The organism is Arthrobacter sp. MDB1-55, from assembly GCF_059092925.1.
Genome location: NZ_JBNHID010000001.1, coordinates 1424561 through 1482231, shown reverse-complemented (window position 1 = coordinate 1482231; position 57671 = coordinate 1424561). Strand labels below are relative to the sequence as shown.

General features: G+C 63.4%; 52 protein-coding genes (2 of these 52 running past the window's edge). 40 read left to right on the top strand and 12 right to left on the bottom strand.

Annotated features, from left to right (window positions below; genetic code table 11):
* Positions 1 to 396, top strand: the final stretch of a protein-coding gene (gene ligD, locus AC5RU3_RS06975) for a non-homologous end-joining DNA ligase (RefSeq protein ID WP_309071163.1). It extends 627 nt beyond the left edge of the window; only the last 396 of its 1023 coding nucleotides appear in the window; its start codon lies off the left edge, out of view; the stop codon is at positions 394 to 396.
* A gap of 4 nt (positions 397 to 400) precedes the next feature.
* On the opposite strand, the gene AC5RU3_RS06970 is transcribed toward ligD, so the two are convergent.
* Positions 401 to 1264, bottom strand: coding sequence for a hypothetical protein (locus AC5RU3_RS06970; RefSeq protein WP_493965112.1), 864 nt, complete (start codon positions 1262 to 1264; stop codon positions 401 to 403).
* A gap of 98 nt (positions 1265 to 1362) precedes the next feature.
* Positions 1363 to 1812, bottom strand: coding sequence for a DUF6318 family protein (locus AC5RU3_RS06965; protein ID WP_493965111.1), 450 nt, complete (start codon positions 1810 to 1812; stop codon positions 1363 to 1365).
* Between AC5RU3_RS06965 and AC5RU3_RS06960 the strand changes: the two genes are divergently transcribed.
* Complete coding sequence (locus AC5RU3_RS06960) at positions 1805 to 1942, top strand: hypothetical protein (RefSeq protein WP_493965110.1); 138 nt, start codon at positions 1805 to 1807, stop codon at positions 1940 to 1942. The genes AC5RU3_RS06965 and AC5RU3_RS06960 overlap by 8 nt on opposite strands.
* Before the next feature lie 164 nt (positions 1943 to 2106).
* Here the strand turns inward: AC5RU3_RS06960 and AC5RU3_RS06955 are convergent, their stop codons facing one another.
* Entirely contained in the window at positions 2107 to 3156 is a 1050-nt protein-coding gene (locus AC5RU3_RS06955) for an ATP-dependent DNA ligase (protein ID WP_493965109.1), read from the bottom strand.
* A 213-nt stretch (positions 3157 to 3369) separates the two neighbouring features.
* On the opposite strand from AC5RU3_RS06955, the gene gcvH reads away from it, so the two are divergent.
* The 5 genes from gcvH (at position 3370) to AC5RU3_RS06930 (ending at position 6368) form a co-directional block, all read left to right on the top strand.
* Entirely contained in the window at positions 3370 to 3756 is a 387-nt protein-coding gene (gcvH, locus tag AC5RU3_RS06950; RefSeq protein WP_309072687.1) for a glycine cleavage system protein GcvH, read from the top strand.
* Positions 3757 to 3833: 77 nt separating this feature from the next.
* Positions 3834 to 4313 (top strand): FHA domain-containing protein, encoded by a 480-nt coding sequence (locus tag AC5RU3_RS06945; protein ID WP_309072686.1) that lies wholly within the window; start codon positions 3834 to 3836, stop codon positions 4311 to 4313.
* 8 nt (positions 4314 to 4321) lie between these two features.
* Positions 4322 to 5071, top strand: coding sequence for a transcriptional regulator FtsR (ftsR, locus tag AC5RU3_RS06940; RefSeq protein WP_493965108.1), 750 nt, complete (start codon positions 4322 to 4324; stop codon positions 5069 to 5071).
* 9 nt (positions 5072 to 5080) lie between these two features.
* The gene (locus AC5RU3_RS06935; RefSeq protein WP_493965107.1) at positions 5081 to 5590 is read left to right on the top strand and encodes a bifunctional nuclease family protein; all 510 of its coding nucleotides are present in this window, start codon (positions 5081 to 5083) and stop codon (positions 5588 to 5590) included.
* A gap of 184 nt (positions 5591 to 5774) precedes the next feature.
* Positions 5775 to 6368, top strand: coding sequence for a MerR family transcriptional regulator (locus AC5RU3_RS06930; RefSeq protein WP_309072683.1), 594 nt, complete (start codon positions 5775 to 5777; stop codon positions 6366 to 6368).
* A 199-nt stretch (positions 6369 to 6567) separates the two neighbouring features.
* Here the strand turns inward: AC5RU3_RS06930 and AC5RU3_RS06925 are convergent, their stop codons facing one another.
* On the bottom strand, positions 6568 to 7395 hold the full coding sequence (locus AC5RU3_RS06925) for a ParA family protein (RefSeq protein WP_309123691.1): 828 nt from the start codon (positions 7393 to 7395) through the stop codon (positions 6568 to 6570).
* A 238-nt stretch (positions 7396 to 7633) separates the two neighbouring features.
* Here AC5RU3_RS06925 and AC5RU3_RS06920 point away from each other — a divergent pair, with 238 nt between their 5' ends.
* The 3 genes from AC5RU3_RS06920 to AC5RU3_RS06910 all read left to right on the top strand — a co-directional run bounded on the left by AC5RU3_RS06920 (position 7634) and on the right by AC5RU3_RS06910 (position 13926).
* Positions 7634 to 11035 carry a pyruvate carboxylase gene (locus AC5RU3_RS06920; RefSeq protein ID WP_493965106.1) on the top strand — a complete coding sequence of 1134 codons (3402 nt, stop codon included), beginning with the start codon at positions 7634 to 7636 and terminating at the stop codon, positions 11033 to 11035.
* A gap of 74 nt (positions 11036 to 11109) precedes the next feature.
* Complete coding sequence (locus AC5RU3_RS06915) at positions 11110 to 12510, top strand: MinD/ParA family ATP-binding protein (protein ID WP_458116931.1); 1401 nt, start codon at positions 11110 to 11112, stop codon at positions 12508 to 12510.
* Positions 12511 to 12513: 3 nt separating this feature from the next.
* Positions 12514 to 13926, top strand: a complete 1413-nt coding sequence (locus tag AC5RU3_RS06910) for a mycothione reductase (RefSeq protein WP_493965105.1) — start codon at positions 12514 to 12516, stop codon at positions 13924 to 13926.
* A gap of 1 nt (position 13927) precedes the next feature.
* On the opposite strand, the gene AC5RU3_RS06905 is transcribed toward AC5RU3_RS06910, so the two are convergent.
* Positions 13928 to 15748, bottom strand: coding sequence for an AMP-dependent synthetase/ligase (locus AC5RU3_RS06905; RefSeq protein WP_458116932.1), 1821 nt, complete (start codon positions 15746 to 15748; stop codon positions 13928 to 13930).
* Between the two features lie 155 nt (positions 15749 to 15903).
* Between AC5RU3_RS06905 and AC5RU3_RS06900 the strand changes: the two genes are divergently transcribed.
* Positions 15904 to 17034, top strand: a complete 1131-nt coding sequence (locus AC5RU3_RS06900) for an ROK family glucokinase (protein ID WP_458116933.1) — start codon at positions 15904 to 15906, stop codon at positions 17032 to 17034.
* Between the two features lie 38 nt (positions 17035 to 17072).
* On the opposite strand, the gene AC5RU3_RS06895 is transcribed toward AC5RU3_RS06900, so the two are convergent.
* Together AC5RU3_RS06895 and AC5RU3_RS06890 are read right to left on the bottom strand one after the other, a co-directional pair.
* Positions 17073 to 17531 carry a hypothetical protein gene (locus tag AC5RU3_RS06895; protein WP_493965104.1) on the bottom strand — a complete coding sequence of 153 codons (459 nt, stop codon included), beginning with the start codon at positions 17529 to 17531 and terminating at the stop codon, positions 17073 to 17075.
* Positions 17528 to 18292, bottom strand: coding sequence for an alpha/beta hydrolase (locus AC5RU3_RS06890; RefSeq protein WP_493965103.1), 765 nt, complete (start codon positions 18290 to 18292; stop codon positions 17528 to 17530). Before AC5RU3_RS06890 ends, AC5RU3_RS06895 begins: the two co-directional genes overlap by 4 nt.
* 153 nt (positions 18293 to 18445) lie before the next feature.
* On the opposite strand from AC5RU3_RS06890, the gene AC5RU3_RS06885 reads away from it, so the two are divergent.
* Positions 18446 to 19399 carry a lysophospholipid acyltransferase family protein gene (locus AC5RU3_RS06885; protein WP_493965102.1) on the top strand — a complete coding sequence of 318 codons (954 nt, stop codon included), beginning with the start codon at positions 18446 to 18448 and terminating at the stop codon, positions 19397 to 19399.
* 66 nt (positions 19400 to 19465) lie between these two features.
* Positions 19466 to 20836 carry a class II 3-deoxy-7-phosphoheptulonate synthase gene (locus AC5RU3_RS06880; RefSeq protein ID WP_458116937.1) on the top strand — a complete coding sequence of 457 codons (1371 nt, stop codon included), beginning with the start codon at positions 19466 to 19468 and terminating at the stop codon, positions 20834 to 20836.
* Between the two features lie 62 nt (positions 20837 to 20898).
* Here the strand turns inward: AC5RU3_RS06880 and AC5RU3_RS06875 are convergent, their stop codons facing one another.
* Positions 20899 to 22998: a protein kinase domain-containing protein gene (locus AC5RU3_RS06875; protein WP_493965101.1), complete on the bottom strand. Its 2100-nt coding sequence runs from the start codon at positions 22996 to 22998 to the stop codon at positions 20899 to 20901.
* Between the two features lie 96 nt (positions 22999 to 23094).
* Positions 23095 to 24636: a LysM peptidoglycan-binding domain-containing protein gene (locus AC5RU3_RS06870; protein ID WP_309070879.1), complete on the bottom strand. Its 1542-nt coding sequence runs from the start codon at positions 24634 to 24636 to the stop codon at positions 23095 to 23097.
* A 272-nt stretch (positions 24637 to 24908) separates the two neighbouring features.
* On the opposite strand from AC5RU3_RS06870, the gene AC5RU3_RS06865 reads away from it, so the two are divergent.
* Positions 24909 to 25262, top strand: a complete 354-nt coding sequence (locus AC5RU3_RS06865; protein ID WP_309070880.1) for an Rv2175c family DNA-binding protein — start codon at positions 24909 to 24911, stop codon at positions 25260 to 25262.
* Between the two features lie 29 nt (positions 25263 to 25291).
* Here the strand turns inward: AC5RU3_RS06865 and AC5RU3_RS06860 are convergent, their stop codons facing one another.
* Positions 25292 to 26401 carry a polyprenyl synthetase family protein gene (locus tag AC5RU3_RS06860; protein ID WP_309123698.1) on the bottom strand — a complete coding sequence of 370 codons (1110 nt, stop codon included), beginning with the start codon at positions 26399 to 26401 and terminating at the stop codon, positions 25292 to 25294.
* 93 nt (positions 26402 to 26494) lie between these two features.
* Here AC5RU3_RS06860 and dinB point away from each other — a divergent pair, with 93 nt between their 5' ends.
* The 26 genes from dinB (at position 26495) to nrdR (ending at position 55910) form a co-directional block, all read left to right on the top strand.
* A complete protein-coding gene (dinB, locus tag AC5RU3_RS06855; protein WP_309070882.1) occupies positions 26495 to 27739 on the top strand; it encodes a DNA polymerase IV in 1245 nt (414 codons plus the stop codon).
* Between the two features lie 211 nt (positions 27740 to 27950).
* Complete coding sequence (locus AC5RU3_RS06850) at positions 27951 to 28328, top strand: SCO2097 family morphological protein (RefSeq protein WP_309070883.1); 378 nt, start codon at positions 27951 to 27953, stop codon at positions 28326 to 28328.
* A 283-nt stretch (positions 28329 to 28611) separates the two neighbouring features.
* Entirely contained in the window at positions 28612 to 29043 is a 432-nt protein-coding gene (gene mraZ, locus AC5RU3_RS06845) for a division/cell wall cluster transcriptional repressor MraZ (RefSeq protein WP_309070884.1), read from the top strand.
* A 230-nt stretch (positions 29044 to 29273) separates the two neighbouring features.
* Entirely contained in the window at positions 29274 to 30263 is a 990-nt protein-coding gene (gene rsmH / locus AC5RU3_RS06840; protein ID WP_309070885.1) for a 16S rRNA (cytosine(1402)-N(4))-methyltransferase RsmH, read from the top strand.
* The gene (gene ftsL, locus AC5RU3_RS06835) at positions 30260 to 30925 is read left to right on the top strand and encodes a cell division protein FtsL (protein ID WP_309070886.1); all 666 of its coding nucleotides are present in this window, start codon (positions 30260 to 30262) and stop codon (positions 30923 to 30925) included. Before rsmH ends, ftsL begins: the two co-directional genes overlap by 4 nt.
* Before the next feature lie 34 nt (positions 30926 to 30959).
* A complete protein-coding gene (locus AC5RU3_RS06830) occupies positions 30960 to 32750 on the top strand; it encodes a peptidoglycan D,D-transpeptidase FtsI family protein (protein WP_493965100.1) in 1791 nt (596 codons plus the stop codon).
* Between the two features lie 58 nt (positions 32751 to 32808).
* Positions 32809 to 34410 carry a UDP-N-acetylmuramoyl-L-alanyl-D-glutamate--2,6-diaminopimelate ligase gene (locus tag AC5RU3_RS06825; RefSeq protein ID WP_309123704.1) on the top strand — a complete coding sequence of 534 codons (1602 nt, stop codon included), beginning with the start codon at positions 32809 to 32811 and terminating at the stop codon, positions 34408 to 34410.
* A gap of 6 nt (positions 34411 to 34416) precedes the next feature.
* Complete coding sequence (locus AC5RU3_RS06820; protein ID WP_309070888.1) at positions 34417 to 35940, top strand: UDP-N-acetylmuramoyl-tripeptide--D-alanyl-D-alanine ligase; 1524 nt, start codon at positions 34417 to 34419, stop codon at positions 35938 to 35940.
* Positions 35937 to 37040 (top strand): phospho-N-acetylmuramoyl-pentapeptide-transferase, encoded by a 1104-nt coding sequence (mraY, locus tag AC5RU3_RS06815; protein WP_309070889.1) that lies wholly within the window; start codon positions 35937 to 35939, stop codon positions 37038 to 37040. The genes AC5RU3_RS06820 and mraY overlap by 4 nt, the downstream gene beginning before the upstream one ends.
* On the top strand, positions 37022 to 38590 hold the full coding sequence (gene murD, locus AC5RU3_RS06810) for a UDP-N-acetylmuramoyl-L-alanine--D-glutamate ligase (RefSeq protein ID WP_309070890.1): 1569 nt from the start codon (positions 37022 to 37024) through the stop codon (positions 38588 to 38590). The genes mraY and murD overlap by 19 nt, the downstream gene beginning before the upstream one ends.
* Positions 38590 to 39981 carry a putative lipid II flippase FtsW gene (ftsW, locus tag AC5RU3_RS06805; protein ID WP_309070891.1) on the top strand — a complete coding sequence of 464 codons (1392 nt, stop codon included), beginning with the start codon at positions 38590 to 38592 and terminating at the stop codon, positions 39979 to 39981. Before murD ends, ftsW begins: the two co-directional genes overlap by 1 nt.
* The gene (gene murG / locus AC5RU3_RS06800; protein ID WP_309072792.1) at positions 39978 to 41114 is read left to right on the top strand and encodes an undecaprenyldiphospho-muramoylpentapeptide beta-N-acetylglucosaminyltransferase; all 1137 of its coding nucleotides are present in this window, start codon (positions 39978 to 39980) and stop codon (positions 41112 to 41114) included. The genes ftsW and murG overlap by 4 nt, the downstream gene beginning before the upstream one ends.
* The gene (murC, locus tag AC5RU3_RS06795) at positions 41111 to 42514 is read left to right on the top strand and encodes a UDP-N-acetylmuramate--L-alanine ligase (protein WP_309123701.1); all 1404 of its coding nucleotides are present in this window, start codon (positions 41111 to 41113) and stop codon (positions 42512 to 42514) included. The genes murG and murC overlap by 4 nt, the downstream gene beginning before the upstream one ends.
* Positions 42511 to 43449 (top strand): cell division protein FtsQ/DivIB, encoded by a 939-nt coding sequence (locus AC5RU3_RS06790; protein WP_493965099.1) that lies wholly within the window; start codon positions 42511 to 42513, stop codon positions 43447 to 43449. The genes murC and AC5RU3_RS06790 overlap by 4 nt, the downstream gene beginning before the upstream one ends.
* Positions 43450 to 43630: 181 nt before the next feature.
* Positions 43631 to 44827 carry a cell division protein FtsZ gene (gene ftsZ / locus AC5RU3_RS06785; RefSeq protein ID WP_309072829.1) on the top strand — a complete coding sequence of 399 codons (1197 nt, stop codon included), beginning with the start codon at positions 43631 to 43633 and terminating at the stop codon, positions 44825 to 44827.
* A gap of 3 nt (positions 44828 to 44830) precedes the next feature.
* The gene (locus AC5RU3_RS06780; RefSeq protein ID WP_309072828.1) at positions 44831 to 45547 is read left to right on the top strand and encodes a purine nucleoside phosphorylase YfiH/LACC1 family protein; all 717 of its coding nucleotides are present in this window, start codon (positions 44831 to 44833) and stop codon (positions 45545 to 45547) included.
* Positions 45540 to 46289: a YggS family pyridoxal phosphate-dependent enzyme gene (locus AC5RU3_RS06775; RefSeq protein ID WP_458116945.1), complete on the top strand. Its 750-nt coding sequence runs from the start codon at positions 45540 to 45542 to the stop codon at positions 46287 to 46289. Before AC5RU3_RS06780 ends, AC5RU3_RS06775 begins: the two co-directional genes overlap by 8 nt.
* Positions 46290 to 46376: 87 nt before the next feature.
* Positions 46377 to 46889, top strand: coding sequence for a cell division protein SepF (locus AC5RU3_RS06770; protein WP_309072164.1), 513 nt, complete (start codon positions 46377 to 46379; stop codon positions 46887 to 46889).
* A 57-nt stretch (positions 46890 to 46946) separates the two neighbouring features.
* The gene (locus AC5RU3_RS06765; RefSeq protein ID WP_309072165.1) at positions 46947 to 47240 is read left to right on the top strand and encodes a YggT family protein; all 294 of its coding nucleotides are present in this window, start codon (positions 46947 to 46949) and stop codon (positions 47238 to 47240) included.
* 153 nt (positions 47241 to 47393) lie between these two features.
* Entirely contained in the window at positions 47394 to 48050 is a 657-nt protein-coding gene (locus AC5RU3_RS06760; RefSeq protein WP_309072166.1) for a DivIVA domain-containing protein, read from the top strand.
* A gap of 115 nt (positions 48051 to 48165) precedes the next feature.
* Complete coding sequence (gene lspA, locus AC5RU3_RS06755) at positions 48166 to 48768, top strand: signal peptidase II (protein WP_309072167.1); 603 nt, start codon at positions 48166 to 48168, stop codon at positions 48766 to 48768.
* Entirely contained in the window at positions 48752 to 49687 is a 936-nt protein-coding gene (locus AC5RU3_RS06750; RefSeq protein ID WP_309072168.1) for an RluA family pseudouridine synthase, read from the top strand. The genes lspA and AC5RU3_RS06750 overlap by 17 nt, the downstream gene beginning before the upstream one ends.
* Before the next feature lie 58 nt (positions 49688 to 49745).
* On the top strand, positions 49746 to 53282 hold the full coding sequence (gene dnaE / locus AC5RU3_RS06745; protein WP_309072169.1) for a DNA polymerase III subunit alpha: 3537 nt from the start codon (positions 49746 to 49748) through the stop codon (positions 53280 to 53282).
* A gap of 32 nt (positions 53283 to 53314) precedes the next feature.
* Entirely contained in the window at positions 53315 to 53827 is a 513-nt protein-coding gene (locus AC5RU3_RS06740) for a hypothetical protein (protein WP_458116947.1), read from the top strand.
* 58 nt (positions 53828 to 53885) lie between these two features.
* Positions 53886 to 55238, top strand: coding sequence for a histidinol dehydrogenase (gene hisD, locus AC5RU3_RS06735; protein ID WP_493965098.1), 1353 nt, complete (start codon positions 53886 to 53888; stop codon positions 55236 to 55238).
* A 171-nt stretch (positions 55239 to 55409) separates the two neighbouring features.
* Positions 55410 to 55910: a transcriptional regulator NrdR gene (gene nrdR / locus AC5RU3_RS06730; protein WP_309072172.1), complete on the top strand. Its 501-nt coding sequence runs from the start codon at positions 55410 to 55412 to the stop codon at positions 55908 to 55910.
* A 183-nt stretch (positions 55911 to 56093) separates the two neighbouring features.
* Here nrdR and ppgK read toward each other — a convergent pair whose 3' ends face one another.
* Both ppgK and map read right to left on the bottom strand, forming a co-directional pair.
* Positions 56094 to 56921, bottom strand: a complete 828-nt coding sequence (gene ppgK, locus AC5RU3_RS06725) for a polyphosphate--glucose phosphotransferase (RefSeq protein WP_309123773.1) — start codon at positions 56919 to 56921, stop codon at positions 56094 to 56096.
* 76 nt (positions 56922 to 56997) lie between these two features.
* Positions 56998 to 57671 carry the 3' portion of a type I methionyl aminopeptidase gene (gene map, locus AC5RU3_RS06720; RefSeq protein WP_309071258.1) on the bottom strand. The gene runs 205 nt beyond the window's last position, so only the last 674 of its 879 coding nucleotides appear in the window; its start codon lies beyond the right edge, outside the window — the gene reads right to left on this strand; its stop codon occupies positions 56998 to 57000.

Here is a 57671-nt window from a genome sequence, read left to right as displayed (position 1 = left end):
ATGCCCGACAAGGTCACCACGTCCTGGTGGAAGGAGGAGCGTGGGGAACGGGTATTCGTTGACTTCAACCAGGCGAACCGGGACCGGACTATAGCGGGTGCGTATAGTCCGAGGGCTTTGGCGCATGCACCGGTGTCCTGCCCCATCACCTGGGACGAGCTGGAGAGGGTGCATCCGAAGGACTTCACGATCCTGACGGTGCCCGAGAGGCTGAGGACAGTCGGCGACCCGTGGGCATCCTTCCATGAGAAACCCGGCACGATCGACATGCTGTTGGATTGGTGGCAGCGCGACCTGGATTCGGGGCTCGGCGAGTTGCCGTTCCCGCCCGACTACCCGAAGATGCCGGGGGAGCCGCCAAGGGTTCAGCCCAGTCGGGCGAAGAAGGACAAGTAGCCGGCTACTTGCAGCCCCAGGCGCTCGGGTTGTCAGCGCAGGTGCCGTCCACCAACCGGTTGTCGGAGCGCCAGATACTGATCAAATGCGGTTCCGACTGGACTGCGGCTTGCCCGGCGATGGGGATCCAGGGACCACCGTTGACCGAGTAGTCGCCGTTGAACCGAGTGGTGAGAACGACGTTATAGTCCCCGGTCGCGCCGTAGACGTGGCTTGTGGGAGTTTCCACGAGAAGCCAGTCGGCTTCGGGCACTGAGTTACCTGCCGTCTGGGTGGTTTTGGTGGTGCCGTCCCCGTAGTTCCAGTCGTAAGCTACAGGCCAGGCCCGTATACGTACGCTGTCACCAAGGGTTTCAAAGGTGAACTCCTGATCCTCGACATCCGCCCAGACGTTGTTGTTGCCTCCGAGGAGTCCGAAGTTGTTCGGCTCGGACACGATCGTGGCAGCGATGATTGGTTGGCTCTGGAAATCCTCGAGCGTAATCACCACCTCGGGTTCCGCTGCCTCTCCGCCGTTGGGAGGTTCGGGCGCGGGGGATCCTGGATAGAGGCAGGAGGTCTCGCCGGTCGGGGTTTCGGTCGGCGGATTCGTGGAACTATCGACAGCTATCCATTCGACTAAGGCACCGTCCGGCTCAGCATCACACTGTGCGTTGACCTCAACGCACAGTGCAGGATCGAGAAAATCTCCGACACCCTGCAGGCACACGCGCTCGTACGTGTACGAGAGGCCCGATGTAGGCGCGGCCGGCTCGATGGCCGTCGTGTTCTCTGCTGACGGTGCAGCGCCTGTTGCTGAGCCGTTGTCACCAGTGGTATCGACATTCTCGACGCTGGGCGCGGAGCCACCCGCCCAATCGACGCCCACGCCTTGGCTCCACGCTGGAGCCATCGGTGCCAAAGATAACAAGAGGCATAGCGCTGGCAAATGGATGAGCCAACGCCTATTGCTCGGCCGCATGAGACTCAATCCCCGGTACTAGGAGAACCGAAATCCAGCATGGTCCACTTCTCACCGTCATGTTCAGCAAACGTCTGTCGTACGACTTGGTCGTTCTGAGCCGGTAGCTCTGCAATGAGGACTCCGTCGGCGTCGTAGTAAGTCGACGCTTCCTGGCTGATGGTTATGAAGGACGAGATGGAGCCCTGTGTGGTTTCCCTGAACTTGCTCCCGAAAGACTCCAGGGAAACGGCGCCACCAACGACCCATCCACCATTCGCGTGAGACTGCCTCACCGAGTCGGCCAAAGCTGAGCAGTTCTTGCATCCGGGATCCGTGGCAGCAATCCAAGGCTCTGAGTCACCAGTGTGAACGGCGTAGTTCCCTAGCTCGAACCACCACTCGGTGAACGCCTCCAGGCCTTCTACGGAGTTCTCGTCGGCTAGTGCGGGCTTCTCCGGAACGGGAATGTTCACGGCCGGCCCCTCGGCCGAGGCAGGGGAGGGCGTCGGAGTTGGAGCAGCGGACGGCGACTCGGATGCAGTGGCTGACGCCGACGGAGATCCAGAGTCCGTAGGCGTCTGTGCTACGCCGGGGCTGCCCTGACATCCGGTAAGAACAAGTACTGAAAGGGCAGCACCAGCTAGGGCGCACGCCACGTGAGACTGAACCATGAATTCCCCGACCATGTGTAAACGTGTGAGCTGCAACCCATCCTAACCAGAGCCGCTCACCACCCCACGCGTTATCCACAAGCGGGTGTAATGAAGCTAGGCGAGCACCTTGCTCAGGTCGTAAGCAGCCGGAATTTCCAGCTGCTCAAAGGTGCAGCTGCGCGCCTCGCGGTCCGGGCGCCATCGCTCAAACTGCGCCGTGTGGCGGAACCGGTCGCCCTCCATCTGGTCATAGCGGACCTCAACCACCCGCCGCGGATGCAGCCGTACGTAGGAGACGTCCTTCGCCGAAGCGAAACGGCTGCGATCCGTTTCCCCGCGGATGATCTCACCGTCTTCGTCACGCATGACATCCGGCTCCAGCTCATCGATCAACTCAAGTCGGCGCTTGTCCGAGAACGCAGATGCACCGCCGACGTTCCGCAACTCGCCATCGTTGTCGTAGAGCCCAAGAAGGAGTGAACCAACCCCCTGGCCGCTCTTGTGGACCCGATAACCAAGCACCACCGCATCAGCACTCCTGTTGTGTTTCACCTTCAGCATGCGGCGCTTGTTCGGTTCGTACCCGGCGCTCAGCGGTTTGGCCACCACACCGTCCAGTCCGGCTCCCTCGAACTCAACAAGCCAGCGCCGCGCCAGTTCGACGTCGTCCGTTACCTGCGAGAGGTGCACAGGCTCGGAGAATGTCTCAGCGATGCCCTCCAGAGCCTTCCGTCGTTCCGCGAAGGGGACGTCCAACAGGTTATGATCGTCGATCCCCAGCAGGTCAAACGCAATGAACGACGCCGGCGTCTCCTTCGCGAGGAGCCTCACCCTGCTGTCCGCCGGATGAATTCGCTGAGACAACGCTTCCCAGTCCAGCCGCTCGGCGCCGGCCTTTCCCCGACGCACCACTATCTCGCCGTCGACCACGCACTTCTCGGGAAGGTTCTCGAGCAGCGCATCAACCAATTCCGGAAAGTAGCGGGTGAGCGTCTTCGAGCCGCGACTACCAATCTCGCACTTGCCGTCCTCGACGTGTATCACGGCCCGAAAGCCGTCCCACTTCGGCTCGTAACTCAGGCCTCCGGGAACGCTGTCGGCATCCGGCACAGCATCGACGGCTTTGGCGAGCATTGGTTGAATCGGAAAGGGCAAATCAGTCATAGGTCGATCCTGTCGCATGCTCACTTCAAACGCCATGGACGCCACGCACGCACGTGCCGGAGGATGCCGAGCGGACCTGGGGCAGAGGGTGACGCGCGGCACTGTCACTGTGCCTATACTCGATCCTGAGGCCCCCGATCGGATGAGAAGGGGCCGCCGCTTATTCCATCGCTTTGCACGAATTATTCGTCCGGTGCCCACGAAAGGCCGACAATGAGCAACATTCCCGAAGACCTTTACTACACCGCCGAACACGAATGGGTCACCACACCCGACGACAATGGAGTTGTCCGTGTCGGCATTACCGATTTCGCCCAAGACGCGCTTGGCGATGTCGTCTATGTTCAGATGCCGGAGGCCGGCTCGAAGATCGGGGCGTCCGACGTCGTCGGCGAGGTTGAATCCACCAAGAGCGTGAGCGATATCTATGCGCCGGTGAGCGGCGAAGTCGTCACGCGCAATGAAGCGCTCGACGGCGATCCTGCCCTGATCAACTCCGATCCGTACGGTGATGGCTGGCTGCTGGAAATCAAGGTTGAGGACCGCTCGGTGGTTGAGGAACTTCTCAGTTCTTCGGAATACTCACAGCAGGTAGGCTAGAGTCACCGGCTGGGACAAATGTAATGTGGCCAGCCGGGAGACCGGTTGGCCACGTGTTTTGGGGAAGGATTTTTCAAATGGTACGCGATAACAACGCAGCCGCAGAGGACGCTTCGGGATCGCATATGCCTTCGCCTGAGACAACCACCATCGGGCTGCCTCCACAGTCTGCATCACCTACCGTTGAACCGCGTCTCACCAGCGAGGAACGTTCCGCTGTTGCGGCACTTCCCGCCGGGTCCGCGCTGCTGATTGCCCACACAGGTCCTAATGCCGGGGCACGATTCCTTTTGGACGAGGACGTCACCACCGCTGGGCGCCACCCAAACGCCGACATTTTTCTTGACGATGTCACGGTGTCCCGTAAGCATGCGGAGTTCCGCCGTGGTCCGGAAGGTTTCCGGGTTGTTGACTCGCGCAGCCTGAACGGCACCTACGTGAACAATGACCGCGTTGACAGTGTTGTGCTGCGGAACGGTCATGAAGTTCAGATTGGCAAGTTCCGCCTTACCTTCTACGCCGCCGGGAGCGTGTCGCAGTCGCAGGGTCGGGTCTAGGGACTTTCATGCCCTCCTCCCAGCCGTCCCGGCGACCTGTGGGTATCGCCCCGGAGCGTGTGAGCGGGAACGTCCTGAATATAGGGGAGGTCCTCACCGAACTGGCTGGGGACTTTCCACAGATCAGTGCATCCAAGATTCGATTCCTGGAAGAAAAAGGCCTCATTACTCCGCAGCGCACGCGCGCAGGCTACCGGAAATACACACCGGTCGACGTCGAACGTCTGCGCTTTGTTCTTGCACTGCAGCGCGACCAGTACCTTCCGCTCAAGGTCATCAAGGACTATCTGGACGCGATTGATCGGGGAGAGAAGCCGGAGAGCCTGCCCGGGGGCCTTACCCTCGCTCCTCGGATGGTCTCCGACCAGCTTGCCCGTGAGCTCGGATCACACGCCCGCCGACTGACCCGGGAAACCCTCGCCGCGGAAGCGGGCGCCCGGCCGGAACTCATTCGGGACCTCATGGCTTTCGGGCTCATCTCAGAAGTCGAAGGCCGCTTCGACGAGCACGCACTGAAGATCACCCGTGCCTGCGTCCAGCTGGAATCACATGGAATCGAGCCTCGGCACCTCCGTCCTTTCCGAGCAGCAGCAGATCGCGAACTGGGTCTCGTTGAGCGCGTCGTCGCCCCGGTCGCCTCACGCCGCGATGTCGCATCGAAGGCCAGGGCGGCGGAAACTGCCCGTGAAATCAGCGAGCTCTGCCTCAATCTCCACAGTGCCCTCGTCCAAGGCCAGATCGCACGGATGGAAAACTAGGAGGCAGACATGATCGAGATGGATGTAGTAGGCGTTCGCATCGAGCTACCGTCCAATCAGCCGCTCGTCCTTCTTAAGGAAGCGGGAGGTCCCCGCCACATCCCGATCTGGATCGGTGCGCCCGAGGCTAGCGCCATTGCCTTTGTGCAGCAGGGCATCATTCCGCCGCGGCCAATGACACATGATCTTCTCGTGAGCATCGTCGCTGCCCTCAATCACTCAGTGACAGAGGTCCGGATCGTGCGGGTGGAAGACACCGTTTTCCATGCCGAGGTTGTCTTCGAGGACGGCACAACAGTGAACTCCCGGGCCTCCGATGCCATAGCCATCGCCCTGCGCGTACCCTGCCCCATCTATTGTGCACCGCAGGTGATGCAGGACACCGGCGTTGAGATCACCGAGGCCGACAGCGACGGAGACGAAGACTCATCCGAGGAGGGCCAGGCCAACGCGGAGCGCGAGCTCAAGCAGTTCCGGGAGTTTCTTGCGGATGTCGAGCCTGAAGATTTTGAGAAGTAGCCGAAAACGACACGCTGAGATTGTTATGCGCGGCATCTTTGACCTCGGTCACCCGGGGATCTAACGTCGAAGCATACAGTTCCCATTGCACTAGCTGTAAACTCAAGGCAGACATCCATCTAATCCCCCTGTGGACCTCGGCTTGTGCCACTTCCCCCCGGGAACCAGAACGAGGAGGCAACACGTGAGTCCGAAAGGCGACGCCGGCACGGGTTCCAACGCAGCCGCTACGGGTGCAGCTATACCCGCCAGCGCACAGGGCCTGCTCTTCACCGAAGACCTTCCTGTGCTCGATGAGGACGCGGGCTATCGCGGACCGACAGCATGCAAGGCTGCGGGCATCACCTACCGCCAGCTCGACTACTGGGCTCGCACCGGCCTCGTGGAACCGGCCGTTCGCGGTGCTTCCGGCTCCGGTTCACAGCGTCTCTATGGATTCCGGGACATCCTGGTACTCAAAGTAGTCAAACGGTTGCTGGACACCGGCGTTTCCCTTCAGCAGATCCGCAGTGCAGTGGAACACCTGCGGGAGCGCGGAGTGGAGGACCTTGCCCAGATCACCCTGATGAGCGACGGCGCCAGCGTCTATGAATGCACCTCTGCCGATGAAGTCATCGACCTTGTCCAGGGCGGACAGGGAGTATTTGGTATCGCCGTCGGGCGTGTGTGGCGGGAAGTCGAAGGAAGCCTTGCAGCGTTGCCGAGTGAGCACGCCGTGGACCAGGATTTTCCCGATGACGAACTCAGCAAGCGACGGGCAGCGCGCAAGATCAGCTGACCCTGCTCAACACGATGCCCCGCCGCGAGCGGGGCATTTTGGTGTCCGGAGATGGTTGCAACGCTGTCGGGTGAGCATGACGACGGCGCGAACCGAACCCGCTAGCGGACTGAGCCTCATAGCGGACTGAGCCTCCTACCGGCTGAGCGTCATAGTGGACTGAGCCTCCTACCGGCGGAGCGTCATAGCGGTTGAGCGCCTAGCGGCGGGCGACCCGGTTACGCATGCGACCGGAGTCCAGCAGCGCGCGCAGCAGATCGTCGAAGTATCCTGCAGCCTGCTTGGCCGACTCACCCGGCCAGTGGTGTACCGCATGTGCTGCGCCCTGGATCTGTTGCCAGTTGGCCTGCTCTGCGATGGTGGGGGTCAAAAGCAGGTCGCCGAACATCTGCTTCATCTCATTCAAACGGAATGTGTGTTCATTGGAACCGGTGCGTACCCGGTTCGCCACAATTCCGGCAGGCGTCAGGTTCGGCGCGAATTCGTTCTTGAACAGTTCGATGGCGCGCATGGTGCGCTCGGTGCCGGCGACGGAGAACAGGCCGGGCTCGGCAACAAGGAGGACTCTGTTGCTCGCCGTCCAGGCCATGCGGGTCAGTCCGTTCAGGGACGGTGGACAATCGACGAGGACCAGCCGGTACCCCTCAACCCGGTCCAACAGGGTGGCAAGGCGGCGCAGGTCGCGCTTACCCAGGTCGGGTCGGTCATAGATGCCCGAGTAGGCAGATCCCATCGCCACATCAAGCACCGGCGTTCCGTTGCTCGAATTGCGCTTGATTGCATTGCTGACCCAACCGCTCGGCACAACGTTTGCCGCGAGATCTCCCCGCCGGGCGTTCTTCAGGAGACGACCGATATCTGTCTGGTCATTGGCTTGAACCCCGAGGCCGGTTGTTGCGTCAGCGTGCGGGTCGAGGTCGACAACAAGTGTGGGAATCCCGGCGGACAGTGCCGCCGATGCCAGTCCCAGAGTGACCGAGGTCTTGCCGACCCCACCTTTGAGGCTGCTGATGCTCACAACTTGCACTTGTTGAACCAATACCTAACGTTTGAGATGCCACAGATCGCAGGATTCGCAGGATCTTCCGCCCCGCGCACCTATTCATCATAGGTGGACCGGCAGTATGAACGAACCCGACTCGGCGGTAGCACCGTCCCCATGCATTACCAGCGGTCGCAACACAAATTGTGGTGACCAGAAAGACCAAATGTAGGCTAAGCACGCTAGTCGTCGTTCCATCGACCCGCAAGGACGCAGGAGACCAATGTTCTCGAAGATTCTGGTAGCTAACCGCGGCGAAATCGCCATTCGCGCATTCAGGGCGGGTTATGAGATCGGCGCCAAAACCGTCGCCGTGTTTCCGCACGAGGACCGCAATTCTATTCACCGGCAAAAGGCCGACGAGGCGTACCTGATAGGCGAGGAAGGCCATCCGGTTCGTGCCTACCTCGATGTCGACGAGATTGTCCGTGTTGCCAAGGACGCCGGCTGCGATGCCATCTATCCGGGATATGGATTCCTTTCGGAGAACCCGAACCTGGCGCGCGCGGCCGCCGACGCCGGCATCACGTTCGTCGGTCCTCCGGCCGAGGTGCTGGAACTTGCCGGGAACAAGGTCCGTGCCCTGGAAGCGGCGCGCAAGGCAGGCATTCCCGTTCTGAAGTCCTCGAAGCCGAGTTCCGATCTTGAGGAGCTGGTTGCGGCGGCTGATGAGATCGGGTTCCCGATCTTCGCGAAGGCCGTTGCAGGCGGCGGAGGTCGGGGCATGCGCCGTGTCGACAACCGCGAGAACCTTCGTGAAGCGCTTGAATCGGCGATGCGGGAGGCAGACTCGGCGTTCGGCGACCCGACCATGTTCCTTGAGCAGGCCGTGCTGCGTCCCCGCCACATCGAGGTCCAGATCCTGGCTGACGCCGAGGGCAACGTCATGCACCTCTTCGAACGTGACTGTTCCCTGCAGCGCCGCCACCAGAAGGTCATCGAGATTGCGCCGGCACCGAACCTGGACGAGAACATCCGCCAGGCGCTCTACCGCGACGCCGTAGCGTTCGCGAAGGAACTTAACTACGTCAACGCCGGCACGGTCGAATTCCTCGTCGACACCGTCGGTGAACGCGCAGGGCAGCACGTCTTCATCGAGATGAATCCCCGCATCCAGGTCGAGCACACCGTGACCGAGGAAGTCACCGACGTCGACCTTGTCCAGTCGCAGCTGCGCATCGCGGCGGGGGAGACCCTGGCCGACCTGGGTCTGTCGCAGGAGAGCGTGCGGTTGCGGGGTGCCGCTCTGCAGTCCCGGATCACCACGGAGGACCCCGCCAACGGGTTCCGTCCCGACGTCGGGAAAATCACCGCATACCGGTCCGCCGGCGGTGCGGGTGTGCGACTTGACGGTGGAACCGTGTACGCCGGTGCTGAAATCAGTCCTCACTTCGACTCGATGCTGGTCAAGCTCACGTGCCGCGGCCGCGACTACGAGTCCGCTGTGCGCCGGGCGCGTCGTGCCCTGGCCGAGTTCCGCGTGCGGGGCGTATCGACCAACATCTCCTTTCTCCAGTCGGTCCTGGACGATCCGGCGTTCATCGCCGGCGACGTCGCTACCTCCTTCATTGATGAGCGCCCCGAACTGCTGACCGCCCGCGTACCAGCCGACCGCGGCACCAAGCTGCTGAACTGGCTGGCCGACGTCACGGTCAACAAACCGAACGGGGAGCTCACGGTGGAGCTCGACCCGGCTGAAAAGCTGCCTGTCGTCGCCGAATCGGAGCAGCGACCGGGATCGCGCCAGCGGCTCCAGGAGCTGGGCCCGGAGGGTTTCGCGGCCGAGCTGCGTGCGCAGAACGCCCTCGCTGTCACCGACACGACCTTCCGCGATGCCCACCAGTCCCTATTGGCGACACGGGTCCGGACCCGTGATCTTGTGGCGGCAGGCAAGGCTGTCTCGGCCAAAATGCCGGGGCTTCTGTCGGTGGAGGCCTGGGGCGGTGCAACGTACGACGTCGCCCTTCGTTTCCTGGGCGAAGACCCTTGGGAGCGCCTGGCCGCGCTCCGTAAGGAAATGCCGAACATCTGTCTGCAGATGCTCCTGCGTGGCCGCAACACGGTGGGCTACACCCCGTACCCCGAAGCGGTCACCGAAGCATTCGTGCAGGAAGCCGCTGCCACCGGTATCGACATCTTCCGCATCTTCGATGCGCTTAACGATGTCTCCCAGATGGAGCCCGCCATCCGCGCCGTCCGCGCAACGGGAACCGCCGTCGCCGAGGTAGCCCTGTGCTACACCTCGGACATGCTGGATCCCGCCGAGAAGCTCTACACGCTGGATTACTACTTGGAGCTGGCGCAGCGCATCGTCGACGCCGGCGCCCACATCCTTGCCATCAAGGACATGGCGGGCCTGCTGCGTCCTGCGGCAGCCGCGAAGCTCGTGACCGCTCTGCGCGAGCGGTTCGACCTGCCGGTTCACCTGCACACCCACGACACCGCAGGCGGCCAGCTGGCCACGTTGCTGGCGGCCTCGAATGCGGGAGTCGACGCCGTCGACGTCGCAAGCGCGTCACTCGCCGGGACCACCAGCCAGCCTTCCGCGTCGGCGCTGGTCGCGGCCCTTGCGCACACTGAACGCGACACCGGAATGTCGCTGGAGGACGTCAGCTCGCTTGAGCCCTACTGGGAGGCCGTGCGCCGGGTTTACGCACCGTTCGAGTCCGGCCTGCCCGGGCCGACAGGCCGCGTCTACCGCCACGAGATCCCCGGGGGCCAGCTGTCCAACCTCCGCCAGCAGGCCATTGCCCTCGGTCTTGGTGAGCGGTTCGAAGCCGTCGAAGACATGTACACGGCGGCCGACCGCATGCTCGGCAGGCTCGTGAAGGTCACTCCGTCGTCGAAGGTTGTGGGCGATTTGGCCCTCCAGCTCGTGGGATCCAACGTGGACCCGAAAGCGTTCGAGGAGAACCCGCAGAACTACGACATCCCGGACTCAGTCATCGGCTTCCTCAGCGGCGAACTTGGCGACCCGCCCGGAGGCTGGCCTGAGCCCTTCCGGACCAAGGCGCTTCAGGGTCGCACGGTCAAGGTCCGCGACGTTGACCTTGCCCCCGAGGACCAGGAGGCTTTGGCCGTCGATTCAGCAACCCGGCGTGCCACGCTGAACCGGCTCCTGTTCGCCGGGCCTACCAAGGACTTCCAGACCACCCGGAACACTTTCGGCGACGTCTCTGTCCTGGACACCCGCGACTACCTGTACGGGCTTCAGCAGGGCAGCGAGCACGTCATCCAGCTGGAGAAGGGCGTCCGTCTGATCGCTACTCTCGAAGCTGTCTCCGACGTCGACGAGAAGGGCATGCGCACCGTGATGTGCACGCTGAACGGGCAGATGCGTCCCGTCGTCGTCCGCGACCGCAGCGTCCACACCGACGTCAAGGCGGCCGAGAAGGCCGATCCGTCGCAGCCGGGCCATGTCGCCGCCCCGTTCGCCGGTGCCGTGACCCTCGGCGTTGCCGAGGGGGATACTGTCCAGGCCGGCGACACCGTAGCAACCATCGAAGCGATGAAGATGGAGGCCGGTATCACCACCACCGTGGGCGGAACAGTCAAGCGGGTGGCAATCGGCGCCATCGAACAGGTGCAGGGCGGAGATCTCTTGCTGGTGATCGACCCCGCCTGAATCGGGCCTACGCTAAGGTGATGCAGAATCCACCTGCAGCACCAGCTACGGGCGACATCCAAGCGTGAGGAACCATGGCGAACGAGAAGAAGCCGGCAGAACAGTCCACGGAGGAGCCCTTGGTTCCCCAGGAGCCCGGTCAAACCGTGACCGGTCAGGACCAGGCGGAAGCCGGAATGGCCGGGACGGAAGCCCCGAGCGGTTCCAGCGCAGACGCCGCGGAAGCTGCGGAAGAGCTCACGCTCAGTTCAGAGGACGACGCCGCGGAGCCGGGCAGCGCCGAGCTGCCCGGTCCCGCTGTGGTCCAGGCCCCGCTGCCTGATCGCCTGCCCCACATCGGGATCACGCCCGCAACGGAAGGCCAGTTCCCGGGACAGCACCCCACTGACCCTTCGGCGCTGACGATTGCGGACAGCGACATCCGCCTCTCCGAGGGCGACGACGTTGCAGGCTGGATGCCCTCCACGGGCCGTGCACCTGAGGTATCGCCGGCTCCAGCGGAAGAGCAACCGACCGCCCCGGATCGTAGCGCACGCAGGAACAAGGAAGAAGGACCGGAACCGGCGTCGTCGCTGACTGCTGACCGGTTGCTGACCTCGCAGCAGCGCGCACCGATCGGCGGCTGGCGGCTGTGGCTGTACAAGGCGACTTTCGGCTACGTGAACGTCGGCGATTCCGACGCCGTCCGCATCCACCGCGCGCTCGAGCACCGGGTCAGCGTGCGGTTGGGGGAGCGGACCCGGTATGTTCCCGTGCTTTCCCGAAAGGGCGGAGTCGGTAAGACCACCGTGACCACCCTGCTCGGCATGGCCCTCGCTGACATCCGCGAGGACCGCATCATCGCCATGGACGCCAATCCGGACCGCGGCACCCTCTCCGACCGGTCACCCGGCAAGGCAGAGTTCACCGCACGTCAGCTCGTGCAGAACCGGTTCATGGTGGACTCCTTCGCCCAACTGTCGAGCTACGTTGCCCGGGACGGCTCTCGGCTGCACGTGCTCGCCTCGGACACCGACCCGGCGATCGCCCAGGCTTTTGATGACGCCGATTACCGCGCCGTCACCGATATTCTCGGCCGGTACTACTCCATCGTCCTCACCGACTCCGGCACCGGCATGGTCCACTCGGTCATGAAGGGAACACTGGAGAAGGCAGACGCCGTGGTACTCGTGTCCGGCGGCAGCGTTGACGAAGCGCGACTGGCATCAGAGACACTGTCCTGGCTTGAAGCTCATGGTCGGCATGACCTCGTCGAGAAGGCGATCGTCGTCGTCAATATGTCCTCCGGGAACCGCACCGACGTCAATGTGCAGGAGATCGAGGAGCACTTCCGCTCCCGCGTCAGCACCGTTGTACGCATCCCGTACGACCGTCACCTTGCGGAGGGCTCTCGCGTGGATCTCTCGAAACTTCAGCCCAAGACGCGGGAAGCCGTGGTGGAGCTCGCCGCGCTCGTCGTGGATCAGTTGCACTGATTCGTGGTTCACTACGACCTGGCGATCATCGGTTCCGGCTCCGGGAACACGATCATCACTCCCGAATGGGATGACAAGAAGATTGCGATCATCGAGGGCGGAACGTTCGGTGGAACGTGCCTGAACGTGGGATGCATCCCCACGAAGATGCTCGTTTATCCCGCAGACCTCGCGCGCGCACCCGACGACGGCGCCCGGCTGGGCGTCGACCTTCAGCACACGGCGACGAGGTGGGCGGACCTGCGCGACCGGGTCTTCACCCGGATCGACAGCATCTCGGAAGCGGGCAGGGTCTACAGGGCCGATGAACTCGACCACGTCGACCTGATCGAGGAGGACGTCCGTTTCACCGACCACCGCACCCTCGTCACCGATTCAGGTGATGTCGTCACGGCCGACCAGGTGGTCATAGCAGCAGGCTCCCGCGCAGTAGTGCCGGACATTCCCGGACTCGACCTGCCGCAAATCCACACGTCCGACACCGTCATGCGGCTGAGCGAGCTACCACAGCGCATGCTCATCATCGGCGGTGGTTACATTGCGGCGGAGTTTGCGCATATCTTTTCCTCGCTCGGCACCGAGGTGACCCTGGCTGTGCGATCTGATCGGATGCTCCGGGCCCTCGACGATACGATCTCTGAACGCTTCACAGAGCTCGCCCGATCCCAATGGGATCTTCTGACCAAACACCAGGTCCGGCGGGTGGACAGCAACGGTGACAGATGCGTGACGGCGACGCTGATGCGTCCGGATGGGTCCGAGACGGCGGTGGAGGCCGACATCGTGCTTGTTGCGACCGGGCGTACACCCAACAGCGACCGGGTGGGAGCAGGGGATATTGGTTTCGATCTGACCGATGACGGACGGGTCGCGGTGGATGCATTCCAGCGGGTGCTGCGCCAGGGTGAGCCGGTTGCGGGCGTGTGGGCGCTCGGAGACATTTCCAGCGCCTTCCAGCTCAAGCACGTGGCGAACCACGAAGCCCGGGTTGTCTCGCACAATTTGCTCCACCCTGATGCGCTTCATGCTGCAGATCATCGCTACGTCCCAGCCGCTGTGTTCACGCGCCCGCAGATCGCTACTGTGGGCCTTACCGAGGAACAGGCGCTGGAACGGGCTGAGAAAACCGGCTCACGGGTTGCTGTGGCGGTCCAGCAGTACGGGTCAACCGCCTACGGCTGGGCCATGGAAGACACAACAGGGATTGTGAAAATCCTGGCGGAGGAAGACACAGGCATGATCCTCGGCGCTCACATAATGGGGCACGAAGCGTCGAACCTGATTCAGCCCATCATCCAAGCGATGCACTTCGGCCTGGACGCTTTCACGATGGCCCGCGGCCAGTACTGGATACATCCGGCCCTCACCGAGGTGGTGGAGAACGCCCTGCTCTCGCTGAAGGCGCCCTCCACCTGACCTATCCGGCGGGCTGCACGCGCGGCTGGGAGTAGATCTCCTCAACCACGGAGGAGTAGTCCTTGAGCACTTGGGCTCGCTTGATCTTCATCGACGGGGTGAGATGGCCGCTCGCCTCCGTGAAGTCCTGCTCAACAATGCGGAACACCTTGATGGCTTCAGCCTGCGAGACCGACTCGTTCGCCGAATCAACCAGGGACTGAATCTCGGCCTGCACCGCGGAATGGCGCGCAGCCTCGGCCATGGTGGTGTTGGCCGGAAGGTCGTGCCGCTCCAGCCACCCGGGCAGCGCCTCCTCGTCCAGCGTGATCAGCGCGGAGATGAACGGACGCTGGTCTCCGACGACAACGCACTGGGAGACCAGGGCGTTGGCACGGATGGTGTCCTCCAACTGTGCGGGGATGACGTTCTTTCCACCGGCAGTCACGATGATTTCCTTCTTGCGCCCGGTGATGCTCAGGAAACCGTCGTCGTCGAGCTGGCCGATGTCTCCGGTATGGAACCAGCCGTCCGTGAAGGCTTCCTCCGTCAGGTCAGGGCGCTTGAAGTAACCCTTCAGGACGCACACGCCCTTGGCGAGGATCTCACCGTCATCAGCGATCTTGACCGCGTTGCCCGGGAGGGGAGCTCCGACGGTGCCGATCTTGATTTTCTGCGGCGTGTTCACGGAGATCGGTGCGGTGGTCTCGGTCAGTCCGTATCCTTCAAGGACCATGAGCCCGATGCCGTGGAAGAAGTGACCGAGGCGGTCGCCAAGAGGTGCGCCGCCGGACACGGCGTGTTGCACCCGCCCACCCATGGCCGTCCGGATCTTGCCGTAGAGGAGCTTGTCGAAGATGGCATGCTTGACCTTCAGCCCGAGGCCCACCTTGCCCGCCTGATCCGCCTTTGACCAGGCGATGGCGACGTCGGCACCGGCGTGGAAGATCTTGCCTTTCCCGCTGTCCTCGGCCTTGAGCATCGAGTTGTTGTAGACCTTCTCGAAGACGCGGGGGACCGCGAGGATGAAGCTCGGCTTGTAGCTCTGCAGATCCGGGAGCAGGTTCTTCACATCGGGAGTGTGGGCAACGGTGGCGCCTGCAGCCACGCACAGCACGGAGATGAATCGGGCGAAGACGTGCGCCATGGGAAGAAACATGATGGTCTGTGCGCCCTCGTGGGCCACCTCCGGCAGCGACTCGGCGGCGTTCTCGGAAAGCTCCACGAAGTTGCCGTGCGTCAGCTCGCAACCCTTTGGCTTTCCAGTGGTCCCCGAGGTGTAGATGATGGTTGCGACGTCGTCCAGGCCCGCGATGAGGCGGCGTTCCTCGAGCGCCGCGTCGTCAATGCCGGTTCCAGTCTCCCGGAGCGTGTCCAGGCCACCACCGTCGAACTGCCACACGTCCCGGAATCCCTCGAGATTCGCCGAGGCGACGGCCTGCCGGACCACGTTCTCATGCCGCCCCGACTCGACAAACGCGGCCACGGCGCCTGAGTCGCCAAGGATCCACGCAACCTGCGACGGAGAGGAGGTTTCGTAGACCGGCACTGACACTCCGCCCGCAAACCACACGGCGAAGTCCACCAGCGCCCATTCGTACCGCGTGCGCGCCATGATGGCCACGCGGTCGCCGGCGCCGACGCCTGAAGCCATCAGACCCTTGGCAATTCGGCGGACGTCGGAGAGGAAGTCCGTTGCCCGGATATCGGACCACTGCCCGGAGGCATCCTTGGTGGCAAACAGGGCAGGATTGCTTGCCTTCTCAGCCTGCTTCATCACCAGGTGAGTGGTGTTGCTGTCCCGGGGGACCTGCACTTTGGCCGGAACGCTGAATTCGCGCACAGGAATCTCCTTTGATCTTCGTCACATCCGTGAGACGTTCCTAGCCTATAGCTTTTCCGCAGGGGTTCTTACTCTCCAGTAATGTACAAAACGGTAACGGTAAAGCTTGCGTTCAGGACGGCGCAGTCCCAGTACGACGGCGGGAGGCCTGCTCCATGCAGACGGAACCAGAAGAGGGTCTCCTGGCCGACCGATTTCGCGCCGGGGCCGGCACGCGACGCCCACTTCGGGCGCCGCAGGCTGCGAGCACACGTTACGCTGCCCGCCCGCTGCGCGCTCGTGGGCTCGCCATAGGCATCGATATCGGCGGCACCAAGGTGGCTGCCGGCGTCGTCGACCCCACCGGTGAAATCATCGCCTCCGCCCGCAGGGAAACCCCCGGTCAGGATCCGAGGGCGGTCGAATCGGTGATCGTGGACCTGGTGCGCGAGCTCGGACGAGGTCGGCGCATCCGCTCGGTGGGTATCGGAGCGGCCGGGTGGATGGATCTGGACAACGGAACGGTGCTGTTCAGCCCTCATCTGGCGTGGCGCAACGAACCGTTGAGAGCGAATCTCGAAAAGGCCCTGCGACGGCGCGTTACGGTGCTCAATGACGCGGACGCGGCAGCGTGGGCCGAATGGCGTTTCGGCGCGGGCCGGGGCGAATCGCGGCTCGTGCTCATCACTCTCGGTACCGGAATCGGTGGCGCGATGATCATGGACGGTGTACTCGAGCGAGGCCGTCACGGAGTCGCGGGGGAATTCGGTCATCAGATCATCGTTCCCAACGGGCATCGCTGCGAGTGCGGCAACAGGGGCTGCTGGGAACAGTACGCCTCAGGCAACGCGCTCGGGCGGGAAGCCCGCGAACTTGCGACCGCCAATTCTCCGGTTGCGCAGACCTTGCTGCATGAGGTGAACGGAAACGTCGACGCCATCACCGGCACAGTGGTCACCCGCCTGGCGCTGCAGGGCGACCCTGTGTGCCGTGAGCTGATCGACGACGTCGGGCAGTGGCTCGGTCTCGGCCTCGCCAACCTGGGTGCGGCGCTCGATCCCGGGACGTTCGTCATCGGCGGCGGGCTAGGGGCGGCCGGGCAGCTCCTGATCGAACCGGCGCGGCGCGCATTCGAGCGCAACCTCACCGGACGCGGGTTTCGTCCCGCTGCACGAATCACGGCGGCGGCCCTCGGCCCCGAGGCCGGCCTGGTGGGCGCGGCTGATCTTTCCCGGATCCGGCACCGCCCGCTGCTGGGCCGGGCATATGGAACCCCGCCCTCAGGACGCCCCAGTGAGCGGCGCTAGGCAAGGGCGCAGCCAGACCTCGCAGCTGAACCTCGAAGCTAGACCTCGGCGCCGTCGTCGTCGTAATCTCGCGTCTTCGGAAGGCGGAAGATCAGGAAGGTGACGCTCGCGATGAAAACCGCCACGATGCCCAGCATCATGGTGCTTGAGGCGGAACGCCAGAACATCGCAATCAGCACCAGGGCTATGGGGCTGCCCACGGCACCCACCCAGGCAAGCACCACCAAGGGATCTCCCACGCCGAGGGCGGGAGGTTCGGGCGGCCGGAATGATCCGTCGTCGTCATCATCCGGCGCGGTGTGATCGCGGGGACCTGCGGGAGTCGGGGTGCGCTGAGACTCGAAGATCGCCCGTACGCGCTCCTCCGCCGAGGGCGCGGGGTCGGAGGAGGGCCGCTCGGGCAACTCGCTGCTCGGCGTTTCTTCCAGCCGCGCGACGAGGTCTTGCCACACGGCGTCGTCAGTAGACTCGTTAGGGTCCTGGGCTCGTGGACTCATGCGGTGATACCTGCTGTCACGTGCTTGATGAATGCTGCGGAGCGTTCGAAGATGAGCTCCTGGTCGTGGTCCATGGTGGCCACGTGGTAACTGTTCTCCAACCGTATTATCTCCAAGTCTGCACTCCCGATGCGCCGCTGTAGAACTTCCAGGCTGCTTTCGGGAACAATCCGGTCGATGTTCGACCGGAACACCAAAGTCGGAGCCGTAACCTGTGGGAGCCGTTCGGTGGTGTCACGAAAGAGACGCGCGAGCTGGTGGACGGCCGCAACCGGAGTCCGGGCGTAAGCGCGCTCGTCCATGCCTTCCTTTCTGATGTCGTTCCCGATGGATGGGACAGACCGAAGGAGATACTTCAGCACGCCCACATAGCGGGCGCGTGGGTCGGCAATGGTGAGCCCAGGATTGACGACGACGACGCCCGCCACCGACTCCAGCGCCGCCAGCCTCAGAGCGAGCGCCCCACCCATGGACAAGCCGGCTACGACTACGGCGTCGGTGTCCTGGGCGAGTTCCCGGTAAGCGGCATCAATGCCCTCATACCAGTGCTGCCACGGTGTTCTGGCCAGTTCCTGCCAAGTGGTGCCATGACCCGCAAGCAGGGGTAGCTTCACTGCGTAGCCCTGGTTTGCCAGGTTCTGCGCCCACCCGATCATGCTCGCCGGCGAACCCGTAAAGCCATGGCTGAGTATCACTCCGATCCGCGCATTCCTGCCCGAACCCGGAGACGAGTACGCTGCAAGTGCGGTATCGGCCGTCATGATTCCAATGGTGTCACCGTGTCCGGTCCACTGCCAGTGGCGCCCGGCACACCGTCCGCCCGTAGAGTAGTGTTCCGAGAAGCCCGTTTGCGGAACGCATGGTTATTGCCTGTTTCCAGATAATCGGAACATCCACGCAGGAAGGCTGGCAGAGTGTTCTACTGGATCATGAAGCGGATCTTTATAGGTCCCATTGTGAATCTCCTGTTCAGGCCATGGGTCAAGGGCCTGGACAACATTCCCGCTACCGGTGCCGCTGTCATCGTGAGTAACCATCTATCCTTCTCCGACTCAATCTTCCTGCCCCTGGCTGTGCCGCGGCCGGTGGTTTTCCTCGCCAAGTCGGAGTACTTCACCGGCAAAGGCCTGAAGGGCAAGCTCACCGCCATGTTCTTCCGGCTCAGCAACCAACTGCCGATGGACCGCTCCGGCGGTGCGGCGTCAGCGACGTCGCTCTCCGCAGGTGAGGAGATCCTGAAGTCCGGCGGGATACTCGGCATTTATCCGGAAGGCACCCGCAGCCCGGATGGCAGGCTGTACCGGGGCAAGACCGGTGTGGCCAAATTGATCCTTGCGACCGGCGTTCCAGTCATTCCTGTAGCGATGATCGGTACGGATAAAGTCCAGCCCATCGGCCGGCGTCTTCCGAACATCCGCCGGGTAGGAATCATCATCGGGGAGCCGATGGATTTCCGGCGTTATGCCGGAATGGGAGACGACCGTTTCATCCAGCGCTCCGTCACTGACGAAATTATGTACGCCCTGATGAGGCTTTCCGGCCAGGAGTACGTCGACGTTTACGCCAGCAGTGTCAAGGAACGTCTTGCCAGTGCGAAGACCGCAGGCAAGAAGGCGGCAAAGAAGCCGGAACGTGCAGCAGACCCGTCCCGCCAGGCAGCCGTTCGTCTGGAAGGTTCAGTGCCCGCACCGGCGGCGCCGTCGCCGTTGGACACCTCACTGCCGCCGAGCGCCGAAAGCCCTTTGCCCGGCGAAGTCCGCACGATCGGGCGTGAGGCTGGAGAAGCCGGCGACCCTCCAAAGACACCTGCTCGTGCCAAAAGAGCAAGGGCAAAGCACGAAGGGGATCCCAGCAGCCGGGCTATGTGACGGTACGGAAGCCTTCGGATGACAGGGGAGTCCGCCGTCGTGCGGCGAAGCCATTAGGCTTAAGCAGTGACCGAAACAACCGTGACCTCAGCGTCCCCTTCAGCAATAGCCGACCACGGTCTGGACAAGTGGCGGGAGCTCAGCATCTCCCAGCAGCCCAGCTGGCAGGACTCTGCGGTGCACCGGACCGCGATGAATGAGCTGTCCACCCTGCCTCCACTGGTCTTCGCCGGCGAGGTGGATGTGCTTCGGGAAAGGCTGGCGGCGGCAGCCCAGGGGAAGGCGTTTCTCCTGCAGGGAGGCGACTGCGCGGAAACCTTCGACGGCGCTACAGCGGACAAGATCAGCGCGCGTGTGAAGACCATTCTGCAGATGGCAGTGGTGCTTACCTATGGTGCGTCACTTCCTGTCATCAAGATGGGTCGCATGGCCGGGCAGTTCGCCAAGCCGCGTTCCTCGAATGACGAAACACGCGAAGGCGTAACCCTGCCGGCCTATCGGGGCGACATGGTGAACGGGTACGACTTCACTCCGGAGAGTCGGGGCCATGACGCATCCCGTATGGTGCGCGCCTACCACACCTCGGCATCGACGTTGAACCTCATCCGGGCGTTCACGCAGGGAGGTTTCGCGGATCTTCGTCTTGTTCATCATTGGAACAAGGGCTTCACCGCGAACCCCGCGCATTCGCGCTATGAGTCACTCGCGCGCGAGATTGACCGGGCTGTCCGCTTCATGGAAGCCTGCGGCGCGGACTTCGACGCGCTGACGCGCGTCGAGTTTTTTGCGAGCCACGAGGCACTGCTCCTCGAATACGAACGTGCGTTGACACGGACGGACTCCCGCACGGGACTGCCCTATGACACGTCCGCACACTTCCTGTGGATCGGGGAGCGCACCCGTGACATCGACGGCGCACACATCGACTTCCTTTCACGGGTCCGCAACCCGATCGGCGTAAAGCTCGGTCCCGGCACGTCCCCTGATGACGCATTGGCGCTCATCGACAAGCTGGACCCGAACCGTGAGCCCGGCCGCCTCACTTTCATCACACGCATGGGCGCCAAGAACATCCGGGAGAAGCTTCCCAACCTGGTGTCGCGGGTCACGGAGTCCGGGGCCCAGGTTCTGTGGGTGACGGACCCGATGCACGGCAATACGGTCACTTCCCCGAATGGGTACAAGACCCGCAACTTCGACGACGTCATGGACGAGGTCCGGGGATTCTTCGAGGTGCACAACGCGCTCGGCACCTTCCCCGGTGGGCTCCACGTGGAGATGACGGGTGACGATGTCGCCGAGTGCCTGGGCGGGGCGGATCCGATCGACCAGGAAGCCTTCCTCGACCGGTATGAGTCGGTGTGCGATCCCCGGTTGAACCACATGCAGTCCCTGGAGATGGCCTTCCTCGTGGCCGGCGCGCTCTCACGGCGCTGACGGTCTCTGCCAGTGACAGGAGCCAAACGGCAGAAGCCGCCGCTGTAGCCGTTTGGCTCCTGTCAGGTAACCGTTATGGTGACCGTTGAACCCTCAGGGTGTTCACCCGTGAGGTCCTGGCCGGCGACCAGTCCAAGAACCGGCCTGCCAAAGGCGTAGTCCACTTCGACAGTGAATCCGGCCTCCTCGAGCGCCGCAATCGCTTCTGCCTCCGGCTGGGAGAAGACATCCGGAACCTCGATGATCCGGGGACCCGCGGATAGCGTGAGCGTGACCGTTTCTCCCGGCCGGAGCTGACCGTCGGACGGACTCTGCGACAGGACGGAACCCGCCGGTACCTCTGCGTCGTTGACTGCCTCCGGGGCGATCTCACCGACCAACCCTGCATCCTCAAGCGCGCTGAGGGCTTCTTCCTCAGGCAGACCCACCACCGGGGGAACCGCAACCGGTTCAGGTCCCTGCGATACGACGAGGCCAATGGCGGTGCCCGCCGGGACTGTCTCGCCTCCCGCCGGGGTAGTGGCGATGACCTCCCCTTCGCCGACGGAGCTGCTGAACTGGCGTGTCACCTCTCCGACGTCGAAACCTGCAGCCACGAGCGAAGCCGCTGCTGTCGCCTCAGCGAGGCCGGACACCTCGGGAACCGCGAAGAGTTCTGGGCCCCGCGATACGATCAGCGCGATCTCTTCCCACGGCCGCACTGCGGCTGCTGGTTGCGGCTCACTCGTGATGACGAGTCCCTCAGCCACTGCGTCCGAGTGGACCTGCTCGGCCCTTGAGGACAGGCCGACCTGGGAAAGAAGGGCCTGCGCGACGCTCAGCGGGCGGTTGGAAACGTCCGGTACGGTTACGAGCGCGCCAGGACCTGTTCCGAGGAACCAGCCGGCTGCGGCGGCCAGCAGTGCCAGAAGGGCGAGAAAGGCGATCAGCAGTGCGCTGCGACGGCGACCATTACCCGGCCGCAATGCTTTCTGCGGTCGCTGTGCAGCTTTTGCCCGCTCTTTCTGGTGCGCCTTGAAGTCCCTGGCTGCAAGCTTCTCCCGAGCAGCCGGGTCGGGTTGCTGTTCGGGCTTTGGGCCTGCGGCTGGAACCGAATCGAATACGGTCGTGGGGTGTGAGCCTTTGCCCAGCACGGTGGTGGGGGACCCTGATCCGCCAATGGCTTCAGTGGGATGCGAGGGTCCGACTACCTCAGTGGCGGAGTATGGACCGGAAATGACTTCCGTGTGAGCGTCGCCGCCGGAATCCAAGAACTTTCCGGACGCTGCGGGTTCATGCTGGTGCTCGCTGCCCAGGTCGAGTTCGGCGTCGGTGAGTGTAGTCCTGATATGGCGCAGTTCGCCGAGTAGGGAATGTCCATCGACGGGGCGTTTCTCGGGGTCGACGGCGGTGCACCAGAGAACCAGTTCGTCGAGGTCTTCGGCCAGCCCAGGCACTCTGGTGGAAGGCGCTGGAACTCGCGAGTTCACGTGCTGGAACGCAACCCGAATGGGGGCATCTCCCTGGTAAGGCTGCGTGCCCGTAAGAAGTTCGAAAAGCATGATACCGGCCGAATAGATGTCGCTGCGGGCGTCCGCTGTCCCTCCGGTCATCAATTCCGGCGGCAAGTACGCCGCCGTGCCGACGAGGGTGCCGGTATTGGTTCCTGCGGACACTGCTCGGGCGAGCCCGAAATCGGCGATCTTGATCCCGCCGCGCTCCTCGAGCAGCACATTCTCGGGCTTCACGTCCCGGTGAATAAGCCCGGCGTCGTGGGCCGCGGCCAATCCCTCGATGACGGGGTCAAGCATGGCGAGTGCCTGGCGCGGGGTCAGACGGCCGCGCTCCCTCAGAAGGTCTCGGAGCGTTCTGCCGGGAACATACTCCATGACCAGGTAGGCGACTCCATGATCCGGTCCTTCTTCCACCCCTTGATCCAGAACTCCCACAACATGCGGGTGAGACAGCCTCGCAGCAGATTTTGCTTCGCGCTCGAACCGCTCAAGGAAGCGCTGGTCCTCGGCAAGGTGGGGGTAAAGAACCTTGAGCGCAACATCCCGCTCAAGGCGCTGGTCCGTCGCCAGGTAGACAGTGGACATGCCGCCGCGCGCAATCCGGGAACGCACGAGGTAACGGCCGTCCACGACGGTGTCCACCAGTGAGTCTCTCGCCCTCTCCCGCACCCTTCGATACTAAGTGAAACAGCGGCCGGCGCCCGCACCAACACAGATCGGTAGGGGCGCCGGCCGCTGTCTGGAAACAGCGATCCCGGGCGGGATTTAGCGGAAGTTCTTCTGGTGCGCCTTGATTGCTGCGACGTAGTTCTTGGTGTCCGAGAACATGCCGTGCGTCTGGACGGAGTATTGGCCCTGGTAGTAGGACGCGATGGCTATGTCCTGGTTCGGGCTGCTGCGCAGGAGCGCCTTGATGATCGCAACACCCGCGGTCGCATTGTCATAAGGGTCCAGGAGGTTCAGCTTCCGACCGACAAGGTCAGAGGCCCACTCGCCGGACATCGGAATCACCTGCATCGCGCCGATGGCGTTCGCAGGGGAGACTGCCCGCTGGTTGAAGCCGGACTCCTGGTAGGAGAATGCCAGCGCCAGGCTGGGATCCACACCCATCTTTCGAGCAGTATCTGCAACGATCGCCTTCATCTCCGCCTGTGAGGGCGCCGGAAGGTTGTTGAGGGTGTGCTTGTTCTTGTTGGCTTCCGCAACCACGGCGTCCGGGTAGGTGTAGTGCAGGAAGGTCGACGGCACAAGGTCGGCGGGCTTCTGTTGCGCGGGTGTCTTTGCTCCGCCCGGAATGGTCAGCTTCTTGCCGGGATAGATGATCGTTGTAGCGCTCAGCTTGTTCGCTGAAAGAAGCGCGTTCAAGCTCACCCCGTGCCTGGTTGCGATCGCGCCGAGGGTGTCGCCGGCCTTGATGGTGTAGGACCCGCCTCCGGCCGGCGCAGCAGGCTTGGGTGCTGCGGGCTTCGGGCCGGTCTGAACGGCCACGTTCGATCCCCCCAGCTTCAGCTGCTGTCCTGGATGGATGATCGAGTTCATCGAAAGTCCGTTAGCCGAGAGGACGGACCCTAGGCTCACGTTGTGACGGGCCGCAATGGCGCCCAGCGTATCGCCGGCCTTCACCACATAGGTGGCGCCGGAGGCGGGTGCAGGCTTGGGTGCGGACGCCTTCGGCGCGGGGGCCGCGGCGGGCCCTGAGAGCTTGATCTTCTGTCCGGGATGGATGACGGACGACATTGACAGCCCGTTGGCCTTGAGCACGGCCGCGAGGCTCACTCCGTGGCGGGCTGCGATCGCTCCAAGTGTGTCGCCCGACTTCACGGTGTAGGTGGCTGCCGACTGGCGGTTGACAGGAGCTGCCTGCTTGGCAGGGGCTGCGGTGGAACCGGAGAGCTTGATCTTCTGGCCCGGGTGGATGAGCGAGTTGACCGTCAGACCGTTGGCCTTGAGGACTGCCTGCATGGCGAGTCCGTGCCGGGCAGCAATGCCACTGATCGTGTCGCCTGCGCGAACGACGTACGTTGCGGGCGAGCTTTGCATGGGGACAAGCTTCGGCACCTGTGTTGCCACCAGGGAAGCGGGGATCACAGCGGAGTTGGCGCTGGTGGCCGGCATGGTCTTCAGCGGCTGGTATGCGACGTGGCTCGAGGCCGGCGCGGCTGCAGCTGGCGCCGCCAGTGCAACCGAGGAGAGTACGACGGCCGGAATTGCGGCGGAGGAAACCGCGATACCTAATCCTCGGTTCTTGAACGGGGTTGTGCAGGCGGCTGGCACGTTCAGCGGCGATGACGGGCGCTGGGCGGTCATTGTCTGTCCTCATCTGTATCGGCGGGCTTACCCGCATGGCAGGGCAAGGAGCGCCAGCCGATGCCGCCGTTATCCCCGAGACCCTTTGGTGCAGTTGATACACAAGTTGTTACTGTTACTTGTGTGACTTATGTGAATCTACACCATGAGCCACGTAGCACAACACCTCAGAAAGTCGCAGTATTTGCGCAGCATTGGCGTGTTGCCACTGGACGCTCCGAGGTCCGCCGCTGAGTGGAGTTGGAGCACGGAGGCATGGCACGCTTAAGGGCGTGAATACACTGGAAACCCTTGTGGGCGATTGGCTCACCCTTCCCGATGTCGCGGAAGCGCTTGACCTGTCAATCACCAAGGTCCATGGCCTGATCAATGAGCGCGCGCTCGTGTCGGTCCGCGTCACTGACCGGAACATCCGCTCTGTGCCCGCAGAGTTCATCACCGATGGGCATGTCCTCGAGAGCCTCAAGGGAACCGTTGCAGTCCTGGGCGATTCAGGCTTCTCGGACGAAGAGATCATCCGCTGGCTCTTCACGGAAGACGAGTCCCTGCCGGGTCGACCCATTGATGCACTGAAGGCAGGGCGAAAGACGGAGATTCGCCGTCGTGCCCAAGCTATGGCCTGGTAGTCACCTGCGCGTCATGCGAGGCCGCCGCGTCAGGCCGTGCGCGTGACCGCGGCCTCGGCAAGGAAACCGAGTGCGTCCCTGCAGACCGCATCCAGGGGTATCGCTTCCAGCGCCTGAAAGCTGGTGGCCGCCCGCTCGGCTATGAGGGCTTCAACTTCTTCTCGCGCACCGGTTTGATCGATAATTCCCTGCAGCTGGAACACCTCTTCCTGACTCATCACCGTGCTCCCGAGCCCAGCATTCAGGGCGTCCTTCTGCTCCGGGCTGCCGGCCTGCAAGGCCTTCGCTATCAGGACGGTCCGCTTGCCCTCGCGGAGATCATCCCCGGAGGGCTTACCGGTGACAGCCGGGTCGCCATAGACCCCGAGCAGGTCGTCCCGTAACTGGAATGCCTCGCCCAGCGGAAGCGCGAACGACGAGTAGCCGGCGAGCATTTCCGGTGTTGCCCCCGCAAGGGCGCCGCCGATACACAGCGGATGCTCGGTCGAGTACCTGGCGGATTTGAACCGCACGATGCCCAGCGCGCGTTCGGCTGCCTCAGCGGGGTCCCGATCCGGTCCGACAGCTTCCTCGAGCAGGTCGAGGTACTGCCCAGCCATGACTTCCGTGCGCATCCGGTTGAAGATCGCTCGCGCCGTGCGAAGCGTCTCTGGCGCCCCGGCGATGGAAGCGAACGCCTCCTCACTGAGTGACAGGCAAAGATCTCCCGCGAGGATGGCCGCACCGGTGCCGAAGTGCGCTGCGTCGAGATGCCAGCGCCCGTTATCGTGGCGGCCTTCGAACTGCTTGTGCACGCTTGGCGCACCACGCCTGATGTCCGACCGGTCGATGATGTCGTCGTGCACGAGCGCGGCCGCCTGAAACAGTTCGAGGGACATCCCTGCGGTGACGATGCCGTCGTCGTCCGTTGCTCCTCCGGCTCCCCTCCATCCCCAGTAACACAGCAGCGGCCGCATCTTCTTCCCGCCGGCGACCAGCCGTTCAATTGCGTCAACAAGGACGGCGCTGTCCGGTGATACGGACTCCAATAGGGTGCGCTGCGCGGAAAGGAAGTCCCGGGTGACTCCAGTAAGTGACTGACGGAAGCGATCCTGCTCGTCCTGGATAAGCGTGGAAGAAGCAGCGATACGGTCGGTCATAGGCCCAGTCTAGGCGCTCCTCATCCGGTGCTGTCCGCTGCGGTGACCGCCGGAGCGGTCGAATTGACCGTGGGCAGCACTAGGATGAGCACCATGTCCATCCGCTCCGATTCCGCTGGACCAGAGGACGCCGAATGCACCATCCTCCACGTGGACATGGACGCCTTCTACGTATCGGTGGAGCTTCTCTCGCGCCCGGATCTCCGCGGGAAGGCAGTGATCGCCGGGTCGCCGTCGGGCCGTTCAGTCGTATTGTCGGCCTCCTACGAGGCGCGGCGGTTCGGAGTCCGATCCGCCATGCCGATGGCCACTGCCATGCGGCTCTGTCCCCACGCGGTGATCCTCGAACCTCACCATCAACGCTATGCCGAGGTCTCCGCCTCTGTCATGGAGATCTTCGGCACCATCACACCACTCGTTGAACAGCTGAGTGTGGACGAAGCCTTCCTTGACGTGTCGGGATCCCTGCGCCGTCTCGGGCCGCCCCGGCGCATCGGTGAGCTCATCAGAAGCACAATTGCACGTGAGCTCGGCATCACTGCGAGCGTCGGGATCGCCTCCACCAAGTTCGTCGCGAAAATCGCGTCAACGCGTGCCAAGCCGGACGGGCTATTGCTGATTCCGGCAGCGCAGACCGTTGAATACCTGCATACACTCCCGGTGTCAGCGCTCTGGGGGGTGGGCACGAAGACACAGGAGGTTCTCGCGCGGCTCGGAATCAGGACCGTCGAAGATGTTGCACGGACACCCGTTTCCGTCCTGCAACGCACACTGGGCGCCACCGGCACACATGTTCACAGGCTTGCCTGGGGGAAGGACCCCCGGCCGGTGACGGTCAGCAGACAGGAGAAGAGTATTGGCGCCGAAGAGACCTTCGCGTCCGATATCGCTGACGACGACACTCTCCGCGCGGAACTGCTTCGCCTGTCGCACCGAACGGCCTCCCGCCTTCGGTCCGCGCAGTTGCGCACCTCTGGGATCTCCCTCAAGCTTCGCTATGCGGACTTCTCCACCCTCACCCGGTCGCGGCGGTTGGCGGAGCCTACCGACAGTGCCCACGCCGTCTACGTCGCGGCGTGCCAACTGTTGGAGTCGCTGGGTGAACGTCCGCTGAGCGTTCGACTTATCGGAATACGGGCGGAGAAACTCGAATCTGCGGCCGGCAGTGCGCACCAGCTGACGATCGACCGCCAGGACGACAATTGGCGTCTTGCCGAACAGGCGCTCGACCGCGTGAACGGCAAGTTCGGCGCTTCAATGATTATCCCGGCCCGGTTATTGAGACCCCCGTCCGGGACAGCAAACGGGGAGGCATCCAACGAGCCGTCGAACGGCTGATTTCGGGCCTTGCAGGGGTCTCCGGCGGCCGGGAGCGGCTTTCCCTCGGGGTGAATGCAATCTATCCTTATTACTAGGGATCGACCAGGTGTTGACCCACTCAGATCAGAAAGCCGCAGCGAACTCGTTGCGGTGGCAGCCGGGAACTAGTTCCCGGCTGAACTCGTTGTTTGGGTTTGAGGGTTTCGGTACCAGTAGCAAGGAGGCAGTGATGGCACTCTCGGAACACGAGCAGCGGCTGCTTGACCAGTTGGAACAACAGCTTCACGCCGACGATCCCAAATTCGCCCACTCCATGGCGTCGAGTACCACTCGCTCGATGTCCACCCGCCGTATCGTGCTCGGTTCGCTCGTGACCATTGCCGGTATCGCGATCCTGCTACTCGGCATCTGGAATCAATTCATACCGGTGGGTGTCCTGGGCTTCCTCATTATGGGCGCCGGTGTTTACTACGCAACAACCAAGACCAAGCTGGACGGCGCCGCCCCGGGAGCCGGCAAAACGGCCAAGGCGTCCAGCTCGCCGCGCGGCGGTTTCCTCAGCAGTCTCGAAGAAAAGTGGGACGAGCGTAAAAGGGATCAACCCTAAGCTCCCCACCTCCTCCACTTTCCCCCACAGGGCCCGCCAAAGGCGGGCCCTGTGTCGTTTAATCGCCACAAACCGACGTTGATGCCCCCTGGCAGCACCACATTCGCAATATCCCCTCCACAGCCCTTCACCTAGCGATATCCGCATGGCTTCGCCGATCAGCGGGAAGAAACAGTTCGACGCACGTGGTGTCGCGTTGACGGGGGAGGATTGTGGAGTAAAGTGGGGGACATAAGAGCGTAGTGGTTACGCTTGGCCCTCCCGATCGGACAGGTGGTGGCGGATGTTCCTAGGAACACACTCGCCACGGCTGGACGAGAAGGGGCGGTTGATCCTACCGGCAAAGTTTCGAGACGAACTGAGCGACGGTTTGGTGTTGACCAGGGGCCAAGAGCGCTGCATCTACGTTTTTAGTCAGCGGGAGTTCGAGAAAGTTCACGAGCAGATGCGGGAGGCACCGCTCTCATCGCGCCAGGCTCGTGATTACATTCGCGTTTTTCTGTCCGGCGCATCAGATGAGGTGCCGGATAAGCAGGGAAGGGTGACGATTCCGCAGGCCCTGCGTACCTACGCAGGGCTGGATCGGGAGCTTGCAGTGATCGGAGCGGGAAGCCGCGCTGAGATCTGGGATGCGACCGCGTGGAATGACTATCTCGAAGAGAAGGAAACGGCCTTCTCCGAAACTGACGAAGACGCACTGCCGGGAATTTTCTGACAGTCGCTGCACCGAGTAACCACAACCCTTAGTAACTACAACAGAGCATTCGCGCTTGCGAAGGTTCTTGGATGAGACCTCCAGCCGCCCAGCGGCCGCCCACCTGACTCACCTTCCCCGGAGCCAGGCAGACGGACGCATGGAGCGGATGGGGATCTGATCGAAGAACAAGCACAGCGTTCACAGCACAGGTGCGCAGCCTGAATGAGTCAGCAGGAAGGAGCGGGCATATGGGGGAGGAGCGTCCTACCGAGGAACGGCACATTCCCGTTCTGCTGGACCGGTGCATCAACCTCCTCGCTCCCGCTATTGAATCGGCCGGTGAGGGCGCCGTCGTCGTAGACGCCACCCTCGGCATGGGGGGCCACTCCGAGGCCATGCTCCAGCGGTTCAATAAACTCCACCTCGTGGGCATAGACCGCGACCAGCAGGCCCTGCGTCTCGCCGGAGAGAGGCTTGCTGCCTTCCGGAACCGCACCGACCTCGTGCACGCCGTGTATGACGAAATTCCCTCGGTTCTCGAAGACCTCGGCTTCGACAAAGTGCACGGCATTCTGTTCGACCTGGGTGTCTCCTCGCTGCAGCTTGATGAGCGTAATCGCGGGTTCGCCTACTCCTACGACGCACCACTCGACATGAGGATGGACACGAGTACCGGGCAGAGTGCCGCCGACGTCGTGAACACCTACTCCGAAGAGGAGCTGCGGCGAATCATCCGCAGCTGGGGGGAGGAGAAGTTCGCAGGGCGCATCGCTTCCGCGATCGTCGCCGCCCGTGGAACAAAACCGTTCGGCACCACCGGTGAACTGGTCGACGTTATTCGGTCTGTGGTTCCGGCAGGAGCCGCCAGAACCGGCGGACATCCAGCGAAACGGACCTTCCAGGCCCTGCGGATCGAGGTCAACGAGGAGCTCTCCGTACTCACCCGGGCCATCCCGGCTGCGCTGGGTTCGATCGCAGTGCAGGGGAGGGTAGTGGTCATGTCCTACCACTCCCTCGAGGACAAGATCGTGAAAGCGGCTTTCACCGCAGGAACCCGATCTTCGGCCCCCGTCGGGTTTCCGGTGGAACTCGAGGAGCACAAGCCGTATCTCAAAACCTTGACCAAGGGTACCGAAGCACCCACGGACCAGGAGATCGCCGACAACCCGCGAGCCGCGTCCGCCAAGCTCAGGGCAGTTGAACGGACCAGAACCAGCCCGACAGACAGGAACGCATGATGAGCCAGTCAGTGCAGGAGAGGCCGTCTGTGCATCGCAGCGCTTACGCAACCGCGCCGATGGTCGCAGGCAATACTGCGCGCGCCCTGCAGAGTCCTGCGATATCGAACCCGGAGACGCAGGCCGGACGGGAACGACGGCGGACCCCGCTTTCAGTGGTTCCCGCCGCTCCCACGCGTGGTCGGGTGCCTTTCGCCGTCTTCTCGATGGCTGCGCTCATCGCCGCCCTGGTGGTCGTCCTCATGCTGAACATCTCCGTCTCCAGCAGTCAATACAAGCTGGTTTCACTGCGTGGTCAGGAGGTTGCCCTTGCTGAGCAGAACCAGGCTTTGACGCAACAGCTCGAGAACCTCAGGGCACCCCAAAACCTTGCAACGGCGGCTCATGAACTCGACATGGTGGCTTCCCCGACTTTCGGAATCATTGATGTAGATTCGTTGGCAGTCAGCGGAACTCCGGAACCAGCCAGCGGGTCTGATGCACCGCCGGTCCTTGTTCCGGCCCCCGCTGTGAATATGCCGAGCGAGGCCGCCGCGCCTGCAGCGCCCGTCGAAAAGGCGGAGCCAGCAGCGGAACCCGCCGTCGAGGAACCGGTCACGACCGCGGAGCCGGCGAGCGGCGGAACCATCCCGGCACCCGCACAAGCCGCTCCCGGACAATAAGCAACCGCAGTAACCAACGCAGCGAGGAACCACGGTGGCACCAGCCGACAACTCCCAACAGGAAACACTACGGGTAGCGCTCGGAGCCGCGAGGCTGAGAGTCGGTCTGGCTTTCGTCCTGATCCTGCTGCTTGTGCTCGGCGTTCGGCTCTTCCAGGTGCAGGGACTCGATTTCGATGGAATGGCCCAGGCCGGCCTGAACAAGCGTCTGGTCACGCAGGAGGTGCCGGCGCTGCGCGGCAGCATCCTGGACGATGAGGGAAACGAACTGGCGCACACGGTCCAGCGGTTCGACATCGTGGTCGACCAGCGGCTGAGCGGCGGCGAAACATTCGACCGGTACAACCCGGAGACAGATGAGCGGGTCGAGGACATCCCGATGGAGCAGGGCTTCGAGGAACTCTCGGCAATCCTCGGCCAGGACGTCGCGACGCTGAAGTCATCCATCCTTGGTGATGCCTCATTCGGTTTCGTCGCGCGCTCGGTGACGCCGGAGGTACGGAACAAGGTACTCGCCGTCGGAATGCCGGGGGTTTACGCCGATCCCACTACTCTGCGTACCTATCCGTCGGGAGCGGTCGCAGGCTCGATCCTCGGCTTCATGAGCGGGGATCGCAGGGCCCTGAGCGGTATCGAGTTGACACAGGACGAGCATCTGACCGGTACGCCCGGCAGCCGCACCTACGAAATCGGCGGCGACGGTATCCGCATTCCCTACGCCACCAATAAGGACGTGCCTGCGCAGGACGGTAAGTCGGTGCGGCTGACCATCGACCAGGACCTGCAGTTTTTCGCCCAGCAGACCATTGCGGCGCAGGTCGAGGACTACAACGCCGAGTGGGGGAACATCGTTGTGGTCGAGGCGAAGACCGGGGCGATCAAGGCGATGGCCGAGTCGACCACGCCGGATCCCAACAACTATGCAGCCACGGATCCCAAATTCCTGGGACCCCTCTCCGTCACTGCGTCGTTTGAACCCGGCTCCACCACAAAACTCATCACCATGGCGGCTGCGCTGGAAGAAGGAATCATCGAGCCGACCAGCAGGTTCGAAACACCGCCCACCTACACGGTGGACGGGCAGACTTTCAAGGATGCTTTCGAGCACGGGACCGAGAAGCGGACAGCCGCCGGAATCTTCGCCAAGTCGATGAATACCGGAACGGTCATGATCGGCGAACAGCTGAGCAAGCAGGAGCGCTATGACTGGCTGCGGAAGTTCGGTATCGGTGAACCCCTGAACGTGGGGCTTGACGGAGAAACAGCAGGCATCCTTCCCACGCCGGACACCTGGGACGAACGTCAGCAATACACTGTGCTCTTCGGCCAGGGACTCGCGCAGACGGCCCTGCACACCGCCATGGTTTACCAGACGGTCGCCAACGACGGCGTTCGCCTGCAGCCGCGGCTCATCGACGCCTACATTGACCCCGACGGCACTGAGCACAAGGTGCCGCAGGCCGAGGGCACGCGCGTTGTGTCGGAGGAAACGGCCGACGAGCTTCACACCATGCTGGAAACCGTGACCGTTGAGGGGTCCGGAGCGTCCGGTGCCCTCGAGGAATACCGCGTGGGATCCAAGACCGGCACCGCGGAAGCACCGAGTCCGCAGGGCGGTTACGACGGCTACACACTGTCGTACGCCGGCATGGCACCAATGGAGGACCCCGAATACGTGGTGGTGGTGACACTGCAGCGGCCCCGGGGAGACCTGTACTATCTGGTTCCGGGGGAATCCTTCCAGAAGGTCATGAAATACGTTCTGAACTCGAACAACGTCCCGCCCGCGACCGGTAAGCCCGAAACTTACCCGGTCGTGTACTGATCCGCGTAAGCAGGCCCCAAACGTGTCCACAAATGAACAGTCCGTTGCTGCCGCGCGCATGCGGCCCGACGTCGTCGTGCCCCGAACCATGGATGAGGTGTTATCCGCTCTTCCAGCGGATCTCACCTCGGTGGAGCGGGTAGGTACCCAGAACGACGACGGCGATCCCGTTTCCATCACGGGCGTCACGATCGATTCACGGCAAGTCGTTCCGGGAGACCTCTACATTGCCGTCCCCGGGACAGGACGCCATGGGGCGGACTTCACCGGTCAGGCGATCGCGGCCGGCGCGGCTGCCGTGCTGACGGACGATGCCGGTGTGGCCGCGGCTGAGTCGGCACTTGCCGGACACGACGTTCCCCTGTACCGGGCTGCTCCGGTGCGTGACTATGTGGGCCCGCTTGCCGCCGTCGTTTTCGACAGTCAGCCGGTCTCTGGCCGCCCCACCCTCTTCGGGGTAACCGGCACCAACGGCAAGACCACCACCACCTACTTCCTCAACGCACTCGAATCGGCGCTGGGGAGGAGCACCGGGCTGATCGGCACGATCGAGATCCGGGCCGGCGGGACCGTCATTCCGTCAATTCTGACCACCCCGGAATCGCCCCAGGTGCATGGCCTCCTGGCCCTGATGCGTGAGCGCGGCATCGACGCCGCAGCAATGGAGGTCTCCTCCCACGCCATCGAGTACCGGCGGGTGGACGGAGTCCACTTCGACGTCGCCGGTTTCACCAATCTGACACAGGACCACCTCGATCTGCACGGGAGTATGGAGGAGTACTTCGCCGCGAAAGCCGCGCTGTTCCGGCCGGAGCGCACGCGCCGCGCTGTTCTTCTGATTGATGACCAGTGGGGTAGGCGGATTGCCGACGAGACAGTGGTGGAGACGACCACTGTGTCGGCGACGGGTGAGGTGAAGGCTGACTGGACCGTTTCGCAGATACAGCGGACAGGTCTCGGGCACACGTTCACCCTGCTCGGCCCACAGGGGGCACAGCTGAGGCTTCGCTGCGGCCTCCCCGGAAGTTTCAACATCGCGAACGCTGCGCTGGCCGCCGTCATGGTGCTTGCCTCAGGGGTGGAGGCATCCGACCTGCAGCGCGCTCTGGACGAACAAGATCCCTTCACAACCCAGGTGCCGGGCCGCATGCAATTGATCGGCGAGCGTCCTGCAGCCATCGTGGATTTCGCCCACAACCCGGATGCGCTGGCCCTGACGCTGGACTCCGTACGGGTGGCCGACGCCGATTCCCGCGTGCTGGTTGTGTTCGGCGCCACCGGGCAGCGCGATGTGTCAAAGCGTCCGATCATGGGTGCGACGGCCGCTCGCCGGGCAGACATCGTGATCGTCACTGACGATGACCCTCATGACGAGGACGAAGCCGTCATCCGGGCGGGCGTGCTGGAGGGCGCCCACGCTGCCAGGAGTTCGGAGAACCTGACCTGCGAGATCCTGGAGGTTTTCCCGCGTGCAGAGGCTATCGACAGAGCGGTCTCGCTGGCTCAGCCCGAAGATGTGGTGCTTGTCGCAGGACGGGGCCACGAGGTGTGGCAGGAGGTCAAAGGCGTGAATTTGCCGCTGGATGACCGGGTGGAACTGGCCGCCGCATTGACACGGCATGGATTCTCTGTGCTTTCAGGCAACAGGATAGAGTCCTAGATCGTCATGATTGAATTCAGCGCAGCCGACATCGCGGCAGTAACGGGCGGGACGCTCTCGGAGTCCGCCCAGAAGGCTCCGTCCCTCGTCGTCCGTTCAGCGACCACGGATTCCAGGGAGAGCCGCCCCGGCGGTCTCTTCATCGCCAAACCCGGTGAGGCCACCGACGGTCACCACTTTGTCGCCAGTGCTTTCGCCAACGGGGCGGTTCTCGCCCTCGTGGAGCGGATCGTCCCCAACGACGACGGCATTGACTTCCCTGCCGTGTTGGTGCCGGATGCGGTCGAGGCCATGGGCAAGCTGGCTGCCGAAGCGGTGCGCCGCCTCCGCGCCCACTCACCGCTGACGGTGATCGGCATCACCGGTTCGGCGGGCAAGACCACCACCAAGGACGTACTGGCGCAGATCCTGCGCGAAGAAGGCACCACCGTCGCTCCGATCGGGTCGTACAACGGTGAGATCGGCGTTCCGCTCACGATCTTCTCGGCCGAGTACGGCACCCGCTACCTGGTCATCGAGATGGGGGCGACCGGCGTCGGGCACATCGAATATCTCACGTCCATGGTCAAGCCCGACATCGGGATAGTTCTGTGCGTGGGCTCGGCCCATGCGGGGGAATTCGGTGGCGTCGAGAAAATCGCCCAGGCCAAGGGAGAACTGCCCAGGTCGCTTGCTGCCGACGGTGTGGCCATCCTCAATGGAGACGATGCCCGGGTATCAGCGATGGCCGAGCAGACGCAGGCACGAATACTCTTCTTTTCCGAAGACCCGACGTTCGACCGTCCCGGCAGCGGCACGGTCCGGGCCGAGAACGTGTCGCTCTCGGTCGAAGGCAACCCCTGCTTCACCCTGGTTCTTCCTGACGGGAGCAGGCATGAGGTGCGGCCGCTCCTGATCGGACGGCATCACGTTGCCAACCTCCTCGCGGCCGCCTCCGCTGCCCACACACTTGGAATCCCGGGCGAGCGGATCGCGTCCGGGCTATGCAACGCGCGTGCCGTCAGCCGTTGGCGCATGGAGCGCACCGACCGCCCGGACGGCGTAACCGTCATCAACGACGCGTACAACGCCAATCCTGAATCCATGCGCGCCGCCCTTGCCACGCTCGCCGAACTTGGTCGTGGACGACGCACCTGGGCAGTACTGGGTGAGATGCTCGAACTGGGGGAAGACTCCGTCACGGCACACGATGCCCTCGGGCGCGTGGCGGTGCGGTTGAACATCTCCAAGCTGCTCGTTGTCGGAGAAGGAGCCAAGGCGCTTCATACGGGTGCTGTGCTGGAAGGATCCTGGGGAGACGAAGCGATTTTCGTGAACGACGTGGCGGAGGCCGAGGCAGTGCTGGCAAGCGAGCTGCAACCCGGGGACCTTGTCCTGGTGAAGTCATCCAATGGCGCCGGGCTACGTCATCTGGGCGATCGGCTAGCATTGGCCACGGAATCGCCGACGGCGGTGCCCGCATCTGACCAGGGGACACAGGTTGAGTCGAGTGAATCCGGTCCAACGAACCCAGGGGGACCCTCGCTGTGATCTCGCTGTTGATTGCCTCCGCGTCAGCCCTTGTGCTGGCGCTGGTGGGTACGCCCCTTTTCATCAGGCTTCTCGTGCGCAAGAGTTACGGGCAGTTCATCCGCGACGACGGTCCCACGGCTCACCACACCAAGCGCGGTACACCCACCATGGGCGGTACCGTCATCGTGGGCTCGGTGGTGTTGTCGTACTTCGCCACCCATCTGATCATGAGCGCTGCGGGGGACTCCCAGGGGCCAACGGTCTCCGGACTTCTGCTGCTGATGGTGACAGTGGGCATGGGCGTGGTCGGATTCTTCGACGACTACATCAAGATCTCCAAACAGCGCAGCCTCGGCCTCAGCGCGCCGGCGAAGATCATCGGTCAGACCCTCGTCGGTGTGGTTTTCGCCATCCTCGCCCTGAACTTCCCCGACGAGAACGGCCGCACGCCGGCATCGACGGCCATCTCGTTTGTCCGCGATACGGCTTTCGATCTGGCCTTCGCAGGTTCCCTGATAGGGGCAATCCTGTTCGTTCTCTGGTCGAACCTCATCATCACCGCAGCTACCAACGGCGTGAACCTGGCTGACGGCCTGGATGGACTGGCGAGCGGCGCTGCGGTCTTTGTCTTCGGCGCGTACATGCTCATGAGCATCTGGCAGTTCAACCAGCGCTGCGCGTCGCCGGATGTTCCCGCCAACATCTGTTATGAGGTTCGCGATCCGCTGGACCTCGCGTTGATTGCAGGCGCCATGTGCGGTGCCTTGGTCGGCTTCCTCTGGTGGAACACATCGCCCGCCAAGATCTTCATGGGTGACACAGGGTCGCTCGCAATCGGTGGGGCCATTGCCGGCTTCGCAATCCTCTCGCGTACTCAGCTCCTGCTCGTCATCATGGCCGGACTGTTCGTGATGATCACCCTGTCCGTCATCATCCAGGTCGGATTTTTCAAGCTGTCAGGCGGCAAGCGGGTTTTCAAGATGGCACCCCTCCAGCACCACTTTGAGCTCAAGGGCTGGCAGGAAGTAACGGTGGTTGTGCGCTTCTGGATCCTCGCCGGGCTCTTCGTCGCCGTGGCTCTCGGTATTTTCTATGCTGAATGGGTCGTGCTGCTGTGAGCGAGGCAGGAACATCGAACCGCCTTGAGGGGCTGACCTCCTGGGACGCTGACTGGGCAGGGCTCAGGGTGCTGGTAACAGGCATCGGGCTGTCGGGATTCTCTGCAGCGGACACCCTCATCGAACTTGGGGCTCGCGTTGTGGTCTGTGACGCTACCGACTCCGAGGAGACTCAGGCGAAGGCGGACACGCTACGCATTGTCGGAGCAGTGGACGTGCTGCTCGGCCCGGTTACGGCCCAATCGCTTCCGCTCATCGACGGCGAGGCGCCCGAGCTGGTGGTCACCTCCCCGGGCTGGAGTCCAGCCCAGCCGCTGCTTGCAGCCGCTGCAGCAGACGGGATCCCCATCTGGGGTGACGTGGAACTCGCCTGGAGGGTGCGGGAGCGGGCAGGACGTCCCACCGCCGAATGGCTGACCATCACCGGAACCAACGGCAAGACCACCACAGTCACGCTCGCCGAGTCCATGCTCCGTGCAGCGGGCCTGCGCGCCATTGCCGCAGGAAACGTCGGAACTCCGCTGCTCGACGCCATCCGGGATCCGCGAGGTTACGACGTGATCGCCGTCGAACTCTCCAGCTTCCAACTGCACTGGAGTTACACCCTTGCCCCGCTGGCAAGTGTTTGCCTCAACCTCGCAGAAGACCACGTCGACTGGCACGGCGGTTTCGAGGCCTATCGGGCAGACAAGGCGAAGATCTACGAAAACACCCGGGTGGCCTGCGTCTACAACGTCGAATCTCCAGCCACCGAGCGGATGGTCGAGGAAGCCGACGTTCAGGAAGGCTGCCGCGCCATCGGTTTCACCACGAATACTCCGTCCATCAGCATGCTCGGCGTCGTGGATGGCCTGCTCGTTGACCGGGCCTACATCGAACAGCGCAAGGATTCGGCGGCGGAGCTGGCGGCCGTGACTGACCTCGGTGAGGTGGTCCCGCGGCACCTTGTCGCCAACGCTCTGGCGGCCGCTGCCCTGGTGCGGGCAGCAGGAGTGCCGGCGGGGGCGGTACGCGACGGGATCCGTAATTACCAGCCCTCCGGGCATCGTATCGAGCTGGTCGCAGCCCGGGACGGTGTGCTCTGGATCAACGACTCCAAGGCGACCAATCCGCATGCGGCGCACGCCGCCCTGTCCTCCTTCCACAGTGTTGTCTGGATCGCAGGCGGACTCTCAAAGGGCGTGGACTACAACGACCTGGTTCGCGACAACGCCGGCCGGTTCAAGGCCGCAGTGCTTATCGGAAGGGACAGCACGGATCTCGCGGCCGCTCTCCACCGACACGCTCCGGATGTTCCGGTGATAAACCTTGCCACGGGTCACACTGGTAAGGACGAGTTGCCGTCCCAATCGAGTCCAGATGGCGTCCAGGTCATGCGCGCCGCAGTCACCGAGGCACTGCGCATCGCTGCGGATGGCGATACTGTGCTCATGGCTCCGGCGGCCGCGTCGATGGACCAGTTTCCTTCCTACGCTCACCGCGGGGCCGCCTTCATCGAGGCAGTTCGCGGGATTGTGGAGGGGCAGGGATTCACCGCTAAGGAGTTGTAATGGTCAGCACGCCCACCCGGCATCCGCGCCGGAAGCCGGCGGTGCGACAGCACTCCAGCTCAAGCAGGAACACCTCCGGGAGCAGGCCCGACAACCTCATCTCTCAGGACGCTTCGCCCACTGTCGCGACGGCGGTCGGGCCACCACGCAGGGGCGTTCGAAGCGCCTTCGTCCGTCTGTGGCTTTTCCTCGAAGGGTCGGACCGTCAGACCAGCGGATCCAGTTACTACATGATCCTCGGAGCCACGCTGGCACTGACGGCCATCGGGCTCATGATGGTGCTGTCGGCGTCGTCGGTGGAAACCATCGCGAAAGCCGCCGCCGAGGGCGAGCAGGTGAGCAACGGGATTACCGCCTTCGATCTCTTCCTCAAGCAGGGGATGTGGGCGGTGGGCGGCATCATCCTGATGTTCATTCTGTCGCGGTTCGGCCCGCGAATGTACAAGGCGCTTGCCTGGCCCGGGTTAGGCGTCGCAGCGGTCCTGCTCGTCCTGGTGCTGGTGATCGGCCAGGAGATCAATGGAAACCGGAACTGGATCCAGGTCGGCGGATTCACGATGCAGCCCTCAGAACCTGCAAAGCTTGCGCTTGCGCTGTGGTGTGCAACGGTGCTGGAGCGGAAACGCGGGTTGATCAGGAGTTGGAAGCACGCACTGGTGCCCGTCCTGTTTCCGTTCGGGGGCTTGATCGTCGGTCTGGTCATGCTTGGCGGAGACCTGGGCACGGCGATCATCCTCGGCATGATCCTCGCCGCCGCCCTGTTCTTTGCCGGAGCGCCGATGAAGATGTTCACCATCGCCGGGCTCGTGGGGATCGCCGGCGCCTTCGGAGCGATCCTGCTCAACAGCACTCGAAGTACACGTATCCAGGCCTGGCTGCGCTTGAACTGCGACACCGCAACAGACCCCTGCTTCCAGTCCAACCAGGGTCTGTTCGCCCTCGCATCCGGTGGCTGGTGGGGTGTGGGTATTGGCCAGAGCAGGCAGAAGTGGAACTGGATCCCGGAAGCCCACAACGACTTCATCTTCGCCATCATCGGTGAGGAGTTCGGACTGATCGGCACCCTCGTGGTGATCGCGCTGTTCGGCATCCTTGCGGTGGCCACCCTGCGGGTGGCGCGGCGTTATACCGATCCATTTGTGCGTATCCTCATGGCTTCCATCCTCGTATGGCTGATAGGGCAGGCCTTCGTGAACATCGGTATGGTCACCGGGGTGCTACCGGTCATCGGTGTTCCGCTGCCGTTCATCTCCTACGGTGGTTCCGCGCTCACCTTCACCCTTGCCGCCGTCGGCCTGCTGCTTGCTTTCGCCCGGCGGATGCCGCCGTCCGCGGCGAGCGACGCTGAAGGCGCCACGAAACCCGAATCCGACTCCGGGATCCGCAAATGAAAGATCAAGAGACTCCATTGACTGAAGACGCCACCCTGTCGGTCGTCCTTGCCGGCGGGGGTACCGCCGGGCACATCAGCCCCCTGCTCGCAATCGCCCGTGCCCTCGTCACCGCAAGCCCGAACGCCCGCGTTGTCGCCGTCGGTACTGCTGCCGGCATGGAGACGCGACTGGTGCCGGCCGCAGGATTCCGCCTCGAAACCATCGAGCGCGTTCCGATGCCCCGCCGTCCGGGCATCGACCTGCTGAAGCTTCCGGTTCGTCTGGTCCGGGCCGTGCAACAGGCGCTGAAAATCGTCGACGCCGCGCGGGCCGACGTCGTCGTGGGTGTGGGTGGATACGTGTCCACGCCCCTCTACCTTGCAGCGAGGATCCGCCGCGTCCCGGTGGTCATCCACGAGGCGAACGCGCACCCAGGGCTGGCCAACCGGTTGGGGGCGCGCATCGCACACACTGTCGCGGTGGCGTTCAAAGGCACAGGCCTGCCGGGCGAGCAGTGGGTTGGAATGCCGATGCGGCCGGAAATCTCGACACTTGACCGCGCTGCACAGCGCGCAGAAGCACGTGCAGAGCTCGGCCTGGACCCTGTCCGCCCCACGCTGATCGTTACCGGCGGGTCTTCGGGAGCAGCGAGCATCAACCGCGCAGTCGCTGCCGCCGCGCAGAAGGTAGTTGAAGCGGACAACCGGGTTCAGGTGCTTCACATCACCGGGCGCGGAAAGCAGGTGACCGGGACCGACGGTGCGCTCCTCACCACTGGGAACTACCGCCAGATCGAGTACGTGGATCGCATGGAGAACGTCTATGCAGCAGCCGACCTGCTGCTGGCGCGCGCAGGGGCCGCGACGGTTTGTGAAGTTGCAGCCGTTGGACTGCCCGCTGTCTTCGTGCCCTTGCCGCACGGCAACGGGGAACAGCGGCGTAATGCCGCGGAACTGGTTGCTGCCGGAGGGGCGCTCATGGTCGAGGACCGGCAGCTGAGTGCTGAATGGCTCCTCTCCGAAGCCCTGCCCCTGGTACAGGACGCCGAGCGACTCGAGAGCATGTCCATGGCCGCTGCGCCGCTCGGCGTGCGGGACGCCGATGAGCGCATGGCGAAGCTGATTATCGATGCTGCCGGAGGCCGCTCATGAGTACTGCTGTTAGAGACCTGGGCCGCGTCCATTTCATTGGGCTGGGTGGAGCCGGAATGTCGGCCGTGGCGCGAGTGCTCCTCGGCCGGGGTGTCGAGGTCTCAGGGTCCGACGCCGCCGACTCACGTGGTCTTCAGGCTCTCGCCGCGCTCGGTGCACGTGTGCACGTCGGCCACGACGGGGCGAATCTGGGAATCGCCGACACCGTCGTTGTGTCCAGCGCAATCCGCGGGTCGAACCCCGAACTCGTGGAGGCGGAAGCCAGGGAACTACGGATCCTTCACCGCTCAGAGGCGCTGGCCGCCGCTATGGACGGACGCGCGGTGGTTGCCGTTGCCGGCACGCACGGCAAGACGACGACGACGGCAATGATCACCGTCATGCTGCAGGCTGCCGGAGCAAATCCGTCCTTCGCGATCGGCGGTGAGGTCGCCGCTTTGGGCGTCAATGCCGAGTGGGCCGACGGGGAGGTGTTCGTCGCCGAAGCGGACGAGTCCGACGGTTCCTTCCTCAATTACCGTCCGCACATCGGCGTGGTCACCAACGTTGAGGCCGATCACCTGGACCACTACGGGTCAGCCGATGCGGTGTACCGCTCTTTTGATCAGTTTGCGGCGTTGCTGCCTGCCGGGGACGGCGTGCTGGTTGCCTGTCATGACGATGACGGAGCTGCCGCACTAGCTGAGCGAACCGCCGCTTCGCGTCGGGTGAGGACGTACGGATACAACGAAGGTGCAGACGTTCGGATCAGTAACACTCGGGCACTGGGCAGTACCTCGAACAGCGTTCTCTCCTTCTCGGTGGATGGACTCGACAGCCAGCAGGAGCTGCAACTTGGGGTCCCCGGCCGGCACAACGTCCTCAATGCTGCCGCTGCTTTCGCTGTGGGACTCGAACTGGGTGTGGATCCCGCCGCAGCTGCCGCAGGCCTGGCATCCTTCTCCGGTGCAGCGAGACGCTTCGAAGCGAAGGGGGAGTCCGGCGGCGTTCGGGTTTTCGACGACTACGCGCATCATCCCACCGAAGTTGCTGCCGCACTCAGTGCCGCCCGGACTGTCGCGGGGGAGTACCGCGTGCACGTGCTCTTCCAACCGCATTTGTTTTCGCGCACGCAGGAGTTCGCCGAAGAGTTCGCGGCTGCGCTGTCACTTGCCGATTCCGTGCGTGTCCTCGATATCTATGCCGCCCGGGAGGATCCCGTGGAGGGCGTTACCAGCCGGTTGATCAGCGACCGGCTAACCGTACCCGGCGGGTACGCTCCGAGCGCCGACGCAGCAATGCAGGACATCGTTGGGTCGGCCAGGAGCGGCGACATCATCCTGACAGTCGGGGCGGGTGACGTAACCCGCTTCGGTCCGCTGTTGGTCGATCTCCTCGCGCGTAAGGAAGACTCCCAGTGACCCCCCGACCTCCGCGCAAGCCTGGACCTGCCCGGCCCCGGCAGCGCCGGTTCTCGACGGATGACACCATCACTGCCGAGAAATCCATCAGTGCCGAGAAGTCCATCACTGCCGAGAAACACGTTCCCGCCCGGCAGATCGACACCCTGCGCGAGGAACGCATCTCGGCATCGAAGGAGGCGCCGGTCGCCCTCCTGGACCGCGAGCCGGATGCCGGCACTGTCATAGCGTTCCCGGAACCGCCGCGACGTAAGCGGAGAAGATGGTGGCTGACTGCCATCATCTCCGCTGTATTGCTCGTCGGCGGTCTGATCGCCTACCTGGTGTACTCACCTGCGTTGGCCGTACGGACCCTGGAGGTCCAGGGAAACCAATTGGTCCCCGAGGACCAGATAGCTGCGGCGCTTGCCCCGCTCATGGGTATCTCGCTGACCCAGATAGGCGACGACGACGTCCGTGCGCTGCTCGCAGACTTCCCGCCCATCGAAGATGTGTCAGTCGCCGCAGCACCGCCCTCCACCCTCAGCGTCACAGTAGTGGAACGAGTGCCGGTCGCAATCCTGGAGAACGACGGGCGCTTCGTCCTGATCGACTCCGAGGGCAGGCAGCTCAGTAGCGTGCCGGACCGGGAAGCTGTTGCACTCCCACTGATCGACGGCGGTACGGATGCCGTCAACAGCAAGGTCTTTTCCTCGATCGCGGACGTCCTTGCCGCATTGCCTGCGGACATCAGGGGGCGGCTGGTGCATGCTTCCGCGACGTCAATCGATTCCGTCGAGTTGAAGTTGACGGACGGCAAGACAATCTTCTGGGGGAGCGCGGAGTCGAACAACGAGAAGGCCCGGGTAGTTGCCGCACTGCTGACCATGAAAGCCCAGGACCCACCGGTGAATGTGTACGACGTCAGCACGCCGTCCCGCCCGGTTACCAGGTGAAGTTTTCCGACACGCGGGAGCGGTCGTTGCATGCCGGAGACCATGCACCTAGCGTCTCAGTAGAAGTTACTTGACATAACATTAACTCTCAAGTTGAAGGTGAATGTTTGTCAGGTCGAAGGTTGGAACCTCCAGCCCACAAGACCCAACCAGCGCACAGATCGAACAAGGGACACAGGACGTGGCAGCACCGCAGAATTACTTGGCCGTCATCAAGGTCGTAGGCATCGGCGGCGGTGGCGTGAACGCCGTCAACCGAATGATCGAGGTCGGCCTGCGCGGCGTGGAGTTCATCGCTATCAACACGGACGCGCAGGCTTTGCTCATGAGCGATGCCGACGTGAAGCTCGACGTCGGCCGTGAGCTCACCCGCGGCCTGGGCGCCGGAGCGGATCCGGAAGTCGGCCGCAAGGCCGCCGAGGATCATGCAGAAGAGATCGAAGAGGTCCTCCGCGGGGCGGACATGGTCTTCGTCACCGCCGGTGAGGGCGGCGGGACGGGTACCGGTGGCGCGCCCGTCGTCGCTCGTATCGCCCGTTCGCTTGGCGCGCTGACCATTGGCGTGGTCACCCGCCCGTTCACCTTCGAAGGGCGCCGTCGGTCAAACCAGGCGGAAACCGGGATCGACACCCTGCGAGACGAAGTGGACACCCTGATTGTCATCCCGAATGACCGTCTGCTCTCGATCAGCGACCGTAACGTGTCAATGCTGGATGCCTTCCGCTCGGCGGATCAGGTGCTGCTCTCCGGCGTCCAGGGCATCACTGACCTCATCACCACACCCGGGCTGATCAATCTCGACTTCGCCGACGTCAAGTCAGTCATGCAGGGTGCAGGGTCCGCCCTGATGGGTATCGGTTCCGCCCGCGGCGAGGACCGCGCTGTGAAGGCCGCCGAGTTGGCTATCGCATCACCGCTCCTCGAAGCGTCAATTGACGGCGCCCATGGCGTGCTGCTCTCCATCCAGGGTGGTTCCGATCTCGGGCTGTTCGAGATCAACGAGGCCGCTCGCCTGGTCCAGGAAGTGGCTCACCCCGAGGCGAACATCATCTTCGGTGCTGTCATTGACGATGCCCTGGGTGATGAAGCGCGTGTCACCGTTATTGCAGCGGGCTTCGACCAGGTGGATGCCACCTCGCAGCCTGCCCCGGCTGCCAAGCCCGCGTCTGCTCCCGCCATCGGACGGGAGTCAGCCCCTGCACCGCAGACCGTGGCAGCGGGAGCGGGCTACGGCGCTTGGTCGCAGCATTCGGCTAACGGACGGCGCAATGATGTTCCCGGAGATGCCGGTTTCGATGTGGACCTGCCTGCGGTCGTGGAGCCTGATTACTCCACCGGGCGCTCGGATGACCTGGACGTTCCGGACTTCCTGAAGTAAGCGGTGTTCTTCCGGACCTTTGATGCAGCACCCGGCATCCGGGTTGCCTTCACCGATCGAGGAGCGGGTAATCTCGCTCCTCGGGTCGGCGGTGACCCGGGTGCCGCTGCTGTTTCCAGGCGGGCTCTTGAGGCCGAAATCGGCGTCGCTCCTGGTGCTCTGCACTTCATGACCCAGACTCACTCAACGGTTATCGCTGAGGCTGGGTACAGTCCCGCGCCGGAGGCAGACGCACTGGTAAGTCCTGCAGGTACCAACGCCCTCGCCGTGCTGGTCGCAGACTGTGTACCGGTGGTACTGGTCGGCCGCGGTCCACACGGCGAAGCAGCGACAGCTGTGGCGCATGCCGGGCGTAAGGGCGTAGAGGGAAACATTGTCGGGTTGACAGTCGAAGAGCTTCGCCGGCGTGGGGCAGGCTCGATCGCCGCATGGATCGGACCGTCCGTCTGCGGGCGGTGCTACGAAGTTCCAGCGGAGATGCGCGACTCGGTTGCGCGGGAGGTGCCCTCGACTTCCAGTATCACAAGCTGGGGCACGCCTGCCCTCGACCTGCCGGCCGGAGTTCGCGGGCAGCTCGAAGCGGCGGGAGCTGAGGTGCGCGAACCCGGCAGGGATGCCACGTGGTGCACCCTCGAGAACGAGCAACTGTTCTCACACCGCGCGGTCGCACAGGGTCGGCCGGTTGGCCGACTTGCAGGGCTGGTGTGGCCTCATGGCTGAGACATCGGACAGACGCTCGGAACTCGAATCCAACCTGCGGCGGGTCAACGATCGTATCGAGAGCGCGACCGTTGCCTGCGGCAGAACGGACCGGCCAACGCTGATCGTGGTGACCAAGTTCTTCCCGCCCGAGGATGTCGTGCTGCTGTCCGAGCTTGGAGTCCTGGACGTCGGCGAGAACCGGGACCAGGAGGCAGCCGCTAAAGCGCTAGCAGTCGCTGACCCGCGGCTACACTGGCACTTCATTGGCCAGCTGCAGACAAACAAGGCCCGATCCGTGGTCAACTATGCGCACTCGGTACACTCCGTCGATCGCCTTTCGCTGGTTGACGCACTTGAGAAGGCGATGGTCCGGCGTGCTGAACTCTTGGACCCGTCACCGCAGCATGCTTCGGGTGCCCCACCTTCTCTGCTGGACTGCTATGTGCAGGTGAACCTGTCCGGGGATGATGCCGGGCGTGGGGGAGCCCCCCCTTCTGCCGTGCTCGATGTCGCCGCACGGATTGACGACGCCGTTCATTTGAGGCTGGCAGGCGTCATGGCGGTCGCGCCGCTTGGGGTAGACGCACGCCGCGCCTTCAGCCGGCTGGCCGGGATCTCAGCGGACGTCGTCGCGCGCTATCCCCAGGCGACGGGCATCTCGGCCGGTATGAGCGGGGACCTTGAACAGGCGATCGAGGCAGGTGCGACACACCTGCGAGTCGGCTCAGATGTCCTCGGTGCTCGCCCTCCCTTGGGGTAGCGTCAAAGCTGTAACCGCGGGCGTCAAGGGGGCGTCCTGGACCATCATGCCTGATGGATGCATGACAAAGGAATGACAGGAGCTACCATGGCTGGCGCACTGCGCAAGACAATGATCTACCTTGGGCTCGCCGACGGTGACGAGCACTATGAACCCGAGCCCAAGACATCTCACAGGAATGAGGACTACTCCGTGGACTACGACCGTGACGAGCGCCATGTGGAGGCTGCGCCGGTAACCAAAGCGGCTCCCGAGGAGTACCGCGCCCCGGTTACTCCCATCAAGCGTGCACAGTCCGCCCGTGAGGATTCCTCATCGCTCCGCCAGATCACCACGGTGCACCCGCGCTCGTACAACGACGCGAAGATCATCGGTGAGAGCTTCCGTGACGGCATTCCCGTCATCATGAACGTCACCGACATGGGCGAGGCTGACGCCAAGCGCCTCGTTGACTTCTCCGCCGGTCTTGTCTTTGGACTCCATGGCTCGATCGAGCGTGTCACCAACAAGGTTTTCCTGTTGTCACCCTCCTACATTGAGGTCCTAGGCGAAGACCAGAAGGCCAGTGACGGCCAGGCGAGTTTCTTCAATCAAAGCTGACGGGGTTTACTGGTATTCATAACTATTCCGTTCATGCCAGAGGACTGTGACTGACACGTGAGCTTGGTCTTCGCCCTGCTTTACCTGGTGCTGATGCTGTTCCAGCTCGCGCTTATCATCCGTATCGTGTACGACGCCGTTCAGATGTTCGCACGCAGCTGGCGCCCCCGCCGGCTCGCGCTGGTTCTCGCCTCGATGGTGTATGCGGTTACAGACCCGCCTATCCGCCTCTTCCGCCGGCTCATTCCTCCACTGCGGTTGGGCGGCGTGTCGTTGGATCTGGCTTTCATCGTGGTGTTTCTGGGAGCGACTATTCTCAAAGCCGTTGCAGGTTCGCTTGCACTGGCTTAATCCGGTTCGTTTTCGAGACCTAAAAGATATACGCTGACTCACATATTGGTGTGAAGCAGGAGGATCAACCTCCACAAGCACGTCCACAATTCAGTACCGTTGTCAGGTCTGCTCGACAGGCGGCTTCGACTAAATCCACTATGAGGTGACCAGATGGCCCTGACGCCAGAAGATGTTGTCAACAAGCGGTTCCAGCCCACCAAGTTCCGCGAGGGCTACGACCAGGACGAGGTAGACGACTTCCTCGATGAGATCGTCGTCGAACTGCGCCGGTTGAACCAGGAGAACGACGACCTTCGCCGCCAGCTTTCGGAAGTGTCCACGGGCACGTCGCAGAACGCTGCGGTCCCTGCTCCCGTGGCCGCCAGCACCAAGACCGAAGAGGTCCGCGAGGAGGAAAAGCCCGAGGAGCCCAAGGTCGAAGCGCCGAAGGTAGAAGAGCGTCCCGCTCCTCAGCCCGTCGCCGCTGCCGCCCCGGTTCAGCACGGCAACACCGCGGAGTCCGCAGCCGGTGTCCTCGCAATGGCACAGAAGCTTCATGACGAATACGTCAACGCCGGCGTTGAGCAGCGCGACAAGATCATCGCCGAAGCCCAGATCGAGGCCAGCGGCCTGGTCAACGATGCTCAGGACAAGAGCCGTAAGATTCTCGGCGCCCTCGAGCAGCAGAAGGCTGTGCTGGAGCGCAAGGTCGAGCAGCTTCGCAGCTTCGAGCGGGATTACCGTTCCCGCCTCAAGGCATACATCGAAGGCCAGCTTCGCGACCTCGACTCCCGCGGTTCCGTTGCATCGGAAACCGCTGACGTCTAAGTCACCGCACGCTTCAGAGGCCAGTTGCCGGTTTATCCGGCGACTGGCCTCTGACGTACTCTGGATGTGAGCCCCGCGTCCATCGCCGCCCCCGGCGCGTACAACTGAAAGCACCATGACCGAGCATCCCCAAGCCTCAGGCCACGAATCAGGCCGTACGCACCGCAAGCACGGCAAAAGGATCGGAGCACGCTACGCGCTGCTGTTGATTGCCTTCGCGCTTGTCGCTTACATCATCGATCAGCTGACCAAGATGTGGGTCGTGTCCACCATGGTTGAAGGGCAGGTTACCGAAGTTCTGCCACCTGTCCTGAGCTGGCACTTCATACGCAACTCCGGCGCGGCATTCTCGATCGGAACGGGAATCACCTGGGTCTTCACGATCATCCAGGCCCTGGTCTCCATCGCCATCATCACGCAGATTCGCAAGGTCGCTTCGAAAGGCTGGGCTGTAGCGCTCGGCCTGGTTCTCGGAGGTGCGCTCGGCAACCTCACGGACCGCCTGTTCCGCGAACCGGCTTTCGGGCAGGGACATGTCGTTGATTTCATTGCTTTGCCGAACTTCGCCATCTTCAATATCGCCGATACCGCCGTCGTGAGCGGTGTGATCCTCATCTGCCTGCTCACACTTCGGGGCATCGGGCTGGACGGTCGGCGCAGCAACGAAGAACACAAAGAGGTAAGCGATGCCGAGGTCGTCGATGACGAGCGCCCCTAGCACCTACGACGTCCCCGAGTCTTCGGCCGGGCAGCGGTTGGACGCAGTCGTCGCCGGCCTGACGGGGGCCTCACGGTCCACCGCTGCGGCGTGGTGCACGAGTGGTTACGTCACGATGGACGGTGCCCCCGTCCAGAAGTCTGCCCGCGCCGTGGCTGGAAGCCGCATCACCGTCGTCGTGCCTGACGAACCGGACCCACTGCAGATAGTGGCCGAGCCCGTTGAGGGAATGGACATCCTGCTTGATGACGAAGATTTCGTGGTCATCGACAAGCCGGTAGGTGTCGCTGCCCATCCCTCGCCCGGATGGGTCGGACCAACCGTCGTCGGAGCCCTCGCGGGTGCCGGTTACCGGATCTCCACCTCCGGGGCGCCCGAGCGGGTAGGGATTGTTCACCGGCTTGACGTCGGAACCTCAGGCGCAATGGTCGTCGCCAAGAGCGAGCACGCCTACACCGTTCTGAAGCAGGCTTTCCGCGACCGCACTGTCGACAAGCAGTATCACGCCCTCGTCCAGGGCCTGCCGGACCCGCTCGAGGGAACGATCGACGCGCCCATCGGGCGCCATCCGGCACACGACTGGAAGTTCGCCGTGATGGAAGACGGCCGTCCGTCGATCACCCACTACTCGGTGGAAGAAGCCTTTGGAAAGGCGAGCCTGGTCAAAGTTCGCCTCGAAACTGGGCGTACGCACCAGATTCGCGTCCACTTCTCGGCACTTCGGCACCCGTGTGCCGGTGATCTCACCTACGGTGCCGATCCGCGGCTGGCGGCGGAGTTGGGACTCACGCGCCAGTGGCTGCACGCGAGCATGCTGTCCTTCGAGCATCCCCGGAGTGGTGAGCGGGTGGTTGTCGAAAGCGCATTCCCGATGGACCTGCAGTATGCTCTTGACGCCCTCGGCAACGGGACTGTTTGAGATCCGACACCCCCAGCGCAGAGCCGCCCCGATGTTCGGCGCTCGGTAGAATGAGCTGGTGGTTTCTTCAGCTCCGTCCTCCTCCTTCGTCCACCTTCACAACCACACCGAGTATTCGATGCTCGATGGCGCCGCCCGTCTGAACGATCTGTTCAGCCACACCACCGAACTCGGCATGAACGCGCTTGCCACTACGGACCATGGCTTCGTATTCGGTGCATTCGACTTCTGGAACAAGGCACGGAACGCCGGCGTCAAGCCGATCGTCGGCGTCGAGGCATATCTCACGCCGGGAACCGCCCGAGCTGACAAGACCCGCGTCCAGTGGGGCGGCGGCGGGCGCGACGACGTCTCCGGCGCCGGCGCGTATACGCACATGACCCTCTGGTCGGAGACCACGGAGGGGATGCACAACCTCTTCCGCATGTCGTCTCTGGCTTCGCTTGAGGGATACCTCTACAAGCCGCGCATGGACCGGGACCTGCTGCAGACCTACGGCAAGGGGCTGATCGCCACCACCGGCTGCCCCTCCGGGGAGGTGCAGACGAAGCTTCGGCTGGGTCTCTACCGCGAGGCTGTGCAGGCAGCATCAGACTTCCGCGACATCTTCGGCCCGGACAACTTCTTCTGTGAGTTGATGGACCACGGGCTAGATATCGAGCGGAACGTCCAGGCGGACCTCATCAAGCTGGCCCGTGAACTGGGCCTTCCCCTCGTGGCCACCAACGACCTGCACTACACCCACGCAGAAGACGCGAAGGCCCACGCAGCGCTGCTCTGCGTGCAGTCGGGCTCCACCATGGCGGACCCGAAGCGGTTCAAGTTCGACGCCGACGAGTTCTACCTCAAGTCGCCGGCCGAGATGCGCGCAATATTCCGCGACTATCCGGAGGCCTGCGACAACACGCTGCTCATCGCGGAGCGGTGCGACGTCGAGTTCAACACCAGCGCCAACTACATGCCTCGCTTCCCGGTCCCGGAAGGGGAAAACGAGCAGTCCTGGTTCGTCAAGGAAGTGGAGAAGGGGCTTCACTATCGTTACCCGGAGGGCATCCCCGACGACGTCCGCAAGCAGGCGGACTATGAGGTCGGCGTCATCTCCCAGATGGGTTTCCCCGGCTACTTCCTCGTGGTCGCCGACTTCATCAACTGGGCCAAGAACAACGGCATTCGGGTGGGCCCCGGCCGTGGGTCCGGTGCGGGTTCGATGGCGGCGTACGCGATGCGGATCACCGACCTTGACCCGTTGCGTCACGGCCTGATCTTCGAACGCTTCCTCAACCCGGACCGCGTGTCGATGCCTGACTTCGACGTCGACTTCGATGATCGACGCCGGGCGGAAGTGATCCGGTACGTCACCGAGAAGTACGGCGACGAACGCGTGGCAATGATTGTGACCTACGGAACGATCAAGGCCAAGCAGGCACTGAAGGATTCCTCGCGCGTCATGGGCTACCCGTTCTCCATGGGGGAGCGGCTCACCAAAGCAATGCCGCCGGACGTCATGGGTAAGGGCATCGCACTGGCGGACGTCCACAACAAGGACGCCAAGCGCTACTCCGAAGCAGAGGAACTCCGCGAACTGCTGAAGGCCGATGCAGACGCGCAGAAGGTCTTCGAGACCGCGTTGGGCCTTGAGGGCCTGAAGCGGCAGTGGGGCGTGCACGCGGCCGGCGTCATTATGTCCTCCGAACCGCTGATCGACATCATCCCGATCATGCGCCGTGACCAGGACGGCCAGATCATCACGCAGTTCGACTATCCGACCTGTGAGGGCCTCGGCCTGATCAAGATGGACTTCCTCGGTCTGCGAAACCTGACGATCATGACCGACGCGCTGGAGAACATCAAGCTCAACCGGGACTTCGAGCTCGATCTTGAAACCCTCCCGCTCGAGGACAAGGAGTCCTACGAGCTCCTTGCCCGCGGCGATACGTTGGGCGTCTTCCAGCTCGACGGCGGTCCCATGCGCTCCCTCCTGAAACTGATGCGCCCGGACAACTTCGAAGACATCTCTGCTGTCATTGCGCTCTACCGCCCTGGACCCATGGGTGCCAACTCGCACACCAATTACGCACTCCGAAAGACCGGCGTTCAGGAAATCACTCCTATTCACCCGGAGCTGGAGGAGTCTCTTGCGGAGATTCTGAATACCACCTATGGCCTGATCGTGTATCAGGAGCAGGTGATGGCCATCGCCCAGAAGGTCGCCGGATACTCGCTGGGCCAGGCGGACATCCTCCGACGCGCCATGGGCAAGAAGAAGAAGGAAGAGCTGGACAAGCAGTTCGCCGGCTTCTCCCAGGGCATGAAGGACAACGGCTATTCCGACGCCGCCGTCAAGACCCTGTGGGACATCCTCCTGCCGTTCTCGGACTACGCATTCAACAAGGCGCACTCCGCTGCGTACGGTGTGGTCGCATACTGGACCGCGTACCTGAAGGCCCACTACCCCTCCGAGTACATGGCCGCGCTGCTCACCAGCGTGGGCGACGACAAGGACAAGCTCGCGCTGTACCTCAATGAGTGCCGGCGCATGGGCATCACGGTGCTGCCACCCGACGTCAACGAATCCAGCGTGAACTTCACGCCGGTCGGTACGGACATCCGCTTCGGCATGGGAGCCATCCGTAACGTGGGCGCCAATGTGGTGGGGGCCATGGTTGGTGCCCGTGAAGAGAAGGGCGCGTTCGATTCCTTCGCCGACTTCCTGCAGAAGGTTCCCGCAGTGGTCTGCAACAAGCGAACCATCGAATCACTGATCAAGGCCGGTGCCTTCGACTCGCTGGGCCACCCTCGCCGCGCGTTGGCGATGATCCACGAGGAAGCGGTGGATTCCGTCGTCGTACTCAAACGGAACGAGGCTGCCAACCAGTTCGACCTCTTCAGCGCCTTCGACGACCCCGACGCCGGCACCGGCTTGTCGGTCGAGGTTCCGGACCTTCCGGAGTGGGCCAAGAAGGACAAGCTCGCGTTCGAGCGGGACATGCTTGGTCTTTATGTTTCCGATCACCCGCTGAAGGGTCTGGACGCGTTGCTGAGCCAGCATGCGGACTCTGCGATCACCTCAATCATCGGTGAGGACGGCCCGGCCGACGGCGCCATGGTCACCATCGCCGGCATGATCACCTCCCTGCAGCGCCGGATCGCAAAGAACAGCGGGAACGCCTATGCCCGTGCGGAGATTGAGGACCTCGGCGGGTCCATGGAGGTCATGTTCTTCGGCCAGGTGTATGGGCCCATAGCGTCGGTCCTTGAGGAGGACCTCATCGTGGTGGTGCGCGGGCGCCTCCAGCGTCGCGATGACGGCACCGTCACCCTCAACGCGCAGGAACTTTCCGTTCCGGACCTGACGGAGGGACATTCCGGCCCCGTGGTCATCTCGATGCTTCATCACCGCGCCACCGAGCCGGTGATCCACGAACTCGGCTCGGTTCTCAGGCAGCACCGCGGTAACTCCGAAGTGCGCCTTCACGTGCGCAAGGAGCGGCAGCTCTCTGTTCTCTCCCTGCCGGTCGATCTGCGCGTGAACCCGACTCCCGCGCTTTTCGGTGACCTCAAGGTTCTGCTCGGACCGACGTGTCTTGATGCATAAGACGCGCCCCGCGCGCCGGTTAGGGTAATCAGATGCACGAATCAGCCGCCGAGCGCGGTACCTATCCACCGCCGGTTTATGCCGGTCCTGCCGCGTCGACGCCGGTACCGCCGTCGTCGTTGCTCTGGTGGGCTGCCGCCATGACTTTGCTCGGCCCGGTGCTGGGCGTCCTGTGGTGGTTTGCCTCGCCCGGCGGCGGCCTCTATGGCGACCGTTCGGAGGCCGAGACCTGGCTGAACCGCGACCTTGTGCTCGGCGGTCTGGAACTGGTGGCCGGCATTGTTGTCGGCTGGTTGCTCACCAACAGGCTGGATCGACCGGGTGCGTGGCAGCGGGTGGTCACGGCTGTCGCGGGAAGCATGCTTGGTTCGGTCCTGGCGGTAGCGGTCGGCCAGGGACTCGGGGTGTTGTTTTCCGGCGGTGAATCCGAATTTCCCTTCGTCCTGCGCTCCCTGGGGGTTGCCGCGATCTGGCCGGCAGCCACCGCGCTGGTTGTCTTTCTGGCCTCATTGCTGGGTCTGCTGCTCATGAAGCCGAAACAGTAAGTGCGGCACCGGGGTCTACTGCGCGGACAGTGGGACCGCCGCCGGTAGAATTGCGGCTGTGACTGCCCAGACCGCCCCTGTTTCCTTTGACGCCTTCCGCACGATCGACCTGCGCGGAACGCATCTCTCCGCGGCCGAGCTGAGGGCGGCAATGCCCCGCAGCACCACGGCGTCGTTCGACTCGGTCGCGTCGCGCGTCGAGGACATCATCACCAGTGTGCGGACGCATGGCTTCGATGCGCTTTCGGAATTGGCGCAGCGCTTCGACGGCGTTGACCAGTTGCATCCGCTGGTGCCTGCCGAAGCCCTCACTGAAGCCCTTCGATCACTCGCCCCTGATGTGCGCGCTGCCCTGGAAGAATCAATTGACCGCGCCCGAACCTTCGCCCAGGCGCAGAAGCCCCAGGACGTCGTCGTCGACATTCGCCCCGGGGCGGCGCTCACCCAGCGCTGGGTTCCGGTGGACCGTGTGGGGCTCTACGTCCCCGGCGGACTCGCGGTCCTCGCCTCGTCCGTCGTCATGAACGTGGTGCCCGCGCAGGCGGCCGGTGTGCAGTCCATCGCGCTGGCATCACCGCCGCACAAGGACTTCGGGGGGATGCCGCACCCGGTGATCCTGGCGGCCGCTGAGATGCTCGGCATCCACGAGGTGTACGGCATCGGGGGTGCGCAGGCCATCGCGGCGTTTGCGTACGGGGTGCCCGGGGACGGCAGCAGGGCTGCGATCGAGCCCGTGGATGTCGTCACCGGTCCGGGTAACATCTACGTCGCCACAGCCAAGCGCCTGGTCAAGGGCGTCGTCGGGATCGACGCTGAAGCGGGAACCACGGAGATCGCTGTACTGGCGGACGACACGGCACAGCCGCGACTCGTCGCCGCTGATCTCATCAGCCAGGCGGAGCACGACCCGAATGCTGCATCGGTGCTCATCACCCCCTCCGTGGGGCTTGCTGACGCCGTTCGCACCGAACTTTCGGTGCAGGTTCAGGCCACGCGGCACCGCGAGCGGGTGGAAACGGCGCTGGCAGGGCCGCAGTCCGGAACAATACTTGTTGACGACGTCGAACACGGCATTGCTGTGTGCGATGCCTACGCTGCGGAGCACCTTGAGATCCAGACCGCTCAGGCGCCGGCAGTTGCTGCCCGGATCCGGAACGCGGGTGCAGTCTTCGTGGGGGACTACAGCCCCGTGAGCCTGGGTGACTATTGCGCCGGCTCCAACCACGTCCTTCCGACGGCGGGCACCGCAGCGTTTGCATCGGGATTGAGCGTGTTTACGTTCCTCCGCGCGATGCAGGTGATCGACTACAGTGCTGATGCGCTGCGGGAGGTAAGCGAGCACGTCATCCAGTTGGCACAGGCTGAAGATCTGCCGGGCCACGGCGATGCCGTGAGAGTGCGTTTCCCCTAGCGTGTTGGGCATGGGCCGTCGCCGCCTGACACGGCCAAACCACCACATGTAGTAATAACACTGTTGTAGTTTTACTACATCTAGTCCTAGAATGGATGTCACGGAGGCACTGCGTCCTAGGCGCAGTTCCGTGGCAATGCTGTAGATGCGACGCTGAAACGGAGGGGCGGCATGTACTGTCCGTTCTGCCGCAGTTCCGATTCCCGTGTAGTGGACAGTCGGCTCGCAGATGACGGGTCGGCAATTCGCCGTCGCCGGCAATGTCCGCAGTGTGGCAAGCGCTTCACCACGGTCGAGACCACCAGCCTTTCCGTCATCAAGCGTTCGGGAGTGGCCGAACCGTTCAGTCGCAGCAAAGTGATCAGCGGCGTACGCAAGGCGTGTCAAGGCCGTCCTGTCACAGACGATGACCTCGCGCTTCTAGCTCAGGAGGTCGAAGAGTCAATCCGCGCAAGCGGCGTCGCTGAGATCGATGCCCACGAGATTGGCCTCGCAATTCTCGGTCCTCTACAGAAGCTGGACCAGGTAGCCTACCTTCGCTTCGCGAGCGTTTATCAGGGCTTCGAATCGCTCGAGGATTTCGAGAAAGCAATCGAGAAACTCCGGGTCGAAGCTGCGGCCACCAAAATGAAAGTTCCCGCGGGCACCCAGCGGCCGCTCACGGCCACCTAATCTCCGGTGGTGGCTGCGGAGGGGAAGCCGACGCCACCACCGGCACCAAACGTCAGGTCCGGATTTCCGGAACCTGGCTCGTTATTCATCGTCCGCCTCTTAACGGCGTAGCCGTCACGGGAACAGCGCTGCGCTATGGCTGCGCCAATGCGTCGGCTGCTCCCGTGGCGGCCGCCACCGGCGTCATCTCGCCTCGACTGGCTCGCTTTTGAAGTGGAGTGCCGCCTGCAGGGCTGCACCTACGATTCCGGCGTGGTTGCGTAGTTCCGCAGGGATGATCGGCGTCCGCAGCGACAGGTTGGGAAGAAAATCCTTGCTTCGCTTTGAGATGCCGCCGCCGACAATGAAAAGTTCAGGCGAGAAAAGGAACTCGACGTGGGAGAAGTAGCGCTGCAGCTTGACTGAGTATTCGTCCCAACTCAGCCCAAGGCGTTCGCGGGCTACGGCTGAGGCCTGGGTTTCAGCGTCGTGCCCGTCAATTTCGAGGTGCCCCAGCTCGGCATTCGGTACGAGCTTTCCGTCAAAAATGAAGGCTGACCCGATGCCGGTGCCGAGAGTCACCACGAGGACCGTTCCTGACACGCCCTTGCCCGCTCCGTATTGCACCTCTGCTAGACCGGCGGCATCAGCGTCGTTGATGACATGGACGTCCCGGCCCAGCACTTTGGTGAAAAGTGCGTCTACGTCGGTGTCGATCCAGCTCTCATCGACGTTTGCTGCTGAGCGCGCAACACCGTGCTGAATGATGGCAGGGAACGTGACGCCGATGGGCAGCTTCTCCGAGGGCGCGCCCTCGCGGGTGGACAGCTCAGCGACGATGTCGGCTACGACGACGGCGACTGCCTCCGGAGTCGCCGGCTGCGGTGTCTCCACGCGGAACCGATCGCCCACGATAGCTCCGGCGGCGAGATCCACGATGCCGCCCTTGATTCCGGTTCCACCGATATCAATACCGATGACGGTCGAGGGCAGCTTCCTGCCGTCCTTCAACTTGATGCTGTTCTTGCCCATAATTCTCCAGGGATTCGTTCGGGTATGATCGGCCGGCGCCCCTTCTGAGGAGCGCTGGGTGTGGAACTGGGTCTTGCTAGGGGACCGTCAGCACCTCGGCGCCGGTCTGGGTCACCACGAGCGTGTGCTCGAACTGGGCCGTGCGTTTCCGGTCCTTGGTGACAACCGTCCAGTCATCAGACCACATGTCCCACTCGATGGTTCCGAGGGTAAGCATGGGTTCGATCGTGAACACCATTCCCGGCTCGATGACCCGGTTGTAGGCAGGAGCGGCATCGTAGTGGGGAATGATGAGCCCGGTGTGGAAGGCCTCGCCGACCCCGTGACCTGTGAAGTCCCTCACAACACCGTAGCCGAACCTTTTGGCGTATGACTCAATGGCACGGCCGATGACGTTTATTTCGCGCCCGGGTGCAACCACCTTGATGGCGCGGTTCAGTGCTTCCTGGGTCCGCTCAACGAGGAGTCGGGATTCCTCGTCGACGTCTCCGACGAGGAAGGTGTAGTTGGTGTCGCCGTGTACACCGTCAATGTAGGCGGTGATATCGATGTTGATGATGTCACCGTCACGCAGCACGGTCGAGTCGGGGATACCGTGACAAATGACCTCATTCAGCGAGGAGCACAGTGACTTCGGGAAGCCGCGGTAACCGAGCGTCGACGGATAGGCGTTGTGCTTGACCAGGAACTCGTGCCCGACGGCGTCGAGCTCGTCAGTGGTGACCCCGGGCTTGATGTGGCGACCCACTT

Coding starts and splice junctions, on each gene's coding strand:
- AC5RU3_RS06960 (WP_493965110.1), top strand. CDS start 1,805: ATGTTCACGGCCGGCCCCTCGGCCGAGGCAGGGGAGGGCGTCGGAGTT.
- AC5RU3_RS06955 (WP_493965109.1), bottom strand. CDS start 3,156: ATGACTGATTTGCCCTTTCCGATTCAACCAATGCTCGCCAAAGCCGTC.
- gcvH (WP_309072687.1), top strand. CDS start 3,370: ATGAGCAACATTCCCGAAGACCTTTACTACACCGCCGAACACGAATGG.
- AC5RU3_RS06945 (WP_309072686.1), top strand. CDS start 3,834: ATGGTACGCGATAACAACGCAGCCGCAGAGGACGCTTCGGGATCGCAT.
- ftsR (WP_493965108.1), top strand. CDS start 4,322: ATGCCCTCCTCCCAGCCGTCCCGGCGACCTGTGGGTATCGCCCCGGAG.
- AC5RU3_RS06935 (WP_493965107.1), top strand. CDS start 5,081: ATGATCGAGATGGATGTAGTAGGCGTTCGCATCGAGCTACCGTCCAAT.
- AC5RU3_RS06920 (WP_493965106.1), top strand. CDS start 7,634: ATGTTCTCGAAGATTCTGGTAGCTAACCGCGGCGAAATCGCCATTCGC.
- AC5RU3_RS06915 (WP_458116931.1), top strand. CDS start 11,110: ATGGCGAACGAGAAGAAGCCGGCAGAACAGTCCACGGAGGAGCCCTTG.
- AC5RU3_RS06900 (WP_458116933.1), top strand. CDS start 15,904: ATGCAGACGGAACCAGAAGAGGGTCTCCTGGCCGACCGATTTCGCGCC.
- AC5RU3_RS06895 (WP_493965104.1), bottom strand. CDS start 17,531: ATGAGTCCACGAGCCCAGGACCCTAACGAGTCTACTGACGACGCCGTG.
- AC5RU3_RS06890 (WP_493965103.1), bottom strand. CDS start 18,292: ATGACGGCCGATACCGCACTTGCAGCGTACTCGTCTCCGGGTTCGGGC.
- AC5RU3_RS06870 (WP_309070879.1), bottom strand. CDS start 24,636: ATGACCGCCCAGCGCCCGTCATCGCCGCTGAACGTGCCAGCCGCCTGC.
- AC5RU3_RS06860 (WP_309123698.1), bottom strand. CDS start 26,401: ATGACCGACCGTATCGCTGCTTCTTCCACGCTTATCCAGGACGAGCAG.
- dinB (WP_309070882.1), top strand. CDS start 26,495: ATGTCCATCCGCTCCGATTCCGCTGGACCAGAGGACGCCGAATGCACC.
- AC5RU3_RS06850 (WP_309070883.1), top strand. CDS start 27,951: ATGGCACTCTCGGAACACGAGCAGCGGCTGCTTGACCAGTTGGAACAA.
- mraZ (WP_309070884.1), top strand. CDS start 28,612: ATGTTCCTAGGAACACACTCGCCACGGCTGGACGAGAAGGGGCGGTTG.
- rsmH (WP_309070885.1), top strand. CDS start 29,274: ATGGGGGAGGAGCGTCCTACCGAGGAACGGCACATTCCCGTTCTGCTG.
- ftsL (WP_309070886.1), top strand. CDS start 30,260: ATGATGAGCCAGTCAGTGCAGGAGAGGCCGTCTGTGCATCGCAGCGCT.
- AC5RU3_RS06825 (WP_309123704.1), top strand. CDS start 32,809: ATGCGGCCCGACGTCGTCGTGCCCCGAACCATGGATGAGGTGTTATCC.
- AC5RU3_RS06820 (WP_309070888.1), top strand. CDS start 34,417: ATGATTGAATTCAGCGCAGCCGACATCGCGGCAGTAACGGGCGGGACG.
- murD (WP_309070890.1), top strand. CDS start 37,022: ATGGGTCGTGCTGCTGTGAGCGAGGCAGGAACATCGAACCGCCTTGAG.
- ftsW (WP_309070891.1), top strand. CDS start 38,590: ATGGTCAGCACGCCCACCCGGCATCCGCGCCGGAAGCCGGCGGTGCGA.
- murG (WP_309072792.1), top strand. CDS start 39,978: ATGAAAGATCAAGAGACTCCATTGACTGAAGACGCCACCCTGTCGGTC.
- murC (WP_309123701.1), top strand. CDS start 41,111: ATGAGTACTGCTGTTAGAGACCTGGGCCGCGTCCATTTCATTGGGCTG.
- AC5RU3_RS06775 (WP_458116945.1), top strand. CDS start 45,540: ATGGCTGAGACATCGGACAGACGCTCGGAACTCGAATCCAACCTGCGG.
- AC5RU3_RS06770 (WP_309072164.1), top strand. CDS start 46,377: ATGGCTGGCGCACTGCGCAAGACAATGATCTACCTTGGGCTCGCCGAC.
- AC5RU3_RS06760 (WP_309072166.1), top strand. CDS start 47,394: ATGGCCCTGACGCCAGAAGATGTTGTCAACAAGCGGTTCCAGCCCACC.
- lspA (WP_309072167.1), top strand. CDS start 48,166: ATGACCGAGCATCCCCAAGCCTCAGGCCACGAATCAGGCCGTACGCAC.
- AC5RU3_RS06750 (WP_309072168.1), top strand. CDS start 48,752: ATGACGAGCGCCCCTAGCACCTACGACGTCCCCGAGTCTTCGGCCGGG.
- AC5RU3_RS06740 (WP_458116947.1), top strand. CDS start 53,315: ATGCACGAATCAGCCGCCGAGCGCGGTACCTATCCACCGCCGGTTTAT.
- nrdR (WP_309072172.1), top strand. CDS start 55,410: ATGTACTGTCCGTTCTGCCGCAGTTCCGATTCCCGTGTAGTGGACAGT.
- ppgK (WP_309123773.1), bottom strand. CDS start 56,921: ATGGGCAAGAACAGCATCAAGTTGAAGGACGGCAGGAAGCTGCCCTCG.